This window comes from Mycobacterium sp. IS-2888 (genome assembly GCF_001954215.1).
Classification (GTDB): Bacteria; Actinomycetota; Actinomycetes; order Mycobacteriales; family Mycobacteriaceae; genus Mycobacterium.
This window is the reverse complement of record NZ_MBET01000123.1, coordinates 1-57671: the sequence shown is the minus strand read 5'-3', so window position 1 is coordinate 57671 and position 57671 is coordinate 1. Positions and strand designations below refer to the sequence as shown.

48 protein-coding genes, 1 tRNA gene and 2 pseudogenes (1 of these 51 running past the window's edge) are annotated in these 57671 nt (G+C 67.3%); 23 read left to right on the top strand and 28 right to left on the bottom strand.

Annotation, left to right across the window (positions count from 1 at the left end):
• The 3 genes from A5745_RS23895 to A5745_RS23885 form a co-directional block, all read left to right on the top strand.
• Window positions 1-586 carry part of the coding region annotated (locus A5745_RS23895; protein WP_139329781.1) for a glycosyltransferase family 4 protein on the top strand (this coding region is incomplete at its 5' end). The annotated region extends 79 nt beyond the left edge of the window, so 586 of the 665 annotated nt are shown.
• Between the two features lie 16 nt (window positions 587-602).
• Window positions 603-1529: an aldo/keto reductase gene (locus A5745_RS23890; RefSeq protein WP_076119423.1), complete on the top strand. Its 927-nt coding sequence runs from the start codon at window positions 603-605 to the stop codon at window positions 1527-1529.
• Entirely contained in the window at window positions 1526-3226 is a 1701-nt protein-coding gene (locus tag A5745_RS23885) for an FAD-dependent oxidoreductase (protein WP_076119417.1), read from the top strand. Before A5745_RS23890 ends, A5745_RS23885 begins: the two co-directional genes overlap by 4 nt.
• Before the next feature lie 3 nt (window positions 3227-3229).
• Here the strand turns inward: A5745_RS23885 and A5745_RS23880 are convergent, their stop codons facing one another.
• The gene (locus A5745_RS23880) at window positions 3230-4273 is read right to left on the bottom strand and encodes a glycosyltransferase family 4 protein (RefSeq protein WP_076119422.1); all 1044 of its coding nucleotides are present in this window, start codon (window positions 4271-4273) and stop codon (window positions 3230-3232) included.
• Window positions 4274-4284: 11 nt separating this feature from the next.
• Entirely contained in the window at window positions 4285-5106 is an 822-nt protein-coding gene (locus tag A5745_RS23875; protein WP_083663039.1) for a class I SAM-dependent methyltransferase, read from the bottom strand.
• 155 nt (window positions 5107-5261) lie between these two features.
• On the opposite strand from A5745_RS23875, the gene A5745_RS23870 reads away from it, so the two are divergent.
• Window positions 5262-6140: a hypothetical protein gene (locus tag A5745_RS23870; protein WP_076119412.1), complete on the top strand. Its 879-nt coding sequence runs from the start codon at window positions 5262-5264 to the stop codon at window positions 6138-6140.
• A 2-nt stretch (window positions 6141-6142) separates the two neighbouring features.
• On the opposite strand, the gene A5745_RS23865 is transcribed toward A5745_RS23870, so the two are convergent.
• The 5 genes and pseudogenes from A5745_RS23865 to A5745_RS23845 all read right to left on the bottom strand — a co-directional run bounded on the left by A5745_RS23865 (window position 6143) and on the right by A5745_RS23845 (window position 13064).
• Entirely contained in the window at window positions 6143-8074 is a 1932-nt protein-coding gene (locus A5745_RS23865; protein ID WP_076119410.1) for a glycosyltransferase, read from the bottom strand.
• Complete coding sequence (locus A5745_RS23860) at window positions 8071-9546, bottom strand: oligosaccharide flippase family protein (RefSeq protein ID WP_076060112.1); 1476 nt, start codon at window positions 9544-9546, stop codon at window positions 8071-8073. Before A5745_RS23860 ends, A5745_RS23865 begins: the two co-directional genes overlap by 4 nt.
• A gap of 11 nt (window positions 9547-9557) precedes the next feature.
• Entirely contained in the window at window positions 9558-11129 is a 1572-nt protein-coding gene (locus A5745_RS23855) for a sugar transferase (RefSeq protein ID WP_076119407.1), read from the bottom strand.
• Window positions 11130-11241: 112 nt separating this feature from the next.
• Window positions 11242-11796, bottom strand: a pseudogene (locus A5745_RS23850) (dTDP-4-dehydrorhamnose 3,5-epimerase family protein); the annotation flags it as partial.
• 59 nt (window positions 11797-11855) lie between these two features.
• Window positions 11856-13064 carry a PPE family protein gene (locus A5745_RS23845; RefSeq protein WP_076119405.1) on the bottom strand — a complete coding sequence of 403 codons (1209 nt, stop codon included), beginning with the start codon at window positions 13062-13064 and terminating at the stop codon, window positions 11856-11858.
• 455 nt (window positions 13065-13519) lie between these two features.
• Between A5745_RS23845 and A5745_RS24850 the strand changes: the two genes are divergently transcribed.
• The 4 genes from A5745_RS24850 (at window position 13520) to A5745_RS23830 (ending at window position 17234) form a co-directional block, all read left to right on the top strand.
• On the top strand, window positions 13520-13681 hold the full coding sequence (locus tag A5745_RS24850) for a hypothetical protein (RefSeq protein ID WP_175879878.1): 162 nt from the start codon (window positions 13520-13522) through the stop codon (window positions 13679-13681).
• Between the two features lie 13 nt (window positions 13682-13694).
• Window positions 13695-14372, top strand: a complete 678-nt coding sequence (locus tag A5745_RS23840; protein WP_076060117.1) for a TetR/AcrR family transcriptional regulator — start codon at window positions 13695-13697, stop codon at window positions 14370-14372.
• Between the two features lie 125 nt (window positions 14373-14497).
• On the top strand, window positions 14498-15202 hold the full coding sequence (locus A5745_RS23835; protein ID WP_076119403.1) for a TetR/AcrR family transcriptional regulator: 705 nt from the start codon (window positions 14498-14500) through the stop codon (window positions 15200-15202).
• A 43-nt stretch (window positions 15203-15245) separates the two neighbouring features.
• Entirely contained in the window at window positions 15246-17234 is a 1989-nt protein-coding gene (locus tag A5745_RS23830; RefSeq protein ID WP_076119401.1) for a hypothetical protein, read from the top strand.
• On the opposite strand, the gene A5745_RS23825 is transcribed toward A5745_RS23830, so the two are convergent.
• Entirely contained in the window at window positions 17231-17593 is a 363-nt protein-coding gene (locus A5745_RS23825) for a PAS domain S-box protein (protein ID WP_083663037.1), read from the bottom strand. The two genes, A5745_RS23830 and A5745_RS23825, sit on opposite strands and share 4 nt — an antisense overlap.
• Window positions 17594-17704: 111 nt before the next feature.
• The gene (metG, locus tag A5745_RS23820) at window positions 17705-19252 is read right to left on the bottom strand and encodes a methionine--tRNA ligase (RefSeq protein ID WP_076119399.1); all 1548 of its coding nucleotides are present in this window, start codon (window positions 19250-19252) and stop codon (window positions 17705-17707) included.
• 18 nt (window positions 19253-19270) lie between these two features.
• Here metG and A5745_RS23815 point away from each other — a divergent pair, with 18 nt between their 5' ends.
• The 5 genes from A5745_RS23815 (at window position 19271) to A5745_RS23795 (ending at window position 25262) form a co-directional block, all read left to right on the top strand.
• Window positions 19271-20119 (top strand): TatD family hydrolase, encoded by an 849-nt coding sequence (locus A5745_RS23815; protein ID WP_076119397.1) that lies wholly within the window; start codon window positions 19271-19273, stop codon window positions 20117-20119.
• 179 nt (window positions 20120-20298) lie between these two features.
• Complete coding sequence (locus A5745_RS23810; protein WP_205866297.1) at window positions 20299-21426, top strand: resuscitation-promoting factor; 1128 nt, start codon at window positions 20299-20301, stop codon at window positions 21424-21426.
• Window positions 21390-22355 (top strand): 16S rRNA (adenine(1518)-N(6)/adenine(1519)-N(6))-dimethyltransferase RsmA, encoded by a 966-nt coding sequence (gene rsmA, locus A5745_RS23805; protein WP_076119420.1) that lies wholly within the window; start codon window positions 21390-21392, stop codon window positions 22353-22355. The genes A5745_RS23810 and rsmA overlap by 37 nt, the downstream gene beginning before the upstream one ends.
• Window positions 22356-22391: 36 nt before the next feature.
• Entirely contained in the window at window positions 22392-23348 is a 957-nt protein-coding gene (locus A5745_RS23800) for a 4-(cytidine 5'-diphospho)-2-C-methyl-D-erythritol kinase (protein ID WP_076119395.1), read from the top strand.
• A gap of 279 nt (window positions 23349-23627) precedes the next feature.
• Window positions 23628-25262, top strand: a complete 1635-nt coding sequence (locus A5745_RS23795) for a fatty acyl-AMP ligase (protein ID WP_076060179.1) — start codon at window positions 23628-23630, stop codon at window positions 25260-25262.
• A gap of 17 nt (window positions 25263-25279) precedes the next feature.
• On the opposite strand, the gene A5745_RS23790 is transcribed toward A5745_RS23795, so the two are convergent.
• The gene (locus A5745_RS23790) at window positions 25280-25879 is read right to left on the bottom strand and encodes a TetR/AcrR family transcriptional regulator (protein ID WP_076119393.1); all 600 of its coding nucleotides are present in this window, start codon (window positions 25877-25879) and stop codon (window positions 25280-25282) included.
• A gap of 136 nt (window positions 25880-26015) precedes the next feature.
• Here A5745_RS23790 and A5745_RS23785 point away from each other — a divergent pair, with 136 nt between their 5' ends.
• Window positions 26016-27581: an NAD(P)/FAD-dependent oxidoreductase gene (locus tag A5745_RS23785; protein WP_076119392.1), complete on the top strand. Its 1566-nt coding sequence runs from the start codon at window positions 26016-26018 to the stop codon at window positions 27579-27581.
• Between the two features lie 22 nt (window positions 27582-27603).
• On the opposite strand, the gene pth is transcribed toward A5745_RS23785, so the two are convergent.
• The 8 genes from pth to A5745_RS23745 form a co-directional block, all read right to left on the bottom strand.
• Window positions 27604-28179, bottom strand: a complete 576-nt coding sequence (pth, locus tag A5745_RS23780) for an aminoacyl-tRNA hydrolase (RefSeq protein WP_076060134.1) — start codon at window positions 28177-28179, stop codon at window positions 27604-27606.
• A 12-nt stretch (window positions 28180-28191) separates the two neighbouring features.
• A complete protein-coding gene (locus A5745_RS23775) occupies window positions 28192-28863 on the bottom strand; it encodes a 50S ribosomal protein L25/general stress protein Ctc (RefSeq protein ID WP_076060135.1) in 672 nt (223 codons plus the stop codon).
• Window positions 28864-29078: 215 nt separating this feature from the next.
• Complete coding sequence (locus A5745_RS23770; RefSeq protein WP_076119390.1) at window positions 29079-29948, bottom strand: oxidoreductase; 870 nt, start codon at window positions 29946-29948, stop codon at window positions 29079-29081.
• A gap of 115 nt (window positions 29949-30063) precedes the next feature.
• Window positions 30064-30714 carry an LpqN/LpqT family lipoprotein gene (locus tag A5745_RS23765; protein WP_076060139.1) on the bottom strand — a complete coding sequence of 217 codons (651 nt, stop codon included), beginning with the start codon at window positions 30712-30714 and terminating at the stop codon, window positions 30064-30066.
• Complete coding sequence (gene arsC, locus A5745_RS23760) at window positions 30711-31067, bottom strand: arsenate reductase (glutaredoxin) (RefSeq protein WP_076060140.1); 357 nt, start codon at window positions 31065-31067, stop codon at window positions 30711-30713. The genes A5745_RS23765 and arsC overlap by 4 nt, the downstream gene beginning before the upstream one ends.
• Window positions 31068-32048: a ribose-phosphate diphosphokinase gene (locus A5745_RS23755; protein WP_076060142.1), complete on the bottom strand. Its 981-nt coding sequence runs from the start codon at window positions 32046-32048 to the stop codon at window positions 31068-31070.
• A 97-nt stretch (window positions 32049-32145) separates the two neighbouring features.
• Complete coding sequence (gene glmU / locus A5745_RS23750; protein ID WP_076119388.1) at window positions 32146-33630, bottom strand: bifunctional UDP-N-acetylglucosamine diphosphorylase/glucosamine-1-phosphate N-acetyltransferase GlmU; 1485 nt, start codon at window positions 33628-33630, stop codon at window positions 32146-32148.
• 89 nt (window positions 33631-33719) lie between these two features.
• Window positions 33720-33791, bottom strand: a tRNA-Gln gene (locus tag A5745_RS23745).
• 171 nt (window positions 33792-33962) lie between these two features.
• On the opposite strand from A5745_RS23745, the gene A5745_RS23740 reads away from it, so the two are divergent.
• Window positions 33963-34556, top strand: coding sequence for a TetR/AcrR family transcriptional regulator (locus A5745_RS23740; protein WP_139329783.1), 594 nt, complete (start codon window positions 33963-33965; stop codon window positions 34554-34556).
• A 14-nt stretch (window positions 34557-34570) separates the two neighbouring features.
• Here the strand turns inward: A5745_RS23740 and lysA are convergent, their stop codons facing one another.
• Window positions 34571-35911, bottom strand: a complete 1341-nt coding sequence (gene lysA, locus A5745_RS23735; RefSeq protein WP_076119386.1) for a diaminopimelate decarboxylase — start codon at window positions 35909-35911, stop codon at window positions 34571-34573.
• Window positions 35912-36030: 119 nt separating this feature from the next.
• Between lysA and mfd the strand changes: the two genes are divergently transcribed.
• The 7 genes from mfd to A5745_RS23700 all read left to right on the top strand — a co-directional run bounded on the left by mfd (window position 36031) and on the right by A5745_RS23700 (window position 44942).
• Window positions 36031-39699, top strand: coding sequence for a transcription-repair coupling factor (gene mfd / locus A5745_RS23730; RefSeq protein ID WP_175879877.1), 3669 nt, complete (start codon window positions 36031-36033; stop codon window positions 39697-39699).
• Window positions 39696-40748 carry a nucleoside triphosphate pyrophosphohydrolase gene (locus A5745_RS23725; RefSeq protein WP_083663036.1) on the top strand — a complete coding sequence of 351 codons (1053 nt, stop codon included), beginning with the start codon at window positions 39696-39698 and terminating at the stop codon, window positions 40746-40748. The genes mfd and A5745_RS23725 overlap by 4 nt, the downstream gene beginning before the upstream one ends.
• 83 nt (window positions 40749-40831) lie before the next feature.
• Complete coding sequence (locus A5745_RS23720; RefSeq protein ID WP_076060180.1) at window positions 40832-41569, top strand: lytic transglycosylase domain-containing protein; 738 nt, start codon at window positions 40832-40834, stop codon at window positions 41567-41569.
• A 71-nt stretch (window positions 41570-41640) separates the two neighbouring features.
• Window positions 41641-42945, top strand: a complete 1305-nt coding sequence (gene eno, locus A5745_RS23715; RefSeq protein ID WP_076060151.1) for a phosphopyruvate hydratase — start codon at window positions 41641-41643, stop codon at window positions 42943-42945.
• Window positions 42942-43523 carry a septum formation initiator family protein gene (locus A5745_RS23710; protein WP_076119382.1) on the top strand — a complete coding sequence of 194 codons (582 nt, stop codon included), beginning with the start codon at window positions 42942-42944 and terminating at the stop codon, window positions 43521-43523. The genes eno and A5745_RS23710 overlap by 4 nt, the downstream gene beginning before the upstream one ends.
• Window positions 43516-44004: a DUF501 domain-containing protein gene (locus A5745_RS23705; protein WP_076119380.1), complete on the top strand. Its 489-nt coding sequence runs from the start codon at window positions 43516-43518 to the stop codon at window positions 44002-44004. Before A5745_RS23710 ends, A5745_RS23705 begins: the two co-directional genes overlap by 8 nt.
• Complete coding sequence (locus tag A5745_RS23700) at window positions 43998-44942, top strand: Ppx/GppA phosphatase family protein (RefSeq protein WP_175879876.1); 945 nt, start codon at window positions 43998-44000, stop codon at window positions 44940-44942. Before A5745_RS23705 ends, A5745_RS23700 begins: the two co-directional genes overlap by 7 nt.
• A gap of 173 nt (window positions 44943-45115) precedes the next feature.
• Here A5745_RS23700 and A5745_RS23695 read toward each other — a convergent pair whose 3' ends face one another.
• The 8 genes from A5745_RS23695 to A5745_RS23660 all read right to left on the bottom strand — a co-directional run bounded on the left by A5745_RS23695 (window position 45116) and on the right by A5745_RS23660 (window position 55725).
• On the bottom strand, window positions 45116-45796 hold the full coding sequence (locus A5745_RS23695) for a response regulator (RefSeq protein WP_076060159.1): 681 nt from the start codon (window positions 45794-45796) through the stop codon (window positions 45116-45118).
• Window positions 45793-48369, bottom strand: coding sequence for a sensor histidine kinase KdpD (locus A5745_RS23690; RefSeq protein WP_076119376.1), 2577 nt, complete (start codon window positions 48367-48369; stop codon window positions 45793-45795). The genes A5745_RS23695 and A5745_RS23690 overlap by 4 nt, the downstream gene beginning before the upstream one ends.
• Before the next feature lie 12 nt (window positions 48370-48381).
• Window positions 48382-49269, bottom strand: coding sequence for a potassium-transporting ATPase subunit C (locus A5745_RS23685; protein ID WP_076119374.1), 888 nt, complete (start codon window positions 49267-49269; stop codon window positions 48382-48384).
• A 1-nt stretch (window position 49270) separates the two neighbouring features.
• Complete coding sequence (gene kdpB, locus A5745_RS23680) at window positions 49271-51406, bottom strand: potassium-transporting ATPase subunit KdpB (RefSeq protein ID WP_371337092.1); 2136 nt, start codon at window positions 51404-51406, stop codon at window positions 49271-49273.
• Window positions 51407-51419: 13 nt separating this feature from the next.
• Window positions 51420-53090, bottom strand: coding sequence for a potassium-transporting ATPase subunit KdpA (gene kdpA / locus A5745_RS23675; RefSeq protein WP_076119370.1), 1671 nt, complete (start codon window positions 53088-53090; stop codon window positions 51420-51422).
• Window positions 53090-53179: a potassium-transporting ATPase subunit F gene (locus A5745_RS25170; RefSeq protein ID WP_139329779.1), complete on the bottom strand. Its 90-nt coding sequence runs from the start codon at window positions 53177-53179 to the stop codon at window positions 53090-53092. Before A5745_RS25170 ends, kdpA begins: the two co-directional genes overlap by 1 nt.
• Before the next feature lie 261 nt (window positions 53180-53440).
• Window positions 53441-54955, bottom strand: coding sequence for a cell wall metabolism sensor histidine kinase WalK (locus tag A5745_RS23665; RefSeq protein WP_076119368.1), 1515 nt, complete (start codon window positions 54953-54955; stop codon window positions 53441-53443).
• On the bottom strand, window positions 54952-55725 hold the full coding sequence (locus tag A5745_RS23660) for a response regulator transcription factor (RefSeq protein ID WP_076119366.1): 774 nt from the start codon (window positions 55723-55725) through the stop codon (window positions 54952-54954). The genes A5745_RS23665 and A5745_RS23660 overlap by 4 nt, the downstream gene beginning before the upstream one ends.
• 572 nt (window positions 55726-56297) lie before the next feature.
• Between A5745_RS23660 and A5745_RS23655 the strand changes: the two genes are divergently transcribed.
• The gene (locus tag A5745_RS23655) at window positions 56298-57509 is read left to right on the top strand and encodes a PPE family protein (protein WP_076119364.1); all 1212 of its coding nucleotides are present in this window, start codon (window positions 56298-56300) and stop codon (window positions 57507-57509) included.
• Window positions 57510-57572: 63 nt separating this feature from the next.
• Here the strand turns inward: A5745_RS23655 and A5745_RS23650 are convergent.
• A pseudogene (locus A5745_RS23650) lies at window positions 57573-57671 on the bottom strand (type VII secretion protein EsxI); the annotation flags it as partial.

Below are 57671 nucleotides of genomic sequence, written 5' to 3'. Positions count from 1 at the left end.
CCCAACCTCGGTGGTGGCGAATCCGATTGTGATCGATCGGGATTCGCCCGGCGCCAGCACGACGCCGCCCGTGGTGCTCTTCGCGGGCACCATCGGCCGGCGCAAGGGTGTCGACCGGCTCGTCGAGGCGTGGCGGCTGCTGCTCGCCGAGGGCATCGAGGGAACCTGCCGGATTGTCGGGCGCGTCGACGACTACGTTCCCCCGCCCACCGAGCGCATGTCCGTCGAGGGCCCAATACATCCGGATCGGGTGCGTGACTTGCTCCGGTCGGTGCGAGTGGTCACCCTGCCGTCGTTCGCCGAGGGAATGCCGATGATCCTGACCGAGGCCCTCGCCGGTGCGCGTCCTTTCGTGGCGACTCCGGTCGGCGGGACGGCCGAAATCGCCTCGGACCCAAGCATGCTCGTGCCCGCGGGCGATGTGCCCGCCCTGGCCGCGGCCATCGGTCGGTACCTGCGCGACGCGGACTTGGCCGAGCGCGACGGGTTGCGGGGGCAGGCGCACATCGCGGCGACCCGCAGCCCCGAGGTGATCGACGCGGAGCTCCGCCGGATCTACGAGGGCTGCGGTGTTGGAGCAGATTGAACTTCGGGGACCGCAGCTGACACTGAGTGCGGTCGGCTTCGGATGCGGCGGGCTGATGCAGTCGCCGTCCCGGAAGGAGCGCATGGCCGTGCTCGGCAGCGCGGTCGACTGCGGGATCACCCATTTCGACACCGCGCGGATGTACGGGCTTGGCATGGCGGAGGCGGAGCTGGGGCTGTTTCTGCGTACGGTCAAGCGCGACAGCGTCACCGTCGCAACCAAATTCGGCATCGACGTCGGCGGCGCGGCCCGCCGTCTTGGCCGGTATCAAGCTCCGGCGCGCGCGCTGCTGCGAAAAGCTCCGGGACTCCGGCGCGCCGTCAAGCAACGCGCGAACAGACCCGCGGATGCCCGGATATACGACGCGGACACGGCCGAACGCAGCCTCGATCAGAGCCTCGCGGCGCTGGACGTCGACTACGTCGACATCCTGTTCGTCCATGGCCCCCGACCGGGAGACACCATCGCCGGCGATGAACTTCGCCGATTCTTCGAGCGCGCCCGCCAGCAGGGCAAGATCCGCGCGTGGGGCGTCTCCCAAGACGAGGGGCTCGAGGTGGACTTCGCCGGCGCATTCGCGCCCGACGGGCTGAACCAGCTTCGCGCCGATCTGCTCAATCCGCCGCCGCGTCCGGCGGATCTCGCGTTCGGCGTGCTGAACCGGCCGTACGCGGCGCTCTCGGCGGCGCTGCGTGCGGACGCGCTGTTGGCGCAGCGGTGGCGCGAGGCCCTGCAGATCGATCCGCTGGCCCCCGGCGTGCTCCCGAAGCTGATCCTCGGGTCCTCCGCCGCGGCAACGGGTTGCCCCGCAATCCTTTACAGCACCACCAAGCCACACCGGGTCGCCGAAGCCGCGGCCGCCGTCTCGTCGCCGCCGGACGAAGCGACCTCGACACGCTTTCGCGCCCTGGTCGAGGAGTTTCGAGCGGGGTTCGCGGCATGATCCGTGGCCCAAAGGAATTCGTGGCCGACACGGCGATCGAGACCGATGTCGTCGTCGTGGGGGCGGGTCCGATCGGCATCGTCACGGCGCTGGAGCTTGCCAGATCGGGCGTGCAAGTCGCGCTCATCGAAAGCGGTCTCACGCGTACGGAACACGCAGCACAGGAGTTGGCGACCCTGGACTCGCGCCAAGACGACTACTTCCATTCGCGCAGCGAGCTGACGGTCCGCCGACAGGTCGGCGGCACCAGTGCGCTCTGGGGTGGGCGCTGCGTCAAGTTCGATCCCATCGATTTCGAGGACCGGCCGATCACCGCGCAGGCGCCCTGGCCGATCGGGGACAAAGACATCGAGCCCTACCGGCAACGAGCCTGCGATTGGGTCGGATGCGGTCAGGCGATATTCAATGCACGCGAAATCCTCGAGATCGCGAACGCCGACCTAGTCGCCGGGCTTCCTGACGGTGCAGTGCGCACAACGGATCTCGAACGCTGGGCCCCAACGCGTTTCGGCCGCGAGTACCGGGCCGCGCTGCGCGACGCCTCCCGCCTTACGTTGTGGACCGGCCTGACGTGCACCGAAATCGTGACGACCGAAGCCGGTGATTCCGTCGACCACCTCGTCGTCAAGACACTCGACGGCCGGGCGGGCCGGGTCGTCGCGACCGACTACATCATCGCGACCGGTGGACTCGAAGCGACTCGCCTGCTGCTCGCATCGGATCGCCATCATCCGGCCGGGCTGGGAAACGCCGGCGGCCACCTCGGACGCTGGTACATGTCCCACGTCGAGGCCCGCGTGGCGCGCGTGCATTTCGCCACCGACAGGGTGATCCATGCCTACGAGCGGGACAACGCGGGGGTGTACGTCCGGCGGCGTTTTACCTTCGACCCACAGCTACTCCGCGACACCGGGATGCCGAACGCCGCCGTCTGGCTGGTGAACCCGCCGATCAGCGACCCGGCTCACGGGAGCGGGATCCTGTCCGGCGTGTACCTCACATTGATTTCCCCGCTCGGCCGGTTCCTGCTCGCCCAGGCCATTCGTGAGGCGCACACCAAGACGGACGGGTCACCGCGGATCCGCGCGCATCTGCGCAACATCGTGCGAGACCTGTTCGGTTCGATCCGATTCGCGATCGCGTTTCCTTACGCCCGGTTCCTCCGCAGGGGCCGCAAGGCGCCCGGCTTCTTCGTCAAAAGCGCAGACAATCGGTATCTGCTGCACTACCACGGCGAGCATCTTCCGCACTGGGAGAGCTGCGTCGAGCTCACCGACGAGCGGGATTCGCTTGGCATGCGCAGGATCCGGACCCATATGCACTTCTCGGACGCCGACTACGAGAGTGTGCGCAAGGCCATCGCCCTGATCGACGAGCACCTGCGCCACCACGGTGTCGGCCGCGTGGAGTGGCTCACCGACGACGTCGAGCGGTCGGTGCATGCGTTCATGAAGGGGTACGCCGGCTTCCACCAGGTCGGAACCACTCGGATGTCGGAGACTCCGCAGGGCGGGGTGGTGGACCCGAATCTCGCGGTGCACGGGGTGCGCGGGCTCTACGTTGCGAGCACGTCCGTGCTGCCGACATCGAGCCAGGCCAACCCGACGCTGCTGGGGGTCGCCCTCGGTGTCCGGCTTGCCGAGCACGTCGCTAACTCCCGAATCGCCTGCGGGCCAGCGGATTCCAGGCCCGCCTGAGGGTCAACGCCGGGCCGACAGCACCTCGGCGATGACTTCCAGGAAACGATCCGCAACGTGCTCGACGGCGCATCGGCGCGCGTAGTGGTTCGCCGCCCCCGCCCCCAGTTCTGCCGCGACGGCCGGGTCGGCCAGCAGATCGAACGCGGCGGCGAGCCCGGCGACGTCGTCGACCCCGACCGGGGCGCAGCCCGGCGGCTGGTATTCGGGCAGACCGCCGACGTTGGACACGATCGGCATGACGCCCAGCTGCATGGAGAGCACCTGCACGCCGCTTTGTGAAGCGCGCCGGTAGTGGGAGATCGAACCTTTCGCGGCGGCCAGCGTCGGGATCACATCGGCGTAGCGATAGCTGCCGTTGCGCCAGTGCGTATGTTTGGGTAGCGCCGCCGCGTCCAGCGACCCGTCGCCGATGAGCACCAGGTTGTCGCCGCGCCAGCCGCCGCCGACAACATGTCGCCGCCACGCCTCGAGCACCACGTCGACATTCTTGTAGGGGTTGAGCCGGCCGAACATGACGAAGTCATGGCGGCCCTCGGCTCCCACGAACGGCGGCACCCGGGGCGGGTCGATGTCGCTGGCGAGCGGCACGACATGCACCGGGGTGCCGGCGACATCGCGGCGCTGCGCGACGGCGGCCGCGACGTAGTCGCAGTAGGTGATGGTGGCCGCCGAGCGGGCGCCCCAGCGGTCGAACACCGCCCGCTCGTAGGACGGCCGCTCTTCGTCGGGGTCGTGCGGATTGTCGTCGTGCACCACCTGGATCCGCGGCGTGCGCCCGGCGAGCGCGATCCAGCGTGGATCGCGGACGATCTCGGCGATCACGACGTCGGGCCGGAACCGGCGGACCCGGCGCCACGCCTTGACGGTTGGTAGCCAGGTCGCGGCGGTTTTGAATCGCGGGTCGAGCACCAACTCGTAGTCGCGCGCGGCGTCCGACTCCGGGTGCCGATCGGAGGTCACCAGGAGCACGTCGGCCCCGCGCCGGATCAGCGCCTCGGACTGCACGCGTACCGCGGGTCGCGTCCACGGCGAAAGCCACAGCACCCGAGGCGAATTCACGCTTCTCCGTCGGCGTGCAGGAACAAGTCGGCGTCGGTCCACATCCGGGTCTCCAGCGCGCGCCGCGGCACGCCCTGGAGGAGATTCGTGACCCGCGGGGAGGCCAGCAGGCGCCAGGCCAGCGGATTGATCTTGGCCCGGGTCCAGATGTGCAGACCCATCCCCCCGAGCCACCACCACCGGGTCTTGGAGGTGTGGAAGTGCATGCCGAAGCGCTCTCCGATGAGCTCCAGCGTGCGCTTTTGATAGAAGGTGATGTGCTGGCCGGTGGCGAAGGCGTAGTACATCCATTCCTCGGCAGGCGGCGGGCCGCCGTCGAAAAGCTCCGTGGTGAAAACGATGGTGTCGGTGCCCGTCGTTTCCAGCAGCTCGGCGACGAATGCGACCGGGTCGGTGAGATGCTCCATCACTTCGAAGGCGGTGACCGCCGTGTACGGCGCGCCCGGACCGGCGTGCGCCTCGAAGCCCTGCGCGGTCAGGTTGGGGGAGTACTTGTCCGTCCAGTAGTAGTCGAAGCCGACGTCGCGCATCAGGCGGGTGAAAACGCCGTAGCCGCCGGCAGCGTCAAGATACCGCCCGTTGCGATCGAAGAGAAAGAACAGCAGCACCGACATCGCGCGCGCCAGATATTGGTTGCGCCACAGCATGGTGGTATCGGCTGCCGCCACCGGGCTCGCATACGCTTCGTCCAGCCAATAAGGCTCTTCGGTCTGCAGCCCGCCGCAGCTGTCGCAGAAGTAATACTTACAGTCGTATTTGCCCAGGATCTTATGGGTGAACGCCGGATTGGTGCTGGAATTGCAGATGCGGCACAGCACGGTTATCCAGCCTCCTGAACATCTTCCGCGACATCAGAGCGGAAGAAGAACACTGGTGAACCTACGGCACGCTCGGCGCGATGAGCAAGCCAAAACCGTCCGGAATTGATTGTGCGCAAGTGATTTACCCTCGGCGTGGTAGCTTTAACCTCCAAATGTCCAGAAGCGCGACACCCCCGCCGGGAAAGACGCTCAGGCAAAGGATCCGGCGCATTCTCGGCAGTGAAACGCGGGACCAGCTCAAGGATCTGATCCTTTTCGACCATTCCCAGTCGGTGAAGGCAAGCCATCCCAATCCGCTGAACCGGGCCGGGAAGAAGTGCTTTTCCGCGACCGACGAGGACGGGATAACGCTGGAGATCCTGCGCCGGATCGGCCGGCTCGACGACGGGGTCTTCGCCGAATTCGGTGTCGGCGACGGGACGGAGAACAACACACTGATTCTCGCGGCGCTGGGCTGGAAGGGCTTCTGGGTCGGCGGCCAGGATCTGGCGGTCGCATTCCAGTCCGGCCCGAGCTTCACTTACGAAAAGGCGTGGATCACCGCGGAGAACATCCTCGACCTCAGCCGGTCGTGCCTGCAGAGAATCGACGCCACGCAGGTCGACGTGATCTCCCTGGACCTCGACGGCAACGACATCTATCTCGTCGAAAAGCTGTTGGCGGGCGGTATCCGTCCCAAGCTGTTCATCGTCGAATACAACGGGAAGTTTCCGCCGCCGGTGAAGTTCCAGATCACCTACGACCCCGATCATGTCTGGGAGTCCGACGACTACTTCGGGGCATCGCTGAGCAGTTTCGCCGCGTTGTTCGCGCGCTTCGACTACCGACTGGTGTGCTGCAATTCCCACTCGGGTTCCGACGCGTTCTTCATCGACACCGCCCTGTCCGAGCATTTTGCGGACGTGCCGACGGACATCGATCAGCTCTACGTGGAGCCCCGGTACTTTCTCTACGGCGGATTCGGCCAGCACAAGACCTCCCCGCGCACGGTTGCGAAGATCCTGGGGGCAAAACCCAAGCAGCCGAACTGAATTCACAGCACGCCGTTGATGGCGTCGACGTAGGCGTCGGTCATCGCCTCGACCGTGTAGTGCCGGTGCATGCGCTCGAAGCCGCGTCGTCCCACCGCCGGCAGCGCGCCGGGGTCGGCCAGGATCCGCGCCAGGTTTTCCCGCCATCCCGGCACCGACACGGGTTCGACGAGGAATCCCGCGCGTCCGAAATCCAGCATTTCCGGGACGGCGCAAATCGCCGACGCCGCGACGGGCACCGCCCGGGCCATCGCCTCGAGAATCACCAGCGGGAAGGCCTCGGAGCGGCTGGGGACGCACAGCAGGTCCGCGTCGGCCAGCGCGGGCCCGGGACCGGCCGACCATCCGCGCCAATGCACCCGGTCGTGCAATCCGGCGGGGGTGCGCGCCTGCAGCCTCTCCCGATCGGGGCCGTCGCCGAAAATCGATAGCCGCCAAGGCATGTCGGCGAGTTCGCCGAGCGCCTCGATCAGCACGTGGGGGTTCTTGTGCTCGAGGATGCGCGAGAGCATCACCAGGTGCAACGGTTCGTCCGCGCGGCGGATCCGGGGGGCCGGGTCGGCGGGCGGTGCGACGCCGTTCGGCGCGACGAAGCGCCGCCCCCAAAGCCGATGCTGCGCGGCCAGCATGTCCCAATGCCGTTGCGCCAGCACGATGAAACCGTCCGCGCGGCGCATCGCGGCGGTCAGGGGCCGCGAGTAGATGGGCCGGTCTTCCTCGGGAGGAACGTGCGCCGCGACCAGCCAGCGCCGGCCCCGATCGGCGGCGCGCCACAACGTGGCGAACCCCGCCTCGGTGTTGGTGTCGGCGGTGATGAGCACCGCCGGCCCCGCGGGGATGTCGAGCGCCGGCGCCCACCAGGGCTGGCGCACCACCCGCACGGTAGGCGGAATCTCGGAGATCAACGGGCCGAACCGCTGCATGCAGACGATGGTGACCGGGTAGCCGCGGCGGTCCAATTCCGTTGCTAGCAGCGCCTTTTGCCGCTCGGCGCCCCCGTACACCAGGCGGTTGGTGCTGATCACAATCGTCGGCAGGCCCTTGATGCTGGCCCCGGCGCGTTTTGGCCGTCGCATCCGGTCCAACAGCGTCGCCCCGGCCAAATACGCGTCGGCGTGGTGAACGCTGTGGCGGTGTTCGAGCAGCAGCGCGGCGCTGGCGCGAGCGAGGTCGCGGTCGCGGTCGCCGGCCACCGAATCGCCCTCATCGACACCGAGCTCGTCGGCCAGCAGCATTCGCCAGCCCGCCGCGCGGGCCCGGATCTGCCAGTCGGCCTGCGCGCCGTGCCGGAAGAACTCTTCGTCGAAACCGCCGACGGTGTTCCAGGCCGCGCGATTGACCGCCAGGCAGGCGCCGCCCAAATACCCTTTGATGCCTTGCGATTCGGGAGGCTGGCGCCGGTAGAGAGGGGAGATCGGCGTGCCGCGCAGCGAGCCCGAGCCGCCCGCGCTGGCGGTTAGCGATCGGATCAGCGTCGGGCTGCGGGTCGCGATGTCCCACGGCCGTAGGCCCGGTGCGCTACCCATCGGCGAAACCGCCGCCACACCGGGCCGGCGAAGCAACTCTCGGGTGCGAGTCAACGGTCCCACCAGGCGGGCGTGGGATTTGAGCAACAACAGGTCGGCGTCGCTCGGTGCGTGCTCCGCCAGCGTATTGAAAGCGGCTGCGCAGCCACGGTTCGCCGGCCCCGACACCCAGTGCACGCCCGGGTACCGCGCGGCCAGGTCCGCCCGACCGGGCGACGCGTCGTCGTCCTCCCGGTAGACGTAGACCGGCAGTCGCGGAAGATGTTCGGCGATGCTGCGCAGGCATGTGTCGAGGGGCGCGTGGCTCTGGTCGCTCACGACCAGCACCGCAAGTGAGCGCTCGGATGGTAGGGCGGCGGGGGCGCCGACCGGGCGCTTGAGATATGCCCGGTCCATTTCGCGGGTCATGCCACCAGCTGGTCCCGCTGCGACGAGGCCCGCAGGGCGGACAGGTCCGACCAGCTGAGCGGGCCGACCGCCGCGCTGGTGGCCAGGTAGGCGGCGGCCGCCGCCGCCAGGACGAGCACCACGTGCTGGCCCGAGAGCAGCAGCGTCACCGCAACGCTCACGCCCGTCGGTATCAGCAACCGCAGCAAGAACATCACCGGCGTACGGTAACCGCAGCGCCGGCGCAGCCACCAGGTGCTGACCACCATGTTGAAGAACTCGGTGCACACCAGCGCGATGCCGGGGCCGACGGCGCCCAACCGCCCGGCCAGGGCGAGATTGAGCCCGACGTTGAGCACCAGCGTCGCCATCGTCAACCAGAACAAGACCCTCTGGTGATGGCTGGCGACCAAACCCTGGCCGAGCGTGCCGCTGACGAATCGCAGAGCCGCCGCGACGAACAACAGCGCCAGCGTCGGCGTGCCGCGTGCGACGAACGCCTTATCGCCGAAGAGTCCGATCAACGGTCCGGACAGCAGTGCGCCGACGACCGCGACCGGGACGGCCACGAAGTACATCAGCTCGACGCTGCGGCGCAGGAAGCCGGCGAAGGCGGTGATGTCGCGCGCGAACAACTCGGTGGCCGTCGACAGCGTCGATTTGAGGAAAATCAGCGACACCACAATCGTGTTGAAGGCGATCGTGAAGGCCAATCCGTACACCCCCACCTCGGCGTGGGTGCTCAGCAGGGACAGGATCACGCCGTCGGCCCTGCAGTACAGCAGCCCGACCACCAGAAACCCGATGAGCGGCAGGCTTTCCCGCAACAGGTCGGCGGACTCTCGCACCGCGAAGATCGGGCGCACCGAGATATGCCGCATCGCGGCGGCGCCCTGGATCAGCAGCTGCAGTGCGGGCGGGATGAGTTGCGCGACGGCGAACCAGATGACGTCGGATCGCGTCGCCACCAGGCAGGCGACCATGGCCAGCGCGGCCAGCCGGCCGACGACGTCGGAGATGGCCACCGCCGAGAACCGCACGGTAGCAAGGAATACCGGCTCGAATCGGGTCACCATGGTCTGCATGAGCAGCGCCCCGGACAGCACGACGAGCATCACTCGCACTTCGGGGTCGCGATAAACCAGCAACCCGGACACCGCCGCCAGCGCCGCGAGCGGAACGCAATAGACCAGGGCCAGACCGCTGTTGATGCGCACCAGGCGCTCGAGGTCGCCGCGGCCGGAGGTCACGCGGCGCACGATCACGGTGGCGATACCGAGGTCGGCCAGGCTCGTCCACATCGCGATGAAGAGAAGCGCGATGGAGAGTTGGCCGTAGCGCCCGGGCCCCAGATAGCGCGCGGTCATCGCCACCGACACCACCGACGCCAGCATCCCCAGCACGCGGCAGATCAACTGGATCGAGAACGCGTGGGCCATCCGCGTGAGCGGCACCGATCCTACGACCGCACCCGGTGCCGTCGGCTCGCTCATGGCTGGCGAGCCTAGTAGGCGCCGTGGCTCGTTAATACGGCTTTCACCGTCTTGGCGATGATCATGAGGTCACCGGCCATCGACCAGTTGTCGACATAGGACAGATCCAACCGAACCGACTCTTCCCACGAGAGGTTCGAGCGGCCGCTCACCTGCCACAGCCCGCTGACGCCCGGCTTCACCAGCAGCCGCCGCTTGACGTCGCCGTTGTAGTTCTCGACTTCTCGACGCAGCGGCGGACGCGGCCCGACGACGCTCATATCCCCCTTGACGACGTTGAGGAACTGCGGCAGCTCGTCGATGCTGAACCTGCGCAGGATTCTGCCGACCGGCGTGACCCGGGGATCTTCGCGCATTTTGAACAGCATGCCGCCGTCGCTGTCGTTCAGCGCCAGCAGATCCGCGATCTGCCTGTCGGCGCCGTCCGTCATCGTCCGGAACTTGAACATCGTGAAGGGCTTTCCCTCGATGCCGATACGTTCCGACGGGTAGAAGACGGGTCCCTTGCTGGTGAGCTTGATGGCGATGGCGGCCGCGATGAGAAGCGGCGCTGTCGCGATGAGGGCCATCAGCGAGAAGCAGACGTCGAAGACCTGTTTCTCGAAGCGTTGGCTCCCTTCGTATTGCGGCTTTTCGACGTGCAGCAGCGGCAATCCCGCGGTGAGGCGCAGGGTCAATCGCGCTTCCGCGACGTCCACCACCCCGGGCGACACGACGAGGTCGACGTCCATCGTCTCCAGCTGCCACAGCAGCTCCCTGATGCCGTGCACGCCGAAATGCTCCGTTCGCGTCACCGCCACGGTGTCGGCGCCACAGCGTTGCACCGCGGCCACCGCGTGGGTTTCGTCGCCGAGGATCTCGACTTCACGGCTCCCGACGGTCAGGGTTTCGCCGCGCGGCGGTCCGTATCCGGAAATGCACACACCCGCCACGACGCAGCCGTCACTCGGATTGCGGGACAGTTCGGTCACGAGGTGAGCGACGGCCTGGCGATCCCCGATCGCCAAAACCGTTGTCTGGCAATGGCCGTGCGCCCGCTCGCGGCGGATATGCTGGCGCCATAGGCTGCGGCTGGTCAGCAATCCCAAGGTGCCGACCGGAAGCGCGATCGCGAGATAGCCGCGCGCCAGGTCGACTTTGGCGAGCAACGTCACCATCGCGATGATCCCGAACGTCCAGAATGACGCGCTGGCGATGCGCCGGTACTCGTCGATCCCGGCGCCGATGACTCGCGTCGATCTCGTTTGGAATATCGCAAGGGACGACAGCCACAGCCCCGCGAACAGAACGGAGAACAGCGTCATCACCGGGTCCGAGTAGCCCGACGTGTTCGCGATCTCCCCGAACCGGACGTACTGCGCAAGGAATACCGACGCGACGACGATCACCGAGTCGCTGATGCGCAGGCTTTGCGCATAGTGATCCTGCCAGCGGCGCAAGGCATTGCCGACCGTGGACGACACAGCAGGCACGGGTAGTGGCGAAACGTCGGCTATTTCGGGAGGCAACGGGGTTATGCCGGTCGGCGTGCGCTTCTGCGGTCGCTGCTCGGGCTGCATGAGATTCACCGCTTCGGGGGCCATGACACACCTACGCTCTCGCCGAGAGGCCTGATCGAATGCCGGCCGGCAGGTGGCGCGGGGTTTCGTGCGGCTGATCGGCCGCACGTCCGGCCGCGTGCAGCCCTCCCGCTCGCGCGGCGTTCTCGAGTTGCGCCGGCCCGGATACGCGGAATGGCCAGCTCGCGTCCTGCTCGGAGATGACCGTGACCGGCAGCGGCCACGCGATTCCGAATTCGGGATCGTCCCAACGGAATCCCTCCTCGCCGTTCGCAGCGTGCTGGCCGCTGACCTGATAGCTGACCTCGGTGTCGTCGATCAGGGTCTGGAAGCCGTGTGCGACATACGGCGGCAAGAAGAGCGCGCGGTGGTCGTCGGCGCTCAACTCCACCATCACGTGGTCGCCGTAGGTCCGCGAGTCGGGGCGGACGTCCACCGTCGCGGTGGCAATGGCGCCGCGGGTGCACCGGACCAGCTTGGCCTCGGCGTGCGGGGGCACCCGACGGTGCAGACCGCGTACGGTGCCGCGGGTGTAGCTGAACACGACATCCGTCCGCATGGCATCGAAAGCCAGCCCGTGATTAGCGAATTCGCGTGAGCAGAACGACCGTGTGGAGTAGCCCCGGTGGTCGCGTTGCGGTTCGAAGTCGATGATCGTCACGCCGGCGACCTTCGTGGGCGTGTATTTCACTGACGACTCCTTCCGAAGAGCCCTCGGCCCTGTGTGCTGCTCTGCGTTCATCTGGGCGCCTATACATATCCGGCGGCCGGCGGGCGGGTCATGACGGTGGGGATCACCCCGTACCGAGGCCCGAGCGATTTGCCCGACGCGGCCGCGCGCGGTAGCGAGCCCAAGATGCTGGGCGGGACGGGCGGCGCGCCGAGGCCGTTGGGCAATGCGGCCGCGGCGGTCATGTGCGCCGTCGGGATCACGCTGGTCCAACTCGCCGGCACCGACAGCGGGCCCAGCGAGGCCGCGGTGCCGAGGCTGCCCAACGCACCGGGCCCGAGTGAGCCGAGTGCGCCCGCCCCGGCCGCGGCGGCGCTGGCTCCCGCCGCTGCCCCTTGGGCGGCCGCGGCACCCGCGGCACCCGCGGCGGACGCGGCGCCACTCGCCAAGCCCTGACCGCTCGCGGCCATTCCAATGATTGAAGACATGGCGTACACCGGGGTGGCCGCGGCCATCAGCCACGCGGGCATGTTGGACGCCACGAGGTTCGAAATATCCGACGAGGCGGCCGAGGCGGCGGTGGTGGTCGCGGCGGTCGCCGCGGTCGAGGCGAACGTGCTGGTCGAGCTGGTCGCGGGCGATGCGAGCGACTGCAGCGCGGTGGGCACCGAGGTCACCACGCTCGCCAGGTTGGCCTGCGATGCTCCGGAAATGCCGCTTGCCTGGGTGACCGCGGCCGCCTGCTCGGCGAATCCGGCGGGGTTCGTGGTCTGCGGCGCCGGGGTGAACGGTGTCACCTCGCACGCGACGGCTGAATTCGCGGCGTACTGGTACATTGCCGCGGCGTCCTGCGCCCACATCTCGCCGTATTCGGCTTCGGTGGCCGCGATCGCCGCCGAATTCTGGCCGAAGAAGTTGGTGGCGATCAGTATCGCGAGTTGGACGCGGTTGGCGGTGACCGCCGGCGGCGGGACGGTCATCGCGAAGGCGGCTTCGTAGACCTCGACCGCAAGCAACGCGTGACTGGCGGTCTCGGCGGCCCGGGCGGCGGCGCCGGTCGTCCATGCCACGTACGGAGCGAACGCGGACGCCATGGTCAGCGACGAGGGACCCATCCAGCGTGTGGTGGTCAGTCCCGCGATGACCGACCGGTAAGCGCTTGCAGCGGAATGCAATTCGGCCGCCAAGTTGTCCCAGGCCACCGCCGCGGCCGCTAGCGATATCGGCCCGGGCCCGGCATACATCCGCGCGGAGTTGATCTCCGGCGGAAGCGCACCAAATTCGATCACGGCAGACCCCGGGTTCCGGCGGGCCGCGGCCGAGCCGGCGCGTCATCGTCGCGAACGAGCGTCGGCCGGCCACACATACTCAGAGCATGAGTAGACGGCCATGTTGCTGACGATGGGTATTTGGCCCGTTGACGGAGGATCTTGGTCCCTGCATAGCCCAGGCCGGGCGGTGTAATGATGTTGTGGCGGGCCGAGGCGACCACATTTCCGCTGCTCATCGCGGCTATTAAGGCCCTTGGCGCATCCGCTGAGCCCGCTGACGCAATGGGCTGCGTGATGACGAACGACATGCGGTCCCCTCGTAGCTCGGTCCCCTGCTGCAAACTGACAACCATACAATAGCAGACAAAAAATACTTATAGAACGGAAAATGGGTGGGATCCTTGTCACAGGTATCTAGACGGGCTCGGGGCCCGTTTGCACGGCCCAGCGACCTCGTCCTGATAATCTCTTAGGTGGCCAAACGCCGCCCGAGAGACGCCGGCGAGAAGTTCGCCTCGGACCGCTGGAAGAACCAGGTGTGTGCGCCGCTCGAGGAGGGCATCAACAACGTGAAGGCGATCGACCCAGCTCAGGGCACCGATGGCGATCGCGATTTCGCGGCGGCGGACAGCTGAGTCGTCGGTTTCGATGACCACCCACCCACCCGACGGACGCGCGGATGCGACGCGGCGGCAGATTCTGCGGGCCGCCTCGCATCAGTTCGCGCAACGCGCCTACCACGAGGTCGGCCTCGATGACATTCTCGCCGAGGCCGAACTGACCAAGGGCGCGATGTACTTCCATTTCAAGTCCAAGCACGCGCTGGCCGTCGCGATCATCGATCAACAGACCGAAGCCGGTACGGCCGCCGTGCAAGACCTGATCACGCGGGGACTTTCCGGCCTGGAGACCCTGATCGATTTCTCCTATCTCATCGCGGTCCAGGACATCAAGACCGATCGAGTCAGGGCCGGGCTGAACCTGATCGAATCCGTCGGTCGTTCGGAAGGCCTGCAGGAGAGGTTGTTGGACGACTGGGTCAAAGCATTGGCCGCGGTCGTCGAGCAGGCCGTTGGTGAGGGTGACATCGATGACCGGTGCGACCCGGAGGATGTCGGGCGCTTGATCGTGTCGCTGCAGATGGGGCTGCGGAAAACCAGCAACCTGGATCAACCCGAACGGTTTTTGCTCGACTTGGAAAAATGTTGGGCGTTGCTGATGGCCGGAATCCTGCGACCGGACCGCGTCGAATACTTCCGGCAATTCCTCAGGCGGCGTGCGGCACTCGCGATCAACGCCAATTCGACCGATCCCGACTCCGGGTAACGAGACCGAGACGGACCCGCTGGCCGGGATCGCCGGGGCTGTTAACCTTGATCGTCTTGCGGGGCGATACGAAACGTGACTGACGAATCCGCGCACCCGACGAGATGCCGGAGGTATTAGGGGCGATGGCGCGGCAGGTTCGGTCGGAAGCCACTCGGCGAAAGATTCTCAAAGCCGCGACCGACGTGTTCGGGGAGGTCGGCTATGCGGCCGCCGGGTGGGGCACGATCATCGAACGCACGGGGATGACCAAGGGCGCCCTCTACCATCACTTCGATTCGAAGGAATCGTTGGCCTCGGCGCTCATCGAGGAGGGCTCCGGCACGCTCGCCAACGCTTATCGGAACGCATGCGGGTCGTCATCGCCGGGGCTGGAGAACCTGCTGCACGGCACGTTCACGATCGCCGAAGTGATGACTTCGGACGAAACCGCCCGCGCGGCCGTGCAACTGACCGCCACTTTGAGCGGCTTCAACGAAGCGGCCGGGAACTTCTGCGCGGCTTCGGTTCAGCTGATGACAGCCGAGGCCCGGCGCGCCATCGCCGAGGGAGACCTCCGCAAGGACCTCGACCCGCAAGTGGTCGGCGAATCGATTGTCGGCGCCATGTTCGGAGCGCGATTGCTGTCCAACGCGATATCTGCCGTCGACACAAAAGATGGCGTCGGCTGCGACCTCAGCGAGCGCTTGATCCGGATTTGGGAACTCCTGCTTCCCGGCATCGTCTCAGAAGCTTCGCTCGCCTATTCCCGGGAATTCCTTGCTCGCGAAGCAATGCGCCATGCCCGGCTCGCCGCCGCCCGCACCGAGACGGTGCCGGAAAGCAATTAGGCGCCCGCCGATACCGCGATTCAATTACCGCGCGCATTCAACAATGCATACTGTTCCGGTGATGAACCGGAAATATGCGAGCCGAGTTATTGCGCTGGCTGGTGTGGTCGGATCCTTGGTCATGAGCGCCCCGGTATCGCAGGCTGCGCCCGGCGACGCGGGCGCGACCGAGTCAACGACGTTGGCGCTGGCCGACGTTGGGTCCTCGTCCACCTTGTCGTTCTGGGGATTCACGAGCTCCCAACAGCTGAGCGTGCCGGTGCTGCACGGGCTCACACCGACCGCGCTGAACGCGACCGTCGAACTGCCGATCAATATGCGGTCCGGCCAGCTCACCGTCACCCAGGGCGAGCGCACCATCACGCGGCTGAACCTGCCCACCACCGATCAAGCGCCAATAGTCCTCCCGCTCACCGGCGCGGAAGTCGCCGACAACTGGGTATCGGTGACGGTGCGCTCCTACCTGGTGCCCCTGGACGGATACTGCTTGTACCCGGAGAGCCCGCTGCGTCTGGTCAACGGAACGATCAACTACACCGGGGTCGAACAGCCGCCCACGACGGTGGCCCATTTCTTGCCGCCGGTGCTGCGCAAGCTGACCATATTTCTCCCGCAGGCACCGTCAACTGCTGAGTCCGACACGGCAATTCAACTCGCCACGGCCGCGGCCGCGCACTACGGCAGGCAGGCTCCCGAGATCGCGGTGGTGCCGTTGCCCGACGGACAGCAGGCGCCGCCGACGCCGCCGCAACCGCTGGAACGCCAGGTCGTCGTCAAAGAGGGATCGGATGCCGGGCTTTCCCTGCAAGGCAACACCGGTGTGCCATGGCTGTTGATCTCGGGGCCCCTCGGGCGAACCGACGAATCGGATACCGCGCTGCTGTTCAACGACCTGTCGCGGCTGGCCCTTGTCTCCAGGGCGTCGGCGGAATCGTTGAAGACCACTCCGCAACTACCCGGCAACAACGCAACGCTGCGCGAATTGGGGCAACCCTTCGCCAACGCCACTTCGCTGCAGCCCCGAGTGTCAATCGGATTGGACCAGACCAAGTTTGGCCGATCCGTGCACGGGGTGCGCGTGCATCTGCAGGGGTCCTATACCCCGACGCCGGCCAACGTCGGCGGCCAGATCACCGCCAACATCGGCGCGGAGACCATCGACCATTGGCCCACCGACGGCCATGGCGCCATCGACCACTGGATCGACGTGCCGGATCGGCTGCTGCAGCGATACACCAGCCTTGACGTAGTGCTGGACGTGGCGAGCAACATCGGACACTGCGGCGATTTCTACACGCCTGGCGCCGGCAACTCGCTACTCACGCTGAACATCACCGGCGACACCACCGTGCAGAGCAGCCCCGCCGCGCCACCGGTGCCCGGCGGCCTGCAGTCGGTGCCGCAGGCGTTGATGCCCAAGGTCCAGGTGGCGATCGAGCCCCACTCGTTGATCGACACCAAGCGCGCCATCGACATCATGGTCGGCCTGCAGCGCATCAGTGCGGCGCCGATCGACACCACCGTCACAAGCGTTCAGCAGGCGCTCGATTCGTCGAATCCCGCGCTCGTGATCGCCGCCGACGGATGGAACCACTCCGATATCGCGCTCCCGGTGTCCGCCGGCCCCAGCGGGCCGATCACGATCAACGCCGTCGAGTCGGGCGGCAAGCCCACCAAGCTGACACTGGACCCGTCACTGCGGTTCGCTTCTCTCCAAACGGTTTTCAACCGCGGCCGGTCGCTGCTGATCGCGACCTCCAACGGCGCGCCCTTCCAGCTCGACGAGCTGCTGCGCTGGCTCACGAGCGACACCAAGCACTGGCCCAGCCTCAAGGGCGTCGCGGCGGTGTCGGTACCGGGACAAGAGCCGGTCACCGTCGATCGGTCCCCCACCGGCGGTCCGGTCGCGGCGGCGCCCGGGGGCGGTAGTCACTCGGACCTGGCCTGGCTGTGGTGGTTCGGCGCGGGCTGGCTGGTCCTGGCCATCGTCGGTGCGGGAGTAATCGTGCTGCGCACCAGGCGCCGGAGCTAGCGCTCCTCGATCCACAGCTGCGCGGTCAGATCCTGGAATGTCGCGAGGGCGAATTGATCGTCGGCCCGCCGCACCGCCGACTTACTCATCAGCGCGCGCACGACCGAACCGTCCCGGTGTGCCAATTCGACGACCATGTTGCCCAGGGCGTGGACGACCGACAGCAGGGAGTCCGAGGCCGGGGCCTCATGGAAGACCTCGTGGAACCCGAGCGCCAGCACCTCGTCCGGTTCGTAACCCACCATCTCGGCAAACGCGGTGTTGGTGAACAGGATGCTGCCGTCATGCCCGATAGCCAGCACGGGAACCGGGATCCGCTCCAGCACGACCAGCGCGGGAAGCTGCTTCAAGGTCGTCATCGGCGACTGGCTGGGTTGCCGATTACGTCGTCGCTCCACCGGCCGATTATGGCCCATGGCAGCGGCCATGCCGGACACTTTTTTCTATTACCTCGCCCGACGGTGTTTCCGTCACACGGGCGGCTGGTAGCGGGGGAACACGCCCGCGGGCGCCGGCAGCACCGTGCCGGGGGCTAGCCGCGCGCCGATGGCGCTGAACGCCCGCCGGTCTTCGTCCTGGCCGAGCAGGTCCAGCAGCTTGGCGGCCGACTCCGGCATGACGGGCTGCACCAGCAGCGCCGCGATGCGCACGGCCTCGCACGTGGTGTAGAGGACGGTACGGAACCGCGCCTGATCGGCCCCGGACTCGCTCTTGCCCAGCACCCACGGCTGCTGGGCCGAAAAATATCTATTCGCCTCGCCGAGCATCAGCCAGATCGCCTCGAGGGCCAGGTGCATCGCCTGAGCGTCGAAACTCGCGCGCACCCGCTCCAGCAAACCCTCGGCCGTGTTCAGCAGTTCGGTGTCGGCTGCGGTGAATTCGCCGGGCTCGGGCACCACCCCGCCGAGGTTCTTGGCCACCATCGACAACGACCGCTGCGCCAGGTTGCCGAGTTCGTTGGCCAGGTCGGCGTTGATCCGGGTGACGATCGCCTCTTCGCTGTAGCTGCCGTCCTGGCCGAAAGGAACTTCCCGCAACAGGAAATAGCGCACCTGATCCACACCGAACGTGTCGATCAGCGCGACCGGGTCGACGATGTTGCCGACCGACTTGCTCATCTTCTCGCCGCGGTTGAGCAAAAACCCGTGCGCGAAAACCCTTCGGGGGAGCTCGATTCCGGCCGACATCAGAAACGCCGGCCAATACACGGTGTGAAACCGGATGATGTCCTTGCCGATCATGTGCAGGTCGGCCGGCCAGTAGCGCCGGAACAATTCGGAATCGGTATCGGGGTAGCCGGCTCCGGTCAGGTAGTTGGTCAGCGCGTCGACCCAGACGTACATGACGTGATCGGGGTGTTCGGGCACCGGCACGCCCCAGTCGAACGAGGTGCGCGAGATGGACAGGTCGCGCAGGCCACCCGAGACGAAGCTGACGACCTCGTTGCGCCGCACCTCGGGCGCGATGAAATCAGGGTTCGCCTCGTAGTGGGCCAGCAGCTTGTCGGCGTACACGGAGAGCCGGAAGAAATAGGTCTGCTCGTCGGTCCACGTCAGCGGGGCGCGGGTCTCGACGGCGATGCGGGTGCCGTCGTCGAGCTGTTCGGTTTCCGCTTCGACGAAGAACCGCTCGTCGCGCACGGAGTACCAGCCCGAGTAGGTGTCGAGGTAGATGTCGCCGGCCGCCGCCATCCGGCGCCAGATTTCCTTCGATGCCTCATGGTGGTCGGCGTCGGTGGTGCGGATGAACCTGTCGAAGGAGATGTTCAGCTTCTCCTGTAACCGCTGGAACACGTCGGAGTTGCGCCGCGCCAGTTCGGCGGTGGGCAGTCCTTCGCCCGCCGCGGCCTGGGCGACCTTGAGGCCGTGCTCGTCGGTCCCGGTGAGAAAGCGGACATCGAAGCCGTCGAGCCGCTTGAACCGCGCGATGGCGTCGGTGGCGACGTACTCGTAGGCGTGCCCCAGGTGCGGTGCGGCATTGGGGTACGTGATCGCGGTGGTGACGTAGTACGGCCTCATCGAGACTCACCCTATTGTGTGGCGGTGAGCTCCAACCGCTCTGGTAAACGAGAAGCGCCGCCGGCGCCCGAGCCGCTGGCGCCGTTGATCGACGCCCACACCCACCTCGACGCGTGCGGCGCGAGCGACGCCGACGGGGTGCGGGCCATCGTCGAGCGCGCCGCGGCCGTCGGGGTCGGCGCGGTGGTCACCATCGCCGACGACCTCGACTCGGCGCGCTGGGTGACGCGGGCCGCCGAGTGGGATCCACGCGTCTACGCCGCGGTCGCGCTGCATCCGACCCGCGCGGACGCGCTCGACGAAACGGCCCGCGCCGAGCTCGAGCGACTGACAGCCCACCCCCGGGTGGTGGCCGTCGGCGAGACCGGGATGGACCTGTATTGGCCCGGGCGCCTGGACGGCTGCGCGCGGCCCGACGCGCAGCGCGAGGCGTTCGCGTGGCATATCGACCTGGCGAAGCGGTGCGGGAAGCCGCTGATGATCCACAACCGGGAGGCCGACACCGAGGTGCTCGACGTGTTGCGCGCCGAGGGTGCCCCGGACGCCGTGATCTTCCACTGCTTTTCGTCGGACGCCGCGATGGCCCGCCGCTGCGTCGACGCGGGCTGGACGCTCAGCCTGTCGGGAACGGTGAGCTTTCGTAACGCGCGCGCCCTGCGGGAGGCCGTGCCGTTGATACCCGTGGAGCAGCTTTTGGTGGAGACCGATGCACCGTATTTGACGCCGCACCCGTATCGGGGCGCGGCGAACGAGCCGTACTGCCTTCCTTATACTGTGCGGGCGCTGGCTGAACTGGTCGGTCGCCCGCCCGAGGAGTTGGCGGCGATCACCACCGGCAATGCTCGCCGGGTCTATGGACTGTCCTAGCGCGACGGGTGATTTGGGTAACACTGGCGCTACAGCCTCGCGCCGGAGTTGCCGAACATTGGCCGGTTCGTTACCGTCTTGTGATCGAACGGGTGGGCCCGCAGGCCCCTTTGTCGTTTTCTGCTGAATAGGTCCTGAGTAGGTCGAGAAGTGGTTGCTGAGGTCGGGGTTAGCGCGCGTTGAGTGTATTAGCGAAACTTCATCAATCCCCATCACCCATGTTGCGGCTCGTCGTCGCGGGCCTTCTCTTAGTACTGGCGTTGGCCGGCGGCGTTGCCGTCTCCGCATCCAAGACCGTGACGCTGACCGTCGACGGCATCGCGATGCGGGTGACCACCATGAAGTCGCGGGTGATCGACATCGTCGCGGAGAACGGCTACACGGTCGACGAGCGCGACGACCTTTACCCCGCCGGTGACGTCCAGGTACACGACAGCGCCAACATCGTGCTGCGCCGCAGCCGGCCGTTGCAGATCTCGCTGGACGGCCATGACGCCAAGCAGGTTTGGACCACGGCGTCCACCGTGGACGAGGCGCTGGCTCAGCTCGCGATGACCGACACCGCCCCCGCCGCGGCCTCCCGCGGCAGCCGGGTTCCGCTGGCGGGGATGGCCCTGCCGGTCGTCAGCGCCAAGACGGTCAAGATCAACGACGGCGGCACGACCCGCACGGTGCACCTGCCGGCGCCCAACGTCGCGGGACTGCTGAGCGCCGCGGGCATACCACTGGCCGAAAGCGATCAGGTGGCGCCGAGCGCGACGTCGCCGATCGTCGACGGCATGGAAATCCAGGTGACGCGCAACCGGATCCAACGGGTCACCGAGCGGGTTCCGCTGCCGCCGAACGCTCGCCGGGTCGAGGACCCCGAAATGAACGTCAGCCGACAGGTCGTCGAGGACCCGGGCGCCCCGGGCACGCAGGACGTGACGTACGCGGTGGCCACCGTCAACGGTGTCGAGACCGGCCGGATCCCCGTCGCGAACGTCGTTATCACCCCGTCCCGGGAATCGGTGGTGCGCGTCGGCACCAAGCCCGGCACCGATGTGCCCCCGGTGATCGACGGATCCATCTGGGACGCCATCGCGGGCTGCGAGGCCGGCGGAAACTGGGCGATCAACACCGGTAACGGGTATTACGGTGGTGTGCAATTCGACCAGGGCACCTGGGAGCGCAATGGCGGCCTACGGTTCGCCTCCCGCGCCGACCTGGCGACCCGGGAAGAGCAGATCGCCGTCGCCGAGGTGACCCGCGAGCGCCAGGGGTGGGGCGCCTGGCCGGTGTGCAGCGGAAGAGCTGGTGCACGCTGACCATCCGGCTACTCGGGCGCACCGAGATCAGGCGGCTGGCCAAGGAACTTGAATTTCGGCCACGGAAGGCACTCGGCCAGAACTTCGTTCACGACGCCAACACGGTGCGCCGGGTGGTTTCGACCTCGGGGGTCAGCCGCTCCGACCATGTCTTGGAGGTCGGTCCCGGCCTCGGGTCGCTCACGTTGGCGCTGCTCGACCGCGGCGCCGCGGTCACCGCCGTCGAAATCGACCCGGTCTTGGCCACGCGGCTGCCCCAGACCGTGGCCGAGCACTCGCACAGCGAAATCCAACGGCTGACCGTGCTCAATCGCGACGTCTTGACCCTTGCCCGTGACGATGTGACCACCGAACCGACGGCAGTCGTCGCCAACCTGCCCTACAACGTCGCGGTCCCGGCGCTGTTGCACCTGCTTGCCGAGTTTCCCTCGATCCGCACCGTGACGGTGATGGTGCAGGCCGAGGTCGCCGAACGCCTCGCCGCCGAGCCGGGCGGCAAAGACTACGGCGTGCCCAGCGTCAAGGTGCGTTTCTTCGGCCATGTCCGCCGCTGCGGCACGGTGTCGCCGACGGTCTTCTGGCCCATTCCCCGGGTCTACTCCGGGCTGGTTCGCATCGACCGGCACACAACGTCGCCGTGGCCAACCGACGAAGCTTTCCGGCGGCGGGTATTCGAACTGGTCGACATCGCGTTTGCGCAGCGGCGCAAAACATCTCGCAACGCGTTCGCCGAGTGGGCGGGCTCGGGCAGCGAGTCGGCGAATCGCCTGCTGGCCGCCAGCATCGATCCCGCCCGGCGCGGCGAGACTCTGTCCATCGACGACTTCGTGCGGCTGCTGCGGCGTTCCGGTGCACCGGGCGACGGCGCCGCCCCGGCGAACCCCGATACCGCGCTGCGGCACGTTTCGGGGCACGCGTCCGCGAGCTGAGTAGGACGCCGCCCGTTCCAGCGATAGTCTGCTGCGGTGTCCGCGTCTGACGGCAGCACCGCAACGCAATGGGTGCCCACCGGGTCGGTCACCGTTCGGGTGCCCGGAAAGGTCAACCTCTACCTGGCCGTCGGCGATCGCCGCGAGGACGGCTATCACGAGCTGACGACGGTGTTCCAAGCCGTGTCCTTGCTCGACGAGGTGACCGTGCGCAACGCCGACGTGCTGTCGCTCGAGCTCGTCGGCGAGGGCGCCGACACGCTGCCCATCGATGAACGCAACCTCGCGTGGCAGGCCGCCGAGCTGATGGCCGATCATGTCGGCCGCGCACCCGACGTCTCGATCATGATCGACAAATCCATTCCGGTGGCCGGCGGCATGGCGGGTGGCAGCGCGGATGCGGCCGCCGTGCTGGTCGGCATCAACGCGCTGTGGGAGCTCAACGTGCCCCGCCGCGATCTGCGCATGCTCGCCGCGCAACTGGGCAGCGACGTGCCGTTCGCTCTGCATGGCGGCACCGCGCTGGGCACCGGCCGCGGCGAGGAGCTGGCGACCGTGTTGTCGCGGAACACCTTTCACTGGGTGCTGACGTTCGCGGACAGCGGGCTGCTCACCCCGGCGGTGTTCGGCGAACTCGACCGGCTCCGGGAGAGCGGCGAGCCGTCACGGCTGGCCGAGCCCGGGCCGGTGCTGGCGGCCCTGGCCGCGGGCGACCCGGAGCAGCTGGCGCCGCTACTGGGCAACGAAATGCAAGCGGCGGCGGTGAGCCTGGACCCGGGACTACGGCGGACGCTGCACGCCGGTGTGGAGGCCGGTGCGCTCGCCGGCATCGTGTCCGGATCCGGCCCGACGTGCGCCTTCTTGTGCACCTCGGCGTCTCAGGCCGTCGACATCGGCACCCAGCTATCGGGGGCGGGCGTTTGCCGCACGGTCCGGGTCGCGAGCGGACCGGTGCCCGGCGCCCGCGTCGTGCCCGCGCCAACCGAAGTCTGAACGGGGTGTGAAATCCGACTCAGCGGCCGCTAGAAGTTGGCGCTTCCTTAAGAGTTGCTTAAGATGACTCGCGGTGACGAGTAGCGGTAAGCAGGACCACTCGATTTCGTCGTCTGCCGGGCGCTGCGGTGGACGGCCTACCGGGTTTGCAGACTCATCGCCGTTTCGAGACCTAACCGCTGCCCAACTGTGCTCGCGCGCCTGCTGCAAAGTAGCCCCCAGCAGGCGGAATATGAGATTCCGGGCGTTGGGGAATCTGCCGGAACCGAGGAGGCCTTTGTGAGCCGGTTTACCGAGAAGATGTACCGCAACGCCCGCACCGCGAAGACGGGCATGGTCACCGGTGAACCCCACGAACCCGTCCGCCACACCTGGGGCGAGGTCCACGAGCGCGCCCGGTGCATCGCGGGCGGCCTGGCCGCCGCGGGGATCGGCCTCGGCGACGCCATCGGTGTGCTCGCCGGCTTCCCGGTGGAGATCGCCCCGACCGCGCAGGGCTTATGGATGCGCGGGGCCAGCCTCACCATGCTGCACCAGCCCACGCCGCGCACCGACCTTGCCGTCTGGGCCGAGGACACCATGACCGTGATCGGCATGATCGAGGCCAAAGCCGTCATCGTCTCCGAGCCCTTCCTGGTGGCCATCCCCGTGCTGGAGGAGAAGGGGATCAAGGTCCTCACCGTCGCCGACCTGCTGGCGTCGGATCCGATCGACCCCGTCGAGGTCGGCGAGGACGATCTGGCGCTGATGCAGTTGACGTCCGGGTCCACCGGTTCACCCAAAGCTGTCCAGATCACCCACCGCAACATCTACTCCAACGCCGAGGCGATGTTCATCGGCGCGCAGTACGACGTCGACAAGGACGTCATGGTCAGCTGGCTGCCCTGCTTCCACGACATGGGCATGGTCGGCTTCCTGACCATTCCGATGTTCTTCGGTGCCGAGCTGGTCAAGGTCACGCCGATGGACTTCCTGCGCGACACCCTGTTGTGGGCAAAGCTGATCGACAAGTACCAGGGCACCATGACGGCGGCGCCCAACTTCGCCTACGCGCTGCTGGCCAAGCGGTTGCGGCGCAACGCGAAACCCGGCGACTTCGACCTGTCGACCCTGCGCTTCGCGCTGTCCGGCGCCGAGCCCGTCGAACCCGCCGACGTCGAGGACCTGCTGGACGCCGGCAAGCCGTTCGGGCTTCGGCCCTCGGCGATCCTGCCGGCCTACGGCATGGCCGAGACGACCCTGGCGGTCTCGTTCTCGGAGTGCAACGCCGGTCTGGTTGTCGACGAGGTCGACGCCGATCTGCTGGCCGCGCTGCGCCGCGCGGTGCCCGCCAGCAAGGGCAACGTTCGCAGGCTGGCCACGCTGGGCCCGCTGCTGCAGGATCTCGAAGCCCGCATCATCGACGACAACGGCGAGGTGATGCCGCCGCGCGGCGTCGGCGTCATCGAGCTGCGCGGCGAATCGCTGACGCCCGGCTACCTCACCATGGGCGGCTTCATCCCGGCGCAGGACGAGCACGGCTGGTACGACACCGGTGACCTCGGCTACCTCACCGAGGAGGGCCACATCGTCGTGTGCGGCCGCGTCAAGGACGTCATCATCATGGCCGGCCGCAACATCTACCCGACCGACATCGAGCGGGCCGCCTGCCGCGTCGAGGGGGTGCGGCCCGGCTGCGCCGTCGCGGTGCGGCTCGACGCGGGTCACTCGCGCGAGACGTTCGCCGTCGCCGTCGAATCCAACGCCTGGCAAGACCCGGCCGAGGTGCGCCGCATCGAGCACCAGGTCGCCCACGAGGTCGTCAGCGAGGTCGACGTGCGGCCACGCAATGTGGTGGTGCTGGGCCCGGGGACGATTCCGAAGACGCCGTCGGGCAAGCTGCGACGGTCCACCTCGGTCACGCTCGTCAGCTAGCGCCGACGGCTCCCGCGTCACGACAGCGGGGCCAGACCCGACCGCACCAGCTCCAGGCACGTGGCGGAGATGACCCCCAAATCCTCGACACAGCCGTTCCGCCCCCACGTCTCCACCCCGATCACCATGGCCGCGGCGAGCGTGGCGCCCGCGACGTTGGCGACCAGATCGATGTTCGCCACATCGGGGTAGCGCTGCTTGACGAAGTCGGTGATAACCGCGGCGAACGACGCCTGGACGACGCGCAGGTGGCTGGCGATCTGCTCCCCGGTGATCAATTCGGCGCGGGCGAGCGCCGCCTGCCGAACCAGCTCGATGTCGTGCGGGTAGCTGGCCACGCTGGCCAGCACCGCCTCGAACACTGACTCGGAGCGGGGGCGGTGCGCGAGCGCCTCGGCCAGCCACTCCACCTGGGTGTCGTAGTCCTGGAACAGCACGGCTTCCTTCGTGGGAAAGTGCCGAAAGAAGGTGCGCTCGGTGACGCCGGCCTCCTGCGCGAGCTGCTGCACCGTGACGTTTCCGAATCCCTCGCTGGCGAACCGCTTGAGGGCCACCTGGCGCAGCGCATCATGGGTCCTGCTGTGGCGCAGCTTGTGGAGGTTCTCCTTCTCGCCCATACCTCGCATCCCACCACACCGTTCCGTCACAGTTGGCGTCTTCCAATTAAGTCAGTACTGACATATATTGAGGGCGCCCGCGGCTCCTGTCGCGCGGAACGGCCTCGGAGACCGAGTGGGAGAAGGAGCAGGAGCGATGACGGACTATGACGCGATCGTCATCGGCGCCGGGCACAACGGATTGACCGCGGCGGCGATCCTGCAGCGCGCCGGGTTGCGCACCCTGTGCCTGGAGGCCAACACCTATACCGGCGGCATGGCCGCCACCGTCGAGCTGATCGACGGATTCCGTTACGAGATCGCGGGTTCCGTGCAGTTTCCGACCGCGCCGCAGATCGTCAAGGAGCTCGGGCTGGACACCCTGCCGACCATCGATGCCGAGGTGCAGTCGGTCAACCTCGGCGACGACGGCGAAGAACCGATGATCTTCTATCGCGACCCGATGCAGCTGATGACGCACCTCGCCGAGAAGCTCGGCGCCGACGCCGTCACGGGCATGGCCGAGATGATCGGGTGGAGCCAGGGGCCCGCAAAGGCGCTCGACCGTTTCGAGGTGCGCACCCCACCCAAGACCCTCGACGAGATGTATGCCTGCGCGGCAAACGAATCCGAGCGCAGAGCCATCCACGAGGTGTTGTTCGGGACGGCGATGGACCCCATCAACCGCTTCCTGCCCGACAGGGACAAGCACGCGGTGCTGCGCGGGATGCTCGCGTTCCTCGCCATCAACTCCACCTACCGCGGGCCGTATACCCCGGGCAGCGCAACGTGTTTGGCATTCGCGCTCGCCGTGCCGAACGAGACCACGGCGATGATGACCAAGCTCGAGGGCGGCATCGGCGCGCTCTGCACGCACCTGCACGAGATGTTCGTCTCCCACGGCGGCGAGGTCAGGTATCGCGCCAAGGTCGAAAAGATTCTCCTCGAAAACGGCCGGGTGACCGGCGTGCGTCTGCGGGACGGCTCACAGATCACCGCGCCCGTCGTGGTATCCAACCTGTCACCCGATCTGACCCTCATCGACCTGCTTGGCGCCGAGCATCTGCCCGCCGACCTGGTCGCGCGCCTCACCGGCCGCGACCACCGGGCGTCGTTCGTCCAGATCCACTTCGCGCTCGACGGCTTGCCGGAATTCGCCCCGCCATACGACTTCCTCAACGAACCGGGCATGCAGTCGTCCATCGGCATCTTCGGCTCACCCGAAGAACAGCAACGCCAATGGGAGGAGTGCAAGAGGGGGATCATTCCCGACAACCCGTCGATGGGCATGCAGATCCCGTCGGTGCACGACCCCGGCATGGCACCCCCGGGCAAGCACGCGGCGAGCGCGTTCGCCTACGCCTTCCCGGTCGAAGCCAATCGCGACCTGCATGGCCAGCTCAAGAACGTGATGGCGGAGAAGGTCATCGACAAGATCACCCGCTACGCGCCCAACTTCCGCGACATCCAGATACGGCACATCACGTTTGCGCCGTACCACATGCAGACGATGTTCGCCGCGCCCTCCGGGGACTTCTGCCACGGCTTGCTGCATCCGGACCTGATGGGGCCCAACCGGCCCGGGCCCAAGGGCTTCCTGGACCTTCCCATCCCGATCGAGGGGTTGTACCTCGGCGGCGCGGGATGCCATGGGGGACCGGGTATTACGTTCACACCCGGCTACAACGCGGCGCACCAGGCGCTCGAGGACATCTCTCGATGACCTACGTGGGCGCAGAACGGGCCTACCAGGCGTGGATGCGGTTTTGCGCGGGCTCCAGCCCCAGATCGATGAGCAACTCGGTGGCGTCGGCCGCCTGCTCGCAAATCGTCGGGACTTCGGGACGCTCGGTCGCCGTGAAGTTCTCCAGCACGAAAGCCGCCGGGTCCTTGCGTCCGGGCGGACGGCCGATCCCGATGCGTACCCGCTGAAAGTCCTTGGTGCCCAAGGCCGCCGCCACCGAGCGCAGACCGTTGTGGCCGCCCTCGCCGCCGCCGATCTTGAGCCGGATGCGACCGAACTCGAGGTCGAGGTCGTCGTGGATGACGATGATGTCCGCCGGCGCCACCGAGTAGAACTTCGCCAACGGCCCGATCTGGCGGCCGGATTCGTTCATATAGCAGCGCGGCTTGGCCAGCAGGATCGAGCGGCCGGCCAATCGGCCGCTGAGGACCTCCGCGCCGGAACGCTTGTGCGCCTTGAATTTCGCGCCCAGCCGGGCGGCGAGCAGGTCGGCGACCATGAACCCCAGGTTGTGCCGCGTCCGGGCGTAGTTGTCTCCGGGGTTGCCCAGGCCGACCACCAACAACGGCTCGGCCATGTCGCGAGCCGCCTACTCGGACTCGGCGGCGGGCGCCTCGGCTTCGCCGCCCTCTTCTTCTTCGGCCGGCGCTTCCGGCGCTTCTTCGCCCTCGGCGACCTCGCCCGCGCCCTCTTCCTCGAGGTCCTCGGCGGTCGGCGCGACCACCACGTTGACCACCAGCATCTCCGGGTCGGAAATCAGGTTGACGCCCGAGGGCAGGGAGATCTGTCCGGCCGTGAACTGGGTGCCGGGTTCGGCGCCCTCGACGGACACGGTCAACTGCTCGGGAATCGACAGGGCGTCGGCCTCGATCTCGATGGTGCTGGTGTCCTGGGTGACCAGGGTGCCGGGGACGGCGTCGCCCTCGACGACGACTCGGACCTCGACGACGACCTTCTCGCCGCGACGCACGACGAGCAGGTCGGCGTGCTGGATGGTGCGGCGGATCGGGTGGATGTGCAGCGCTTTGGTCAGCGCCAGCTGTTCCTTACCGGCGATGTCGAGAGTCAGCACCGCGTTGGTGCCGGAATGCCGCAGGACGGCCGCGAAGTCGTGTCCGGGCAATTCGAGGTGCTGCGGGTCGGTGCCGTGACCGTAGAGGACGGCCGGGATCTTGCCGTCGCGCCGGGCTCGGCGGGACGCGCCCTTGCCGGTTTCGGTTCGCACCGTCGCCGTGAGTTGATTGACTGCCGACTTGGCCATCGTGTCGCTCCTGTGTGCTCTGGTTCTGGGCACGGCCAGGATCGCGACAATCTGTCGGTCCCCGTCGATAACGGTGCTGGTTAGACGGCCAGCCACCCTCGCCGTGACGCCCGGTCAGGTTATCGCATGGACGCCTCAGGGCGGAAATCGATGAGTGTGCTGGTAGGGCGCCGTCAGCGCACACTCGACGCCCTCAGCGCACACTCGAACAGGCCTCAGAGCGGAAATTTGGTGCCGGTGAGCTGCTCGGACAGCTCCCAGAGCGCGGCGGCGGCGGCCGCGTCTCGCGCCCGACGGCTGCGGCCGACCGGTTGGCTGCGGCCGACGTAGCCGAACCGCGGACCGATGAACGCGTTCCCCGGCACGTCCTGCGACGCCGCGTAGAGCGTCTGCCGGGCGCCGAAGTCGGCGTTCGTGGCAAACACCCGGGTGGCGGCCGACATCAGCGCGTCGCCCAGCTTGCGGCCCGACGCGCCCTGCAGGTTGGTGTGCGAATATCCGGGATGCGCGGCGACCGCGCGCAGCGGCGAACCGGCGGCCTCGAGTCGTCGCTGCAGCTCGCTGGTGAACAAGAGGTTGGCGAGCTTCGACTGGCTGTAGGCCAGCCACGGCGAGTACCGCCGGGTCTTGAAGTGCAGGTCGTCGAAGTTGATCCGCCCCGCCCAGTGCGCCATCGAGGACACCGTGACAACCCGGTCGCTCAGTTTGGGCAATAACAGGTTGGTCAGCGCGAAATGGCCGAGATGATTGGTGCCGATCTGGCCCTCGAAGCCGTCGACGGTCAACGCATAGCCCGCGGCCATGATGCCGGCGTTATTGATCAGCACATCGGCCTTGTCGATCCCGTCGGCGAACCGCCGCACCGAGGACAGGTCCTGCAGATCGAGTTGTTGCACCTCGACTTCGCCGCGCATCCGCTGCGCGGCGGCGTCGCCTTTCTCGGTGTTCCGCACGGCCATCACGATCGTGGCGCCTTTCGCGGCCAGCTCGCGCGCCGTCACCTCGCCCAGCCCGCTATTGGCCCCGGTGATGATGACGGTGCGCCCGGCAAACGAGGGGAGGTCTGCGGCGGTCCAGTCGGTCATGGCTGACAACAGTAGTGAACCGCGCGCACCGAGATTGCCGTGAGGGCTGTGATTCGGCCACTGGCCACGACCCTCGTGGCAATCTCGGTGACGTCACCGCGGCCACAGCCGCCAATCACTTTGCGGCGACGACGAATCCGTGGATGATCGCCTCGATGTCGGTCGACTGCGCCACCGCCTCGCCGGCCAGGTCGGTGATGGTCAGCTGAACCAGGTATCGCTGGCCGGCGGGTGGCGATCCGGTGGGGATGACGATCCGGTTCCAGCTATGCAGCCGCGTGCCCTCGAGGTCGTAGCTGCCCTGGATCATCGACGAGGGAAATCCGTTGAAGGGCGCGGTCGAGGCGTCGAGTTGCCGGAAGTTCTGGAACAGCTGGGCATCGTCGTTACCGTGCTTGATGACCTCGGCCGGGTCGAAATCCCCGCGCAGCTTGAAAACCACCAGCCGAGCCGTCGGATACTTGCCGCCCTTCGAGATCATCACCGTCTCGGGCGTGATCTTCTTCGGGTCGTTGAACGGCGACCAACCCGGCGGCGTCGGTATCGACACGGTCAGATCGGTGAGGCTGCTCGGCGCCACCTGCTGCCCGGTGACACCGATGCTTTGCAGATACTTCGACAACGGGACCGGCTTACTGGTCGTCGTGGTGGTGGTGGCCGTCGTCGACGTCGTTCCCAACACCGACGAGTAGTCGGGCGGTTTCGGGGCGCAGGCGGCCAGCGTCAGCGCGACTAGCGCGGCCCCGACGGTCCAGCGAGAGGTCACAGAACCTCGCGGACCGCGTCGATCGGCCGGGCCAACCGGGTCCCCTTCGGTGTGACGACAAACGGCCGTTCGATCAGGATGGGATGCTCGGCCATGGCGTCGAGCAGCTCGTCGTCGCTCGCGTCGGCGAGGTTCAGTTCGGTGTAGAGCGGTTCCCGCTTGCGCACCGCGGTGCGCACATCGATGCCGGCGTCGCGGATCATGCGAACCAGTTCGTCCCGGGACGGCGGCGTTTTCAGGTATTGGACGATGGTGGGCTCAAAGCCGTTGTCCCGCAGCAGATCCAGCGTCTTGCGCGAGGTGCTGCATTTGGGATTGTGGTAGATGACCGCGTCTTGTGAACCGGAAGCCATCTAGGCGTCTCCGTCGAATAACCCTGTGACTGAGCCATTTTCGAAGACGGCGCGGATGGTGCTGGCCAGCAGCGGCGCGATCGACAAAACCGTGAGCTGGGGAAAACGCTTCTCCTCGCCGATCGGCAAGGTGTTCGTCACGATCACCTCGCGCGCGCCGCACGCCGCCAGCCGCTCGGCGGCCGGGTCCGACAGCACACCGTGGGTCGCGGCGATGATCACGTCACTGGCACCGTCGTCGCGCAACAGCTGCACCGCGCCGGCGATGGTGCCACCGGTGTCGATCATGTCGTCGATCAGGACGCAGGTGCGGCCTTCGACCTCGCCGACGACGCGGTTGGACACCACCTGGTTGGGCACGCGCGGGTCACGGGTCTTGTGAATGAAGGCCAGCGGAACGCCGCCCAGGGCGTCGGCCCATTTCTCGGCGATGCGCACCCGCCCGGAGTCGGGGGAGACCACGACCATGTTGCTGTCCGGGTAGTTGTCCCGGATGTAGCCGGTCAGCAGGTTCTGCCCGCGCATGTGGTCGACGGGCCCGTCGAAGAAACCCTGGATCTGGTCGGTGTGCAGGTCGACGGTCACGATCCGGTCGGCGCCCGCCGTCTTGAGCAGGTCGGCGACCAGCCGCGCCGAAATGGGTTCGCGGCCCCGATGCTTCTTGTCCTGGCGAGCGTAGGGATAGAACGGCATGACGGCGGTGATCCGTTTGGCGCTGCCGCGCTTGAGCGCGTCGATCATGATCAGCTGTTCCATCAGCCAGTCGTTGACCGGTGCCGGATGGGATTGCAGGACGAACGCGTCGCAGCCACGCACCGATTCGTGGAAGCGCACGAAGATCTCACCGTTGGCGAACTCCCGCGCGGTCTGTGCGGTGACATGGACGTCGAGCTCTTTGGCTACCTGCTCGGCCAACTCCGGATGCGCGCGGCCGGAGAAGAGCATCAGGTTTTTGCGGTTATCGGTCCAGTCGTGGCTCACCGTGCTGCCCTCGGGGTATCGGGATCGAGATAGCGAATTGAAGGCCCCATCGTATGCGAAGGGTCTGGATGGGCTGCCGCATTGCCACGCAGTGGGCTCACGGCGCCCGATCCGGGTCGGGTGGCGGCGGGGGCTGCTGGGCGGCCTTTTCCGCGGCTTCGGCGGCTTGGGCCGCCGCGCTGCCCGGCCGCTTGCGCCGCACCCAGTCCTCGATGTTGCGTTGCGGTCCCGCCGAAACGGCCAGCGCACCCGGCGGGACGTCGTCGCGCACGACGGTGCCGGCGCCGGTGTACGCGCCGTCGCCGACGGTCACCGGCGCCACGAACATGGTGTCCGACCCGGTGCGCACGTGCGAGCCGATGGTGGTGCGGGACTTGGATTCGCCGTCGTAGTTGACGAAGACGCTGGAGGCGCCGATGTTGCTGTGCTCGCCGATGTCGGCGTCGCCGACGTAGGTCAGATGCGGAACCTTGGTGCCCGCGCCGATGGTGGAGTTCTTGGTTTCGACGAACGCGCCCAGCTTGCCGTCGGCGCCCAAAACGGTGCCGGGCCGCAGATAGGTATATGGGCCGACGGTCGCGCCGCCGCCGATCGACGACGACGAGCCGTGGGTGCGCACCACGGACGCACGGTCACCGACCGTGACGTCGGTCAGCGTGGTGTCCGGGCCGACGACGCAGCCGGCGCCGATCTGGGTGTGCCCGAGCAATTGCGTCCCGGGATGGACGACGGTGTCGCGGCCGATCGTCACGTCGACGTCGATCCAGGTGGTCGTCGGATCGACCACCGTCACGCCGGCCATCTGGTGGGCGGCGACGATCCGACGGTTTAGCTCGGCACCCAGCTCGGCCAGCTGGACGCGGTTGTTGACGCCGGCCACCAGCGCGCTGTCGTCGACGTGCTGGGCGAGTATCGACCGGCCGTCCCCGCGCAGGATGGCGATGACGTCGGTGAGATAGAGCTCGCGTTGCGCGTTGTCGGAGCTCAGGCGACCCAGGGCCGACCGCAGCGCGGCGATGTCGAAGGCGTACACACCGGCGTTGACCTCGTGGATCTCGCGCTGCGAGTCCGTCGCGTCGGCATGTTCGACGATCGCCATCACTTCATTGTCCTGCGTGCGCAGGATGCGGCCGTAGCCGAAGGGTTCGTTCAGCGTGGTGGTCAGCACGGTCACCGCGGCCGACGCCGCGTTGTGCGTTGCGATCAGGCTGGCCAGGGTGTCGGCGTCCAGCAGGGGAGTATCGCCGGAGGTGACGACGACGATGCCGGCGTAGTCCTCGGGCAGCGCGGACAGCCCGCAGAGCACCGCGTGGCCGGTGCCCAGCGGCCGGTCCTGCAGCGCCACGTCGATCGGGCGCCCGAGCCGCTCGGCAAGTTCGGCGACCAGCGGCTCGATGCGTTGGTGCTCGTGGCCGAGGACGACGACCAGGCGCTGGGGTGCGACCTTGGCGACCGCGTGCAGGGAGTGGGCCAACATGCTGCGGCCGGCGATCGTATGCAGCACCTTCGGGGTGTCTGACCGCATCCTGGTGCCGGGCCCGGCCGCCAGGACCAGGACCGCGGTGTCACCACGAAACGACATGAATCCCCTTTCGACGCGAGCGAGCGTGTTTGTACGCCGACACGCCGTCAAGCGTGTCATTTCATGCACGCTCGTGGCAAAGACCCGTGCTCCGTCGCCAGGACTCGAACCTGAACTTTCTGAACCAAAATCAGAGGTGCTGCCGATTACACCACGACGGATTGGCCGCTGCGGCGGCCGCCGGAACGATCGCCGACCGCGCCACCAAGACTCTAAACGTTACCGGGGCCGACGGCGGCCCCAGGCAAAGTCATACAACTTCACCTGCGCAAACCGATACCCTGAAGGACGTGGCAGCCCCGGATAAAGAAGTGCGGGCCCCGCGCGCCAGGATGACCGGCAGCGCGCGCCGGCACCAACTCATCGGTATCGCGCGCCAGCTGTTCGCCGAACGCGGCTACGAGGGCGCGTCGATCGAGGAGATCGCGCAGCGCGCTAACGTGTCCAAACCCGTCGTCTATGAGCATTTCGGCGGCAAAGAGGGCCTCTACGCCGTGGTGGTCGACCGCGAGATGTCGGCGCTGCTCGACGGCATCACCTCGTCGCTGACGAACAACCGGTCCCGGGTTCGGGTCGAGCGGGTCGCGCTGGCGTTGCTCACCTACGTCGAGGAGCGCACCGACGGCTTCCGGATCATGATCCGCGACTCGCCCGCCGCGATCAGCTCCGGCACCTATTCCAGCCTGCTCAACGACGCCGTCAGCCAGGTCAGCTCGATCCTGGCCGGAGACTTCGCCCGCCGCGGCCTGGACCCGGATCTGGCGCCGCTCTACGCCCAGGCGTTGGTGGGCTCGGTGTCGATGACGGCCCAGTGGTGGCTCGACACCCGCGAACCCAAAAAGGAAGTGGTCGCCGCGCACCTGGTCAACCTGATGTGGAACGGCCTGACCCATCTGGAGGCCGATCCCAAGCTGCAGGACGAGTAGCGCGGGGCCCGGTCCTAGCCGCAGTCGCGCGAGAGCAGGTCGGCGATCGTCTCGCGACGGACGATCCCGCGGGCCCGGCCATCCTTGACCGCCACCACGGGCGGGCGGCAGACCAGGTTGTAGTTCGACGCCATGCTGTGGTGATAGGAACCGGTACACGCCACGGCCAGCAGATCGCCGGGCCCCACGTCCGCGGGTAGCTGGATGTCGCGGGCGATTTCGTCGCCCGCCTCGCAGTGCCGGCCCGCCACGGTCACGGTGCGCTTGGCTCCGAGCGAATGCCGGTTCGCGAGCGCGACCGTGTATTGCGCGCCGTACAGCGACACCCGCGGGTTGTCGCTCATGCCGCCGTCCACGGCGACGAAGGTGCGGCCACCCGGTTGCGTCTTCGCCGAGCACACCCGATACAACGTGAGACCGGCCCGCCCGCTGATGGCGCGGCCCGGTTCCACCACGACGGTCGGCCGGGGAAAACGTTCGGCCGCGCACGCCTCGTCCAGCGCGTTCTCGATTACCCCGGCGAGCTCGTCCAGGTTGAGTTCCCGATCGCCGGAGACGTACGGGATCCCATGGCCGCCACCGATATTCAGCTCGGTGAGGATGACGCCGTGCCGGATGCGGATGTCGGCCATGGCGGCGATCATCCGGTGGATGGCCTCGCCGTAGCGGGTGGCGTCGGTGACTTGCGACCCGATGTGACAGTGCAGCCCGACCAGGTCGAGGATCGGGTGCGCCAGCACCCGCTGCACGGCCACATCGGCCCGGTCGCCATGGAGCGTGAAGCCGAACTTCTGGTCACTGATGCCGGTGGTCAGCGCCCGGTGCCCATGGATGTCGACGTCGGGCGTCACCCGGATCAGCACGCGCTGGCGTCGTCGCGCCAGGCCGGCCAGGTAGGCGATCTCCATGGCCGAATCCAGCACGATGCGTCCGACCCCGACGCGCACCGCCTCGCACAACTCGTCGGGCGATTTCGCATTGCCGTGCATGACGATGCGGGCGGGGTCGACGCCCCCGGCCAATGCGACGGCCAGCTCGCCGCCCGAACAGACGTCGACCCCGAGGCCCTCTTCGCGAGCCCAGCGCGCCACCGCCGTCGTCAGCAGTGACTTTCCGGCGTAGACAACACCGACACCGCGCAGCGCCTTGCGGTAGCGGCGGGCGCGGTGCCGAAAATCGGCCTCGTCGATGACGTACGCCGGGGTGTGGAACTCGTCGGCGATATCGGTCAGTGCCACCCCGCCGACGCACAGCCGGCCCTCCTCGTCGGAACGCGTGGTGACCGGCCAGATCGCGGGATCGAACCGCACCGGTGCCGCATGACCCAGAGACGGCAGGATGTCGATCAATGTCATGGCTTCAAGGTGCGCCCACGCGGAGTCGGGTGCCGCTTTCTTGACGATCCTTTGACGGCGTCGGGCGCAATCTTCACGAAATTCGGCGGCTCTAATTCGCCCCTAGAATGGGCCTCATCATGACCGCACCGGGGCCTGCTCGCCCAGAAACCCCGATCGCGGGGCTCGTCGAATTGGCGCTGACGGCGCCCACTTTCCAGCAACTCATCGAGCGCGCGACCGCTCGACCCGCGGAATTGAGCCTGGTCGGCCCGGCCAGCGCCCGGTTGTTCGTCACCAGCGCGCTGGCGCGGCTCGGTCCGTTACTGGTGGTCACCGCCACCGGGCGCGAAGCCGACGACCTGGCCGCCGAACTGACGGGTGTGTTCGGCGACGCGGTCGCGGTCTTCCCGTCCTGGGAGACGCTGCCGCACGAACGGCTTTCACCGGGCGTCGACACCGTCGGCACCCGCCTGATGGTGCTGCGCCGGCTGGCGCACCCCGACGACGCGACACTAGGGCCGCCGCTGCAGGTAGTGGTGACGACGATCCGATCGCTGCTGCAACCCATGACGCCGCAGCTGGGCCTCGTCGAACCGGTCACATTGAGCGTCGGCCAGGAAGCCGAATTCGAACGAGTGGTGGCCCGGCTGGTCGAGCTGGCCTACACGCGAGTGGACATGGTCGGCCGGCGCGGTGAATTCGCCGTCCGCGGAGGGATTCTCGACGTTTTCCCACCGACCGCCGAACACCCGGTGCGCGTGGAATTCTGGGGCGACGAGGTCAGCGAGATGCGCATGTTCGCGGTCGCCGACCAGCGCTCGATTCCCGAGATCGACGTCGACACGGTCGTCGCCGTTGCCTGCCGTGAGCTGCTGCTCGGTGACGACGTACGGGCGCGGGCCGCCGAGTTGGCCGCACGACACCCCGCGGGCGAGGGCGCGATCACCGGCAGCCTCACCGACATGCTGGCGAAGCTGGCCGAGGGCATCCCCGTCGACGGCATGGAGGCGCTGCTCTCGGTGCTGCATCCCCCGGAAAAAGGGGACCACGTTCTGCTGACCGATCAGCTGGCCGAGGGCACCCCGGTGCTGGTGTGCGACCCGGAGAAGGTGCGCAGCCGGGCCGCCGACCTGATCAAGACCGGTCGCGAATTCCTCGAGGCGTCGTGGTCGGTCGCCGCACTGGGTACCTCAGCAGCACCGGTCGACGTCGGGCAATTGGGTGGGTCGGGCTTCGCCGAACTCGGCGACGTGGAGGCCGCGGCGCTCCGGTCCGGTCATCCCTGGTGGACGTTGAGTCAGCTGTCCGACGAGTCGGCGCTCGAGCTGGACATCCGGGCGGCGCCGTCTGCTCGTGGACATCAGCACGACATCGACAGCATCTTCGCGATGCTGCGAGCGCACGTCACGACCGGCGGGTATGCGGCGGTGGTCGCACCCGGGACCGGGACCGCCCATCGCGTGGTGGAGCGGCTGGCCGAGTTCGATACCCCGGCCGCGATGCTGGAGTGCGGTGCTGCGCCCAAGTCCGGGGTCGTCGGGGTGCTCAAGGGCCCGCTGCACGACGGCGTCGTCATACCCGGCGCCAACCTGGTCGTCATCACCGAGACCGACCTGACCGGCAACCGGGCCACGGCCGTCGAGGGCAAAAGGCTGGCGGCCAAACGGCGCAACACCGTCGACCCGCTGGCGCTCGCGGCGGGCGACCTGGTGGTGCACGACCAGCACGGCATCGGCCGGTTCGTGGAAATGGTCGAGCGCACCGTCGGCGGCGCCCGGCGTGAGTACCTGGTGCTGGAGTACGCCTCCAGCAAGCGTGGCCAGCAGGCCGACAAGCTGTATGTCCCAATGGATTCCCTAGACCAGCTGTCGCGGTATGTCGGCGGCCAGGCCCCGGCGCTGAGCCGGCTGGGCGGCAGCGACTGGGCCAACACCAAGACCAAGGCGCGCCGCGCGGTCCGCGAGATCGCCGGCGAACTGGTGTCGCTGTACGCCAAACGGCAGGCCAGCCCCGGGCACGCCTTCGGGCCGGACACCCCGTGGCAGGCCGAGATGGAGGACGCGTTCGGCTTCACCGAGACCGTCGACCAGCTCACGGCGATCACCGAGGTCAAGGCGGACATGGAAAAGCCGATTCCGATGGACCGGGTGATCTGCGGCGACGTTGGCTACGGCAAGACCGAAATCGCGGTAAGGGCGGCGTTCAAGGCGGTGCAGGACGGCAAGCAGGTCGCCGTGATGGTCCCCACCACACTGCTGGCCGACCAGCATCTGCAGACGTTCGGCGAGCGGATGGCCGGGTTCCCCGTCGTCGTCAAGGGGTTGTCCCGGTTCACCGACGCCGCGGAGTCCCGCGCCGTGATCGACGGCCTGGCCGACGGGTCGGTGGACGTCGTGATCGGCACGCATCGCCTGCTGCAGACCGGAGTGCGCTGGAAGGACCTCGGCCTGGTCGTCGTCGACGAGGAGCAGCGGTTCGGGGTCGAGCACAAGGAGCACATCAAGTCGCTGCGCACCCACGTCGACGTGCTCACCATGAGCGCGACCCCGATCCCGCGCACCCTGGAGATGAGCCTGGCCGGGATCCGCGAAATGTCGACGATCCTGACGCCGCCCGAAGAGCGCTACCCGGTGCTGACTTACGTCGGCCCACACGACGACAAGCAGGTCGCCGCGGCGTTGAGGCGCGAGCTGCTGCGCGACGGGCAGGCCTTCTATGTCCATAACCGGGTCAGCTCCATCGATCGGGCCGCCGCCCGGGTACGCGAGCTGGTGCCCGAGGCGCGCGTCGTCGTCGCGCACGGCCAGATGCCCGAGGACCTGCTGGAACGGACCGTTCAGGGCTTCTGGAACCGCGAATACGACATCCTCGTGTGCACCACGATCGTGGAGACCGGGCTGGACATCTCCAACGCCAACACGCTCATCGTCGAGCGCGCCGACACCTTCGGGCTGTCCCAGCTGCACCAGCTGCGCGGCCGGGTCGGCCGCAGCCGGGAACGCGGCTACGCCTACTTCCTCTATCCGCCGCACGTGCCGCTGACCGAGACGGCCTACGACCGGCTGGCGACCATCGCGCAGAACAACGAGCTGGGTGCGGGCATGGCGGTCGCGCTGAAGGACCTCGAGATCCGCGGCGCCGGGAACGTGCTGGGCGTCGAGCAGTCCGGCCACGTCGCCGGGGTCGGATTCGACCTGTACGTGCGCCTGGTCGGCGAGGCCGTCGAGGCCTACCGTGCGGCCGCCGACGGCGAGACGGTCGTCGCCCGCGAGGAGCCCAAGGATGTGCGGATCGACCTGCCGGTCGACGCGCACCTGCCGCCGGATTACATCGCCAGCGACCGGCTGCGGCTGGAGGGCTACCGACGGTTGGCCGCCGCGGCCGACGACGCGGCCATCGTCGGGGTCGTCGAGGAGCTCACCGACCGCTACGGGCCGCTGCCCGAGCCCGCCCAGCGGCTGGTCGCGGTCGCGCGGCTGCGGCTGCTGTGCCGTGCCGCCGGCATCACCGAAGTGTCGGCCGCCTCCGCGGCGACGGTGCGGCTGTCGCCGATAACGCTGCTAGATTCGGCTCAGGTGCGGCTCAAGAGGATGTATCCGGGCGCGCACTACCGGGCCACCACCGCCACCGTCCAGGTTCCGATTCCGCGAGCCGGGGGTGTCGGTGCGCCACGCATCCGCGATGTCGAGTTGGTCCAGATGGTGGCCAACGTGGTGACGGCGCTGCAAGGCAAACCACAGATAGAGATTGGTATAACGGGTGCGTCACCAGCGCCGATGCCCGGGGAGGAGCGACAGGCGAGATGATTGTCGTCTTGTTCGACCCCCGGCGCCCGTCGCTGGTTCCCGTTGAAGCGATCGAGCACCTCGGCGGGGAGGTGCAGTACACCGAGGAGATGCCCGTCGCGGTGCCGTGGTCGCTGCCGGGTGCCCGCCCCGTCGACACCGGGGAGGACGCCCCGGTGTTGCTGTCGTCCGACCCTGACCACCCCGCCGTCACCGCGCGGTTGGCGGCGGGGGCGCGGTTGATTTCGGCGCCTGACACACCACGCGGCGAACGGCTCGTGGACGCCGTCGCGATGATGGACAAGCTGCGCACCGCCGGGCCGTGGGAAAGCGAGCAAACGCACGACTCGTTGCGCAGGTTCCTGCTGGAGGAGACCTACGAGCTGCTCGACGCCGTTCGCAGCGGCAACGCCGACCAGCTGCGCGAAGAGCTCGGCGACGTGTTGCTGCAGGTCCTCTTCCACGCCCGCATCGCCGAGGACGCTCCGCAGCACTCCTTCACCATCGACGACGTCGCCGTCACCTTGATGCGAAAGCTCGGCAACCGGGTGCCGGGTGTGCTTGCGGGCCAATCCATTTCGCTGGAAGACCAGCTGGCGCAGTGGGAAGAGCGCAAGGCGGCCGAGAAACCGCGGAACTCGGTGATGGACGACGTTCATACCGGGCAGCCCTCATTGGCGTTGGCGCAGAAGGTTATTCAACGCGCGGAGAAGGCCGGGTTCCCGGCCGACCTGATCCCCGCCGCGATCACCGCGATCGAGGTGTCGGCGGGTATCGACGCGGAAAGCTCGCTGCGCACCGCCGTTTTGGAGTTCGTCGACACCGTCCGCGCTGTCGAGAAGTCGATAGCCACCACCCGCCGTGGCGACAGCGTCCCCGAGGAGTTCGATGTGGCGCCGCTCGGCGAGATCAGCGACGAGGAGTGGCGCGCACACTGGCCCGTCGCCGGGCCGGAAGTCGACACGGTGGAGCCCGCTGGCAGCGATGCGGCCGTCGACAAGGCCGACGAGCCCGTCGCCGCGGCCAAGGGGTCCGGCAAGGGCTCGAAGAAGCGCGGTGGCCGCCGCTGAGCCCGTTCGGACTTTTTAGTCCCAAAACTCATGGGACGATGATTATGGGCGAAGTTGGTGCAGGCGAGCTTAAGGGGAGCGTGGTGTCGCCGAGGCGTTGGTTGCGCGCGGCCGCTGTGATCGGCGCGACCGCGATGCTGATGGCCTCCAGCTGTACCTGGCAGCTCAGCCTTTTCATTCCCGACGGCGTGCCCCCGCCGGCCGGCGATGCGGTGCCGCCGGTGAACACCCATGCCAGCGGCCGGCCCGCGGACCAGTTGCGGGAGTGGGCGCAGCAACGGTCGGCCGCGATGGAGATTCCGGTCATCGCGCTGGAGGCCTACGCCTATGCCGCCCGCGTCGCCGAGGTCGAGAACCCGAAGTGCCATATCGCGTGGACCACGCTGGCGGGCATCGGGCAGGTGGAGAGCCATCACGGCACGTACCGGGGTGCGACGCTGGCGCCCAACGGCGATGTGAGCCCCCCCATTCGGGGTGTTCGACTGGACGGCAGCGGCGGCACCCTGCGCATCGTCGACAGCGAGGAAGACACGCGTGGCTCGGATCAAGGCGCCGGGGTGGTGCGTGCGATGGGGCCGATGCAGTTCATTCCGGAGACGTGGCGGTTGTACGGGGTCGACGCCCACAACGACGGCCGCGTCAGCCCGGACAACATCGATGACGCAGCCCTTGCGGCGGCGGGCTATTTGTGTTGGCGCGGAAAGGATCTCGCCACACCACGCGGGTGGATAACCGCGCTGCGCGCGTACAACAACTCGGGCATCTATGCGCGGGCCGTTCGGGACTGGGCGACCGCCTACGCGTCGGGGCACCCGCTGTAGCAGGATGTATCGCTGACCCAGGCTTTACGCTTAAGGCGGCCGTCATCAGCTAACACGCAAGGAGAAACCCAGTGCCGATTATCGAGCAGGTCGGGGCCCGCGAGATCCTCGATTCTCGCGGTAACCCGACGGTCGAGGTCGAGATAGCTCTGATCGACGGGACGTTTGCCCGCGCCGCGGTGCCGTCCGGCGCGTCGACCGGCGAACACGAGGCCGTCGAGCTGCGCGATGGCGGCGAGCGCTACGGCGGCAAGGGCGTGCAGAAGGCGGTGCAGGCCGTGCTGGACGAGATCGCCCCGGCCGTCATCGGACTCAATGCCGACGATCAGCGGTTGGTCGACCAGGCATTGGTGGACCTCGACGGCACCCCGGACAAGTCGCGGCTCGGCGGCAACGCGATCCTGGGCGTCTCGCTTGCTGTGGCCAAGGCGGCCGCCGATTCCGCCGAGCTGCCGTTGTTCCGCTATCTCGGCGGCCCCAACGCGCACATCCTGCCGGTGCCGATGATGAACATCCTCAACGGCGGCGCGCACGCCGACACCGCCGTCGACATTCAGGAATTCATGGTGGCGCCGATCGGCGCCTCTCACTTCGGTGAGGCGCTGCGCTGGGGTGCCGAGGTGTACCACGCGCTGAAGTCGGTGCTGAAGAAGCAGGGGCTCTCGACCGGCCTCGGCGACGAAGGCGGTTTCGCTCCCGACGTGGCCGGGACCACCGCGGCACTCGACCTGATCAGCACGGCCATCGAAGCGGCGGGCCTGAAACCCGGCGTCGACGTGGCACTGGCCCTCGACGCCGCCGCCACCGAGTTCTACACCGACGGGACCGGCTATGCCTTCGAGGGCAGCACCCGCAGCGCCGAGCAGATGAGCGAGTTCTACGCCGGCCTGCTCGGCTCCTATCCGCTGGTATCCATCGAAGACCCACTGTCCGAAGATGATTGGGACGGCTGGGCGGCCCTGACGGCGTCGATCGGCGACCGGGTGCAGATCGTCGGCGACGACATCTTCGTCACCAATCCCGAGCGCCTCGAGGAGGGCATCGACAAGGGTGTGGCAAATGCGTTGCTGGTCAAGGTGAACCAAATCGGGACGCTGACCGAGACGCTGGACGCCGTCGTGTTGGCCCACCACAGCGGCTACCGCACGATGATGAGCCACCGCAGTGGCGAGACCGAAGACACCACCATCGCCGATCTGGCGGTGGCCGTCGGCAGCGGTCAGATCAAGACGGGCGCACCCGCCCGCAGCGAGCGCGTCGCCAAATACAATCAGCTGCTGCGCATCGAGGAGGCGCTCGGCGATGCCGCCCGCTACGCCGGCGATTTAGCTTTCCCGCGATTCGCGCTGGATCCGAAACAGGTCGAAATAGCTTGACGCCCAAGCCCGATCCGAAGCGCCGCTCCCCGGCATCACGCCCGGGCAAAGCCGGCGATCCGGCTCGGCGCCGTCGCTCCACCAAGACCGTGCGTGAGCACGTCGTCGAACCCATCAAGCGGCAGCTCGCCGAATCCGTCGAGCAGCGGTCGGACCAGCGGTTGGGATTCACCGCGCGGCGGGCCGCGGTGCTCGCCGCGGTGATCTGCGTGTTGACCCTGACCATCGCGGGCCCGGTACGCACCTACTTCGCGCAGCGCACCGAGATGAATCAGTTGGCCGCGAGCGAAGCCGCGCTGCGGCGCCAGATCGCCGATCTCGAGCAGAAGAAGGTCAAGCTCGGTGACCCCGCCTATATCGCGGCGCAGGCCCGCGAGCGCCTCGGCTTCGTGAAGCCCGGAGACATCCCGTTCCAAGTCCAGCTGCCGCCGTCGGCGGCGACGCCGCAGCCCGGATCCGATACGGCCAAACCCGCCAGCGGCGCCCCGTGGTACACGGCGCTGTGGCACACGATCGCCGATGCGCCGCATCTGCCACCGTCCAACACCCCGCCCACCCCCACGGCGCCCGGTGGTTGATCGTGCGGACCTGGAAGCGGTGGCGCGCCAGCTAGGCCGCGAGCCGCGCGGGGTCCTGGAGATCGCTTATCGCTGCCCCAACGGCGAACCCGGCGTGGTTAAGACGAAGCCGAAACTTCCTGACGGCACACCGTTTCCGACGTTGTACTACCTCACGCACCCGGTGCTCACCGCCGCCGCGAGCAGGCTGGAGACGACAGGACTGATGCACGAGATGACCGAGCGGTTGAGGCGCGAGCCGGAGTTGGCGGCGGCGTATCGGCGCGCGCACGAGTCGTATCTGGCCGAGCGTGACGCGATCGAGCCGCTGGGGACGGACTTTTCCGCCGGCGGCATGCCGGACCGGGTCAAGTGCCTGCACGTGCTGATCGCGCATTCGCTGGCCAAGGGCCCGGGGGTGAATCCGCTCGGTGATGAGGCGCTGGCACTGCTGGCCGGCGAGCCGGCGATGGCCCCCGTGTTGGTGGCGGGAAAGTGGTGAGCCGGCTCGCCGCTATCGACTGCGGTACCAACTCGATTCGGTTGCTGATCGCCGATGTCGGTGGCGGCCGCCTGCGCGATGTGCATCGCGAGACTCGGATCGTGCGGCTGGGTCAGGGCGTGGACGCGACGGGCGAGTTCGCACCGGAAGCTATTGCCCGGACCCGGTCCGCGTTAACCGATTACGCTGCGTTGCTGAAAGCGCACGGCGTCGAGCGGGTGCGGATGGTGGCGACGTCGGCGGCGCGCGATGTGGCCAATCGCGATGTGTTTTTTGCGATGACGGCCGACGTGCTGGGCCCGGTGCTCCCGGGCGCCGTTGCGGAGGTGATCACCGGCGCCGACGAGGCCGAGCTGTCCTTCCGCGGTGCCGTCGGTGAATTGGACCGCGCGCGAGGGCCTTTTGTCGTCGTGGACCTGGGTGGGGGTTCGACCGAAATCGTGGTCGGCGGGGACGAAGTGGTCGCCAGCTATTCGGCCGACATCGGTTGTGTCCGGCTGACGGAACGCTGCCTGCACTCCGACCCGCCCACACCGGAGGAGGTGGCGGCGGCCCGCCTGGTGGTGCGCGAGCGGCTCGACGTCGCGCTGCGCGCGGTTCCCGTCGAAGGCGCCCGGACGTGGGTGGGGTTGGCCGGCACGATGACCACGCTGTCCGCGCTGGCCCACAACATGACGACGTATGACTCTGCGGCCATTCATCTTTCGCGTGTCGCCGGCCATGATCTGCAAGGGGTTTGCGATCGGCTGATCGGCATGACGCGAGCGCAGCGCGCGGCGCTGCCGCCGATGCACGAGGGCCGCGCCGACGTGATCGGTGGCGGCGCGATCGTGGTCGAGGAACTGGCGCGCGAGCTGCGCACCCGGGCGGGTATCGATGAGCTGACCGTCAGCGAACACGACATTCTGGACGGCATCGTGCTGTCGATCGCCGGCTGAGTCACATCCGCCACACTGCTAACCGCGCGGAGGCGACACGCGTTCTGCCCCCTTATAGCGACAACTCCGTCGATGTCGTATCCGGCGTAGTTGCGGGCGGGCAGCCAAATTGTCGCTGTGAGGTGGGCAAAAAGCCAGCCAGCTTCCGGAGAGGCGCATGTCGCGGATGCGACTCACGCCTCGAAGCGATAGCCCATGCCCGACTCGGTCAACAGGTGTTTGGGATGCGACGGGTCATCCTCGAGCTTGCGTCGCAGCTGCGCCAAATAAACACGCAGGTAATGGGTTTCGGTGGCGTATGCCGGCCCCCAAACCTCCTTGAGCAGTTCCTCGCGCCCGATCAACTTGCCGCGGTTGCGGACCAGCACCTCGAGCATGCCCCATTCGGTCGGGGTCAGATGCACTTCGACGCCGTCTTTGGTGACCTTCTTGGCGGCCAGGTCGACGGTGAACGCGTCGGTTTCCACGACGGGCTCGTCCGTGTCGGACGCCGCCGCGTTGCGGCGGACCGCGGCACGCAGCCGGGCCAGGAACTCGTCCATCCCAAAGGGTTTCGTGACATAGTCGTCGGCGCCGGCGTCCAGCGCCTCGACCTTGTCCGACGAATCCGTGCGCGCTGACAAGACGATCACCGGCGCCGTGAGCCAGCCGCGCAGGCCACCCAGCACCTCGATGCCGGAGATGTCGGGCAGGCCCAGGTCGAGGATCACCACGTCCGGCTTGTGCTCGGCTGCCGCGCGCAGCGCACCGGCACCGGTCGACGCGGTGATGACCTCGTAGCCTCGCACGGACAAGTTGATCCGCAGCGCCCGCAGGATGTGCGGTTCGTCGTCGATCACCAACACCCGGGTCATCGTGGGCCGATCTGCTGCGGGGCGGCGAGTTCCACCACGACGGTCAGGCCGCCGCCGGGGGTATCGCTTGCCGCGATGGTGCCGCCCATGGCCTCGACGAAGCCGCGCGCCACCGACATACCCAAACCGACGCCGGTGGTGTTGTCGTGGTCGCCGAGGCGTTGGAACGCTTCGAAGATCTGATCCTCGGTTCCTTGCGGGATTCCGGGCCCCTCGTCGATGACGTTGATCAGGACGCGATCGCCCACCTGTCCGGCGTTGACCCTGACGATGCTGTTGGGCGCGTAGCGCAGCGCGTTGTCGATCAGGTTGGCAAGCACCCGTTCCAACAACCCGGCGTCGGCCATCAGCACGGCGTCGCCGACGTCGACCTTGACCCGATCGATGGCGGGTCGGTAAAAGCCGGTGGCGCCCTTGCCAATGCTGACCAGCGCGCGTTGCACCGTCTCCTCGAGATACACCCGGTGCAGGTCCGGTCGAACCACGCCGGCGGCCAGCCGCGAGGAGTCGAGCAGGTTGCCGACCAATGCGGTCAGCTGGTCGACGGACTCCTCGATGGTGGCCAGCAATTCGGCGGTGTCCTCGGCCGAGAACGCGACATCCTCGGCGCGCAGGCTGGATACGGCAACCTTGGCGGCGGCCAGCGGCGTGCGCAGATCGTGGCTGACCGCCGAGAGCAGGGAGCGGCGCAGCTCGTCGGCCCGCACGATCGCCTCGGTCCGGCTGGCTTCCTCGGCCAGTTCGCGCTGCCTGATCAGGCCCGCGGCTTGTTTGGCCACCGCGGTGAGCACCCGGCGGTCGCGCGTCGAGAGCTTCCTGCCGGCCAGCAGCATCCAGAACTCGTCGTCGCCGACCTCTATCGCGGTGTCAGCGGAATCCACGCTCACACAAGGATCTTTGCCCACGCAGGCGACCACGTAGCTCTTCTTTCCGCTGGCACGGTCCTCGTCGCCGGGCTCCCGAAGCATGCTGACCGCGCGCTGCGAGTATGTCTCGCGCACGCGTTCGAGCAGCGACTCGAGGTCCGCACCGCGCAGCACCGATCCCGCGAACAGCGTCAGCAGCTCGGCCTCCTGGGACGCGCGCCGCGCCTCTCGCGCACGATTGGCCGCAAAGTTCACCAGGACCGCGACGGCGACCGCGATCAGCAGCAGGACCAACTCGGTGATGGCGTTGTTGGGTTCGGCGATGGTGAAGCTGTGCCGCGGAGCTATCAGGTAGTAGTTCAGCAGCAACCCGGAGAGCACCGCCGAAAGCGCCGCTGGGGCAACACCTCCCAGTAGGCCCACCAACAGCACTCCGACGAAGAACAACGCGCTCTCGCCGCCGGTGTCCAGATAAGGGTCCAGCGTGGTCACCGTGACCGCGCAGATGGCCGACGGGACGATGAACGCCGCGAGCCAGGACGCGACGCGTCGCTCGTGGGGCGCGAGCGACCCAATGTGCAAGCCACGCTTGGATTCCTCGTGCGTGACCATGTGCACGTCGATCTTTCCGGAACGCTCGACGATCGTCTGGCCGATGCCCTCCTCGAAGATGCGCGCCCACCGGGGTCGGCGGGAGGTGCCGATCACCAGCTGGGTGGCGTTGTTCTCGCGGGCGAAATCCAGTAGGGCAGTGGGCACGTCGTCACCGACCACGGTGTGCAGGGAAGCGTCCAGGCTGTTCGCCAGCTCGCGAATCTTGCCCATCTTGCGGTCGGACACGCCGGCCAGCCCGTCGCCACGTATGACGTGCACCACCATCAGCTCTGCGCTCGATTTCGACGCGATCCGGGATGCCCGCCGCACCAACGTCTCCGATTCCGGACCCCCGGTGACCGCCACGACAACCCGTTCGCGCGCCTCCCACAGGTCGGTGATCTTGTTCTCGGCGCGGTACTTCGCCAGCGCGGTGTCCACCTGGTCGGCCAGCCACAGGAGCGCCAATTCGCGTAGGGCCGTGAGGTTTCCGCGTCGGAAGTAGTTCGACAGGGCCGCATCGATCCGGGCCGGAGCATAGACGTTGCCATGAGATAGCCTGCGCCGCAGCGCCTCCGGTGTGATGTCGATGAGTTCGACCTGCGAGGCCTCCCGCACGATGGAGTCCGGGATGGTTTCTTGCTGTTGGATGCCCGTGATCTGGGCGACGACGTCGTTGAGGCTCTCCAGGTGCTGGATGTTGACCGTGGAGATCACGGTGATACCGGCATCGAGCAGTTCCTCGACGTCCTGCCAGCGCTTGTGATTCTTGCTTCCCGGCGTGTTGGTGTGGGCGAGTTCGTCGACGAGGACTACTTGCGGATGCCGCGCGAGCACGGCGGGCACGTCGAGTTCGGGGAACCTGCCGCCCCGATATTCGACATAGTGCGGCGGGATGACCTCGATGCCCTCAATCAGCTCAGCGGTTTTCGCCCGACCATGGGTCTCCACGACGGCCGCCACCAGGTCGGTGCCGCGCTCCAAGCGCCGATGCGCCTCTCCCAGCATCGCGTACGTTTTGCCGACACCCGGGGCCGCACCGAGGTAGATGCGTAGCTCCCCACGCTTGGCAGGTTGGCCCGGGAGGCCGACGTCGCTCACGTCAACCATCATCCCCCCATGCCGCTAACCGGTGACCGGATACTTGTGATCGAGTTGCAGATTGAGTTCCAGCACGTTCACGCACGGCTCACCGAAGAAGCCAAGGGTGCGGCCGTTGCGGTACTGCGCGAGGACCTCACGTATCTGCTCCGGGGACACATGCCGGGCCTTGGCCACGCGGGCGACCTGGATGTCCGCGTACGCCGGTGAGATGTTCGGGTCCAGGCCGCTGCCGCTGGCGGTGACGGCGTCCGCCGGAACCCGCGGATCCGCCGGTGCGGTCCCGCGAATGGGCACGACCTGGCCGATCGAGTAGTCCTCGCCGGACTTCGCGCACTCGACCCGAACGCCTTCGTAGAAGTCCAGGAAAGGCCGGGGCGTCGTGCCGCACGGCTCGTTGACGCTGACGACTCTGGTGGGATGAGTGACATACCCGCGCGAATCGCGGGGGCCGATCACCGACAGGACGGCCCCGACGCCGCCGCCGGTGCAGAACGGACGTGATCCGTCGACGCCTTCGAGTTGGCCGATCGATGCGCTGCGGGAACACACCTGCGTCAGCAGGCTGGGCTTGGGCGGATCGCCCGGGACGTCGATCACGCTTTCGGGACCCAGGTTGCTGCCGCCGCTCGACGTCGGGTCATACCCGTTGCTGCCCGCGGCCGATGGCCGGCTCTGAAAGTACTGCGGCAACGGGTTGCCGGACGAGTCGGTGAACGACTGGCCAATCAGCTTGCTGCCGACCGGTTTGCCGCCCGCGGTGATGATCGAGCCCTGCGCCTTGTCGTGCAGCCCGGGAATCGAAGCGACCAACCAAATCAGTAGCGGATAGCCGAAACCGAGCAGCACGGTAAACACGAGCAGCGCGCGCAGCGCGGCCCAATGTTGCCGAATCACATTCCCAAACTTCATCTCAGGCCATCCCGGGAAGCAGTTGAACCAGCAAGTCGATGAGCTTGATTCCGACGAACGGGGCGACGATGCCACCCAGGCCGTAGATGTAGAGATTGCGGCTCAGCAGTTTGGCCGCACGGCTGGGCGTGTAGCGAACGCCACGCAGCGCCAGCGGAATCAGGGCGACGATGACGATCGCGTTGAAGATCACCGCGGACAGGATCGCCGATTGCGGACTGTGCAAGCGCATCACGTTAAGCAGGTCCAGGCCCGGAAAGATCGCCACGAACAGCGCCGGGATGATCGCGAAATACTTGGCGATGTCGTTGGCGATGGAGAACGTGGTCAACGCCCCGCGGGTGATCAACAGCTGCTTACCGATTTCCACGATCTCGATGAGCTTCGTGGGGTCGGAGTCCAGGTCCACCATGTTGCCGGCCTCTTTGGCCGCCGACGTGCCGGTGTTCATCGCCACCCCGACGTCGGCCTGGGCAAGGGCGGGGGCATCGTTGGTACCGTCACCGGTCATCGCGACCAGGCGCCCGCCCTGCTGCTCACGCTTGATGAGCATCATCTTGTCTTCCGGCGTGGCCTCGGCGAGGAAGTCGTCGACCCCGGCCTCATCGGCGATCGCCTTGGCGGTCAACGGATTATCGCCGGTGATCATCACAGTGCGGATGCCCATCAGCCGCATCGCGTCGAACCGGTCGCGCATGCCCTGCTTCACCACATCTTTGAGGTGGATGACCCCCAGCACTTCCGCTTGTCCGTCGGCCAGCCGTCCGACAACGAGCGGGGTTCCGCCGGCCGCGGAGATACCGTCGACGATCTCGCCCAGTTCGGCGGGTACCGTGCCCCCGTGACCGCGGATCCACTCGGCCACCGAGCTGGCCGCACCCTTGCGTAGCTGGCGCCCGTCGAGGTCCACGCCCGACATCCGGGTAGTCGCACTGAATTCCACCCACGCGGCGTTGGACAGCTCGCCGGGGGTCCGCGCGCGCAGCCCGTACGCCTCTTTTGCGTAGACGACGACGGAACGACCCTCGGGAGTTTCGTCGGCGAGGCTGGATAGCTGCGCGGCGTCGGCCAGATCCTGGTTCGTCACCCCGGACACCGGAATGAATTCCGACGCTTGACGATTCCCGAGCGTGATGGTTCCGGTCTTGTCCAGGAGCAGGGTGTTGACGTCGCCGGCCGCCTCGACCGCGCGACCGGACATGGCCAGCACGTTGCGCTGTACCAACCGGTCCATGCCCGCGATGCCGATCGCCGACAACAGCGCGCCGATGGTGGTGGGAATCAGGCACACCAGAAGTGCGACCAGGACGATGCCGCTGATCCCGTCCGCGCTCAGCGCCGGGGTGGCCGGAACACCGGGATTGTTGACCTTGGAGTAGATCGCGAGCGGCTGAAGCGTGGCCACCGCGAACACGAAGATGATGGTCAGCGCCGCCAGCAGAATGTTGAGCGCGATCTCGTTGGGCGTCTTCTGCCGATTCGCACCCTCGACGAGTGCGATCATCCGGTCGACAAAGCTCTCCCCGGGCTTCTGGGTGATCTTGACCACGATCCGGTCGGAGAGCACGGTGGTCCCGCCGGTTACCGCCGAGCGATCTCCGCCGGATTCCCGGATGACGGGTGCCGACTCGCCGGTAATGGCCGATTCGTCAACCGAGGCAATGCCTTCCACGACATCGCCGTCGCCGGGAATGACCTCTCCCGCAGTGACCACCACGATGTCGCCCTGCTGCAGTAGTGGCGCCGCCACTTCTTCGGGAGTGCCGCCGGAGCTGCCCGGCGTCCAGTCGTTGAGCCGATGCGCGATGGTGTCGGCTTTCGACTTGCGGAGCGTGTCGGCCTGCGCCTTGCCACGCCCTTCGGCGACCGCTTCGGCCAAGTTGGCGAAAATTACTGTCAGCCATAGCCAGAACACGGTGAGCCAGCTGAACCAGCTGCCGTCGCCGATCGCGAGCACCGTCGACCATGCGGCGCCGATTTCCACGATGAACATCACCGGGTTGCGCCACAGGGTGCGCGGATCGAGCTTGGCGAGCGCGTCGGGCAGCGACTTCATCAGCAATCCGGGGTCGAGCAACCCGCCCTGCAACTTATCGCCGGGTGCCTTGGCGCTCCGCCGGAGTTTGGGGGATGGGATTGTGGCGGTCACGTCAGTGAATCCCTTCGGCGAGCGGCCCGAGCGCCAGTGCGGGCAGGAAGGTGAGGGCAACCAGAATGACGGTCACACCCACTACCAAGCCCACGAACTGAGGCTTGTGGGTGGGCAGCGTGCCGCTCGACTCGGGGGTCACGCCCTGACGGGCGAGTGAACCGGCCAGCGCGAGAACCAGCATCATCGGCAGGAAGCGGCCGAACACCATCGCCAGGCCCAACGCGGTGTTCCACCAGACCGTATTGGCCGAGAGTCCGGCGAAAGCCGAACCGTTGTTGTTGGCCGCCGAAGTGAATGCGTAGAGGACCTCGGAGAGGCCGTGCGGGCCGGTGTTGGTCATGGCGGCGCGCTCACCCGGTAGCGCCATCGCGATGGCGGTGCCGAGCAGCACGATCAGCGGGGTGATCAGGAAATAGCCTGCGGCCAGCTTCATTTCGTGCGGGTTGATCTTTTTGCCGAGGTATTCCGGTGTGCGGCCGACCATCAAGCCGGCGACGAACACGGTGATGACGGCGAGGATCAGGATGCCGTACAGGCCGGAGCCGACGCCGCCCGGCGCGACCTCGCCGAGCTGCATGTTGAACATCGTCATCATGCCGCCCAGGGAACTGTAGGAGTCGTGCACCGAATCGACGGCACCGGTCGACGTCAGGGTGGTGGCGTCGGCGAAGATCGCGGAATCGGCGACCCCGAAGCGTTGTTCGACGCCTTCGGTCGAGGCACCCGCCGCGGTGGGGACGGTGCCGTGGTGCTGCAACTGGAACAGCATCATGAACGTGACGCTGAGAACGGCCAGGACGCCGACGACCGCCGCAATCGCGTAGCCCTGTTTCTTGCTGTTCACCATGCGGCCGAAGGTTCGCGGCAGCGAGAAGCTGATCACCAGTAGCAGGAAGATCTCCACCCAGTTCGTCCAGCCGGTCGGGTTTTCGAACGGGTGTGCGGAGTTGGCGTTGTAGAACCCGCCGCCGTTGGTGCCCAACAGCTTGATCGCCTCCTGGCTGGCGACCGGCCCGCCTGGGATGGTCTGGTGGACACCGGACAGCGTGGTGACGACCTGGTCGTTGAGATGGAAGTTCTGCACGACGCCGCCGGCGATTAGCACGATGGCTCCGAGGATGGAGATCGGCAGCAGGATGCGCAGCGTGCCGCGGGTCAAGTCCACCCAGAAGTTGCCGAGTTCGTGGGTGCGGTGGCGCGCGAAACCACGGACGAGCGCGACCGCGACGGCCATGCCGACCGCGGCGGAGACAAAGTTCTGCACCGCCAGACCGGCCATCTGCACCAGGTGCCCCATGGTGGATTCGCCGGAGTAGGCCTGCCAGTTGGTGTTTGTGACGAAGCTGACGGCGGTGTTCCAGGCTAGCGCCGGTGTCATCTTCGTCGCGGGGTCGTGTAAATGCAGCGGCAGCTTGCCCTGGACGAGTTGCAAGACGAACAGAAATACGACGCTGACCGCCGAAAATGCAAGCACGCTACGGGCATACGCGACCCAGCCCTGTTCGGCGTCCGGATTGGCCCCGATCAGGCGATAGATGAATTTCTCTGTGCGCGAATGCTTTCGGGAGCTGTAGACCCGAAACATGTAGTCGCCCAGCGGGATATGGACCACCGCCAGCGCGAGGACGAGTAACCCGAGGAAGATCAGCCCCGCCGCGGTCCCGCTCACTAGAACCGCTCCGGAAAGACCAGGGCCGCGCCCAGCAGCAGGGCGATGAGCACGGCCAGTATCAGGCCTATGGCGTTAGCGCTGCTCACGAGCCCAACTTCAGCGTCCAGCCGAGCGCGGCGAACACCGCTACGGTCAGCGCGAGGTACACCAAGACGCCCATCTTGTCTCCGTTCTGCGCCGGTCGTGCGCACACTTAACGACCTCATCGAGTCCGCGACAGCGTAGTCCTCGGAGGCAAAGGTCAGGTTGAAATTAACCGGACCGGATGGCGTCGGGCCGTTGGTTGACACTTTCCTAACGGCGCCACGGTGCGCCTTTACGGTTTCTTTACGCCCGGGCGCAGCAGACTAGGCGCTATCCGAGAGCGGGCCCTCGATCATGGGCAGCCGCACCCGAAACACCGTTCGGCCGCTGCCGGATTCGGCGGTGACCGAGCCGCGGTGCGCCTTGACGATCGAACTCACGATGGCCAGCCCCAGCCCAATGCCCGAACCGTCGGACCTCGTCGTGTCCGCCCGGACGAATCGCTCGAATAAGCGCGGCAGCAGCTCAGCGTCGATGCCGGGCCCGTCGTCGGCGACCGTGAGCTCCGCATAGGCCCCCTCGGCGCCGCTGCGCCGGCACGTGATCCCGGTGGTCACCGTGACGCCCGGCGGCGTGTGCACCCGGGCGTTGCTGAGCAGATTGCTGACCAGCTGGTGCAGCCGGTCCTGGTCTCCCCGGACCCATACCGGCTCGTCGGGCAGGTCCTTGACCCACTGGTGTGTCGGCGCCGCGACCGCCGCGTCGTTCACCGCGTTGACGACGAGGTCGGCCAGGTCGACGTCGTCGCTCTGGAGGTCTTGACCCTCGCCCAAGCGGGAGAGCAGCAGCAGCTCATCGACAAGCAACGTCATGCGTCTTGCCTCCGATTCGATGCGGGCCAGCGCGTATTCGGTGGTCGGTGGCAGTGCCGAACTGTCCTGGCGGGTCAATTCGGCATAACCCTGAATAGCGGCCAGCGGGGTCCGTAGCTCGTGGCTGGCGTCGGTGATGAATTGTCGGGTGCGCAGATCGGAGTCGACGCGATGCGCGAGCGCGCTATCCACGTTGTCCAGCAACCGATTCAGCGTGTGCCCGACGATCCCGACCTCGTTGTCCGGGTCGGTGTCCTCCGGCCGAACCCGGACGCTGATCCGGTGGTCGTCGTCGGTGAGCGGCATCGCGGCGACTTCCGCGGCGGTCGCCGCGACCCGGCGCAGCGGGCGAAGGGTGTAGCCGACAACCCACACCGTGAGTCCCGCGGTGATGAGCAGGGCGGCCGCGACAAGGGCCGTGGTGGTGATGTTTTTGCGTGCGATGATTCGGTCGGCGAGGTTCAGCGACACCCCGACGACCAGGACGTCGGATCCGTCGATGAGGCAGTCGACCCGGTAGGACCCCAGGCTGCCGAGCTTTTCGGTATGTGGCGGACCGTCGTGCCACTGTTGTCCTTCGATTGCGCGGACGACGTCGGCCGGCGCGGGTCGGGGTTCGTCTTCGGAGAAGACCGCCGAGCCGATCACCACGCCGTCGCGCACCACGGCGATGAGGTTTCCCGGGGTTTGCCCGGTGAACTCAAGCAACGCCTCCGATACCGGGGCGTTGGCTCGGTGTCCCGACGCATGGTCGCCGCTGCGGTATCTGCTGTAGGAGTGGTTGAACGCGTGCAGCGATTTGGCTACTTCGGCGTCGTTCATGGTGGTGACATAGCCGCGCAGGCTCAGCACCGAGACCACCCCGACCGCCACCAAAACCACTGTGACGACTGCCAATACGCCGACCAGCAATTGGCGTCGCAAGGAGCGGGGAAACCACCGCGGGGTGTCGCGCTCGGCGGTCATTCCGGTGGCCGCAGCATGTATCCGACACCTCGGACGGTGTGGATCATCGGCTCCCTGCCCGAGTCGATCTTCTTTCTCAGATAAGAGATGTACAGATCGACGATGCTGGTGCGCCCGGCGAAATCGTAGTTCCAGACGCGGTCCAGGATCTCGGTGCGGCTCAGCGCGCGGCGTGGATTACGCATGAGGAAGCGAAGCAATTCGAACTCGGTCGACGAAAGTGAGATCGGCGTCCCGTCGCGGCTGACTTCGCGGCTGGCGCTGTCGATTCGAAGATCGCCGACTTTGAGCGCTTCGGGCGTCGGTGGGGTCAGCTGGCTGGAGCGGCGCAGCAAGCCGCGGAGCCGCGCGACGAGCTCCTCGAGGCTGAACGGTTTGGTCATGTAGTCGTCCGCGCCCGCGGTGAGCCCGGTGACCCGATCCATGACCGAATCGCGGGCGGTGAGGAACAGCGTGGGCGTGTAGGCGTCGGATTCGCGGATCCGCTGCAGAATTCGCAAGCCGTCGACGTCCGGAAGCATGATGTCGAGGACCAGCACGTCGGGGTTGACTCGTTCGAACTTCGCGATGGCTTCGCGCCCGTTGTGGGCGATTTCGACGACCCAGCCCTCGTAGTGCAGCGCCATCTTGACCAGGTTGGTCAACGCGGGCTCATCGTCCACCAGCAAAACTCGGATGGGGGATCCATCGGCGCGATAAATCCTGGGCAGCTGTCCCAGCATGGCCTGGCGCGGCCGCTGGCTGCCCGCGTATCCCGACGTTGTGGTCATGTTCCCATATTCTCCCAATACTCATATCCGATTGTCACGGAGTTCATAGAGTTCTCAAATCCAAGCGTCCGGGACGACGGACTGCCGGAGCCCGGGCATTTGTGAGTTTTGTATGAGTCGTATCAGCCAAGTTGAGAGGAATGTTTTCCTCAAAAATACTGGAAGGCAGCGCTGTTCGTGTGATGGAACTCGTCAACCACAAGAGGTAGGCCTTCAAATCAGCAGCGCTGGAACGGATTTCATTGAGTACCAAATGCCGCAGTTCAGCGGTCGCCGTCACTCCCCAACGGGAGCGCACGACGGCAGAGGACGACGGTGTCCTGTCTTTCGCAAATTCGAAGTTACTTCAAGTTACGAATTGTGTGAGTTTCCAGTGATTTTCGCACTGCGGTCGGTTTATGCACGATTACGGCCGTCAGTGGCGGCGGCTGGTGGGTTACAGCCTCCGCCTCTGCCAGCGATGCGACGGTCGCTGGGCTTCGAGACAACTCCCTTCCCCCGGTCAGCCGGATGGCGACGATGCCTGCCGATGTAGCCGGGACAGCAAACTCGTCGAGAGATAGGGCAGCGCGATGGATTTTGGAGCATTGCCACCGGAGGTCAACTCCGGGCGGATGTACATCGGGCCGGGGCCGACGACCCTGCTGACCGCGTCCGCCGGATGGCAAGCGCTGGCGGCCGGACTCCATGCCGCCGCCAGCCGCTACCAATCGGTGATCACCGGTCTGACCGACGAATCGTGGACGGGCCCGTCGTCCATGTCGATGGTGGCTGCCGTCGCGCCGTTCCTGGCGTGGATGACGGCCATCGCCGCCCAGTGTGAGGAGGCGGCCGGCCATGCCACCGCCGCGGCGGCCGCCTACGAAACGGCCTTCGCCCTGACGGTCCCGCCGCCGACGATCGTGGCCAACCGTGCTCAGCTGATGACGTTGGTCGCGACCAACCTCCTCGGGCAGAACACGCCGGCGATCATGGCCACCGAGGCGGCCTACAGCGAGATGTGGGCCCAGGACGCTACCGCGATGTACAACTACGCCGCCAATTCCGCTTCCGCTTCTGCCTTCACGACCTTCACGCCGCCGCCACAGACGACCAATCCGGGTGGGCCTGCCGACCAAGCGGGCGCGGTCGCCCAAGCGGCGGGCGCCGTCGCCCAAGCGGCGGGCGCGGTCGCCCAAGCGGCGGGTGCCAAGGCCCCGGCGACGTCGACACAGTTGATTTCCTCAGTGCCGCAAGCACTCCAGAGTCTGTCGACCCCCGGATCGTCGTCCGCCTTGGGGCTCTCGCCGACGGCAACGGGCGGCACCGCGGCTTCAGTGGGGTCATCGGGGCTGTCCGGCCCGCTCAGTGCCCCGTCGAGCAGTACCGATACGTCGGGCAAGACCGGCGCCGGGCTTGGTCTCGACGGGTATGGCCTGAGCCTGGATTTCGGGGGCTTGGGTTCGATTACCGGAACCGACGGGGGTGCCATGAGTGGTCTGGGAAGCCCAGGACATCTCGGGGGTGTGGAACCAAGAGCGTCGGCGAGCTTCGGTGATGCGACATCGCTGGGCACGTTGTCGGTGCCGCCGAGTTGGGCCGATGCGCTGGCGATTCCGGCACCGCAGCCCGTGCTCGATGCGAACGTCATGCCGGGTGGATGGGGCGCGATGCCGTCGCCGACAAGCGGCGCAGGCGTCTCCAAGTTGCCCTTGGGCGGGATGGTCGGGCGCGAGTCCGACGGCGCGATTCATCGAATCGGGTTCCGCTCCTCGCTGATTCGGCGTTCGCCGGTGGCAGGTTAGTCACGCACAAAAACCGGGGCCGCACACGGATCGGTGTGCGGCCCCGGTCTAAGGGTGCGTTTGTTAGGCCCAGCTGGACCCAACTGCGCTGTCGGTGCTGGCCATGTTGCTGCCGGCGGTCTGCACCTTCTGGCCGTGGGCGTTGGCCTGCTCGTAAATCAC

What these genes read in the sequence shown, in the direction of transcription:
- A5745_RS23885 (WP_076119417.1), top strand. Translation starts at nt 1,526, where the DNA reads ATGATCCGTGGCCCAAAGGAATTCGTGGCCGACACGGCGATCGAGACC.
- A5745_RS23870 (WP_076119412.1), top strand. Translation starts at nt 5,262, where the DNA reads ATGTCCAGAAGCGCGACACCCCCGCCGGGAAAGACGCTCAGGCAAAGG.
- A5745_RS23865 (WP_076119410.1), bottom strand. Translation starts at nt 8,074, where the DNA reads ATGACCCGCGAAATGGACCGGGCATATCTCAAGCGCCCGGTCGGCGCC.
- A5745_RS23860 (WP_076060112.1), bottom strand. Translation starts at nt 9,546, where the DNA reads ATGAGCGAGCCGACGGCACCGGGTGCGGTCGTAGGATCGGTGCCGCTC.
- A5745_RS23855 (WP_076119407.1), bottom strand. Translation starts at nt 11,129, where the DNA reads ATGGCCCCCGAAGCGGTGAATCTCATGCAGCCCGAGCAGCGACCGCAG.
- A5745_RS23840 (WP_076060117.1), top strand. Translation starts at nt 13,695, where the DNA reads ATGACCACCCACCCACCCGACGGACGCGCGGATGCGACGCGGCGGCAG.
- A5745_RS23835 (WP_076119403.1), top strand. Translation starts at nt 14,498, where the DNA reads ATGGCGCGGCAGGTTCGGTCGGAAGCCACTCGGCGAAAGATTCTCAAA.
- A5745_RS23830 (WP_076119401.1), top strand. Translation starts at nt 15,246, where the DNA reads ATGCATACTGTTCCGGTGATGAACCGGAAATATGCGAGCCGAGTTATT.
- A5745_RS23825 (WP_083663037.1), bottom strand. Translation starts at nt 17,593, where the DNA reads ATGACGACCTTGAAGCAGCTTCCCGCGCTGGTCGTGCTGGAGCGGATC.
- metG (WP_076119399.1), bottom strand. Translation starts at nt 19,252, where the DNA reads ATGAGGCCGTACTACGTCACCACCGCGATCACGTACCCCAATGCCGCA.
- A5745_RS23790 (WP_076119393.1), bottom strand. Translation starts at nt 25,879, where the DNA reads ATGGGCGAGAAGGAGAACCTCCACAAGCTGCGCCACAGCAGGACCCAT.
- A5745_RS23785 (WP_076119392.1), top strand. Translation starts at nt 26,016, where the DNA reads ATGACGGACTATGACGCGATCGTCATCGGCGCCGGGCACAACGGATTG.
- pth (WP_076060134.1), bottom strand. Translation starts at nt 28,179, where the DNA reads ATGGCCGAGCCGTTGTTGGTGGTCGGCCTGGGCAACCCCGGAGACAAC.
- A5745_RS23775 (WP_076060135.1), bottom strand. Translation starts at nt 28,863, where the DNA reads ATGGCCAAGTCGGCAGTCAATCAACTCACGGCGACGGTGCGAACCGAA.
- A5745_RS23770 (WP_076119390.1), bottom strand. Translation starts at nt 29,948, where the DNA reads ATGACCGACTGGACCGCCGCAGACCTCCCCTCGTTTGCCGGGCGCACC.
- arsC (WP_076060140.1), bottom strand. Translation starts at nt 31,067, where the DNA reads ATGGCTTCCGGTTCACAAGACGCGGTCATCTACCACAATCCCAAATGC.
- glmU (WP_076119388.1), bottom strand. Translation starts at nt 33,630, where the DNA reads ATGTCGTTTCGTGGTGACACCGCGGTCCTGGTCCTGGCGGCCGGGCCC.
- A5745_RS23740 (WP_139329783.1), top strand. Translation starts at nt 33,963, where the DNA reads ATGACCGGCAGCGCGCGCCGGCACCAACTCATCGGTATCGCGCGCCAG.
- lysA (WP_076119386.1), bottom strand. Translation starts at nt 35,911, where the DNA reads ATGACATTGATCGACATCCTGCCGTCTCTGGGTCATGCGGCACCGGTG.
- mfd (WP_175879877.1), top strand. Translation starts at nt 36,031, where the DNA reads ATGACCGCACCGGGGCCTGCTCGCCCAGAAACCCCGATCGCGGGGCTC.
- A5745_RS23725 (WP_083663036.1), top strand. Translation starts at nt 39,696, where the DNA reads ATGATTGTCGTCTTGTTCGACCCCCGGCGCCCGTCGCTGGTTCCCGTT.
- A5745_RS23695 (WP_076060159.1), bottom strand. Translation starts at nt 45,796, where the DNA reads ATGACCCGGGTGTTGGTGATCGACGACGAACCGCACATCCTGCGGGCG.
- A5745_RS23690 (WP_076119376.1), bottom strand. Translation starts at nt 48,369, where the DNA reads ATGATGGTTGACGTGAGCGACGTCGGCCTCCCGGGCCAACCTGCCAAG.
- A5745_RS23685 (WP_076119374.1), bottom strand. Translation starts at nt 49,269, where the DNA reads ATGAAGTTTGGGAATGTGATTCGGCAACATTGGGCCGCGCTGCGCGCG.
- A5745_RS23665 (WP_076119368.1), bottom strand. Translation starts at nt 54,955, where the DNA reads ATGACCGCCGAGCGCGACACCCCGCGGTGGTTTCCCCGCTCCTTGCGA.
- A5745_RS23660 (WP_076119366.1), bottom strand. Translation starts at nt 55,725, where the DNA reads ATGACCACAACGTCGGGATACGCGGGCAGCCAGCGGCCGCGCCAGGCC.
- A5745_RS23655 (WP_076119364.1), top strand. Translation starts at nt 56,298, where the DNA reads ATGGATTTTGGAGCATTGCCACCGGAGGTCAACTCCGGGCGGATGTAC.